This window comes from Anabaena catenula FACHB-362 (genome assembly GCF_014698735.1).
Lineage (GTDB): Bacteria > Cyanobacteriota > Cyanobacteriia > Cyanobacteriales > Nostocaceae > Anabaena > Anabaena variabilis_A.
On sequence record NZ_JACJTQ010000001.1, the window covers coordinates 115,100 to 172,770 of the forward strand.

The window sequence follows — 57,671 nt, forward strand, 5'->3', positions numbered from 1 at the left end:
ATTCTTCACCCAAAAAGCCCTTTCTGACAACACCCAAGATATAAAGTGGCTGTTCAGGAAAATATTTAAGTGCTTTTTGGACAAGATATGCCTCCTTCATCTGTGGGTAATCTGATAATTTACGAGATAATATTTTGATGATGTTATTTGGTAGATGATGAGGCTTAAATGTGTCTTTAGCATCAATAATTAAACGTTCTTCTTCTGCCAGCAAAGATAACCTATAATTATGATCTCCTCGTTCTCGATATTGATCTGCTAACTCAAAATTCCCCTGTTGTCTCATAAAAACGCGGATTAATTCACAACCTGATGCAATTTTTCTATAATCATATTTAAAGGCAGTTTCAATATAATCAATTCCCTGAACATCTCCTAGTTCTAAGAAAATATTACCAAGCATATAATTAGCATCTGAATGTTTTGGATCAATTTCCAGAACCCCTTGAAGTTGAGGAATAGCTGCTTTATCTCCGACAAAATTTTTTGTTAAACAAGCAAGGTTCCATTGCTTACTAATTTCTAACTTTTGATTATGACTTTGGTTTTCTAAATGTTTTAAACTCATTTGTAATTCTTGATATTGCTCATACCATATATTCCACTGAAAAGACATTTTCTGCTGCCATTCTCTATTCAGGTAGGTAATGCAATTTTCCAAATAGTTACCTAATAATTTCTGAGCAGCATTGATTGTGCGATATTCAGAAATTTTTAATTGTCCTTCACACAATGGATTGTAGCCTAGAAAAGCAAGACGTTCTGATAGACAAGGATGAGTATCCTCATAGTTCGTTCTTTGATCAAGTTCTAAATCAAATAGTTTGGCTTTTTCCTCTAATAAACAACCTTTTTCTAAAGTGCTATAAAGCTCTGTATAAACTTTATTGGGAGTTGAGTTTTGATGATAACTTTGCTTATATAAAGGTTGCCAAAATGACATTTCAAGATGTCTATCAATAATATGAATATTAATTAGAGCTTTAGCGAGATTTTCAGATCCTGTAATTTCTACTGCACAATGATCAGCTTCATATTCGTTCATCCGAGAAAGATAAAATGAATAGCCATATAGAAAAGGGGCATACCAATTTATAAATGTATTAATCATAAATGTAGAACTTTCGCTATATTTTTTGAGATTTTCCCAAACTTGATACCAGGTTTGACGAACTAAATATATTTGACCTTGTAATTGAGAATGGTTACGAGATAGATGTCCCAATTCGTGTGCAAGTATACTCTGAAATTCTTCTAGAGAAAGAGCGCACATTAAAGGTAAACCTAAGATTAAGTAATTATGATGTAATATCAGGGAACTTGGTATTTGAACTACACCAGCATTGAATTCTCCTGTCAATATAATATGATCAAACTTAGGAGCTTTTAGATTGGATGTTAGATTATCAATAAGATAGAAAAGTGCAGGAGCATCTTTATGTATTAGTTTCAAACCTTTTGGCTTCTGAAAGTAGACTTTTAAAGATTTAAATACTGTTAGAGAAATTGAAGGCAATAGTATGCCTAAACAAATAAATACTACGTTAATAATTCCTGCGGATATAGACAATGGAAAAAAGAATCCCAGCCAAATTAGCACCCCAGCAAATACCAGTGGAAGAATAATCAGAGCAATAATGTAGGCATATCCCATGTTAGCAAGCAATTTAAGATAAAACAGATATTTACGAGGATATTTACGAGCAAATTCTTCCGTATTTTTCACAAGATTCTCGAATTGTTCCTGAGTCATGCTCACAATCACATCTCCTCTGTTAATAATATTATTTACTCAACATTAAAGCATCTCAATAATTGAGACTAAATTATCAATTTATTTATTATAATTCTGCTAAAATATTATAAGCATCATTAATTAACCGCATCTTCTCCTGTGCCTGTTTTTGCATTTGTGGTTGATTCACAAATAAATCAGGATGCCATTTTTTTACTAAAATTTTATAAGCTTGTTTAACCTCTGCAAAAGAAGCAGTAGGTTGTAACCCTAAAATTTTATAAGCGCGAGCAATTTTATCTATCTCGACTTGTTTTATTGGCGGATTTTGTGGTTTCTGATTTGTACCCGGTGATTTCATATTAGCTTTTATTTGCGCTATTTCTTGGTCTAGTTCCCAATTCCGAAATTTCGCTTCTACCTCTGCGGGGTTTGGTGGTGGAGGTGGTGGAGTATAAACCTGTTGACGCGGAGGTTCTACCTTTGTTTGAGTATTCCGAGGAGTATTTTCTTTTGGAGGTGTATAAACTTGTTGTTTTAGTGGTTGAGGATTTGCAGATTTAGGTTTATCTTGATAAGGTTGATATTTAGTTGAGATATTCGCTTTCTTTAACTCTGCCAACAACTGATTAAATTCATTTTGCAACTTTTGTAAATCTTCCCTTTGTTGAGTAATTTCTACTGGTTCTTTAGTCGCTTCAAAGTAAATTACTTTAGCGGCTTTTTGTTCATATTCAGCCAAGATAGATAAACCCTGACTACTAAAACGTGATAAATAATTTTCAGCCGCAGCTATACAAATTTTAGCAACTTGTTGATTATAAGAATCTTTAGTTGATTGTTCATCTTGTTTTTGCAAGTTTTTATTTAATAAATAAGAAATACTCCCCACCACAGCAGCACCTACTGGGCCACCCAATAACCAACCAATACCACCTCCAACAGCTAGAGAACCCGGTTCACTTAAATCATTTGGATTAAGATTAGTTTGTTTTTCAGGTAGGGTTAATTGAGGTGCATTGGGAAAAGGAATTTTTAAATCTTCTGGACGTTCTGATTTGAAAAAATCATAAGCTTGATACAGCCATTTAATTACAGAATTTTGTAATTCTGTCAAGTCTTTTTTAAAAGTTCCTGTTTGCCAAGATTGCAAATTATTTTCAGCCAGTGCAACTGCAATGTCAGCTTGATATTTGGCTAATAGATTAGGTAAAGATAACCAATTTTCTAATTCATAAATGCTGGTTTTAAAACCTTGATAAATTAGATTTTGAGCTTTTTGTTTAATTTCTATTCTGGCATTTTCTTTATCATCAAAAGTTTTAATTTCTTGATAACATTTATAAATTTTATCAACTAATAAAGTTTGCAGTTGAGAAGATACATTTTCCACTCTTGGTAAACGCACAGTACCAGAATTTTGTTGTAAAATCCCAACTAGATTTTGTAAAGCAGTTTCAAAAGCAGCTAAACCGCTACTATTCGCAAGCGCAACATCACCTTTTAATCTCGCGCGTAAAGCAGGTAAAGCATCAACTCGATATAAATTACTAAAACCGGGAGGTAAATCAGCGCGAAAACTTTCAGCTACAAATAGTAAACGATTTTGGACTTGTTTTTGTTCTTCCGGTTCGAGTAAATTTAGAAAATTCGCTACAAAAATAACTGTTTTAATATTTCTATCTAATAACCAATCGCGGAGGTTTTCTCTCTCCCCCAACGTCATTAGTTTACGTGCATCTAATAATTGAATAACTAAATCTGTACCTAATAACCTATCTTTTACTAAATTGTCTTGTGCTTCTCTATCATTAGTTCCTGGTAAATCAATAAATTCTATTCCCCGTTCTAAAAAAGGATGGGGACAAAAAACTTCAACAGAAGCAACATCTTTTCGCATCTGTCTATTACCATCTAAAACCGCAAATTGTTGTAAAACTTCTGTACCACTGCGATAGATTTCTGTACCATCTACTAACATAATTCGAGTACGGATAGTTGTACCATATTTAACGGTAATTGCTGCACCTGTTGTGGGAATTAAATCAATGGGTAAGGTACGATTTCCTAACATCGCATTTAGCAATGTTGATTTACCATGATTAAAGGGACCAAATACCGCAATCTGGAAATTAGGATTAGCTAAATAATCACAAATTGAAGTTACATCTTGATGTAGTTGGGAATTGCGATCTAAATTCAATAATTTACAGGTAGATTTTAGAGCATTAGTTAATTCACTATAATCTTGATATTTTTGTTCCATGATGTTGTTTGTCAATTATTATCTACTAATAAACTTATCCCAATTCTATGTAAGGTTGCGATTTATTTACGTAGGGGTAATTCATGAATTACCCCTACAATGTGTAATTTGAGAGAAATCTTATAGACGCATCTTCATACAGAAATGGTATAGCATGAGCAAATCTGATGTTGGGTAACAAGAGCGTCAAACGCCATTCGCCCCAAGCCGGGAAACCCGTCCAAGGCGATGGCTCCCCAACCTACTTTTAATTAGCTATAATAAGCTAATAAGTTGCTGTAAGCAGCTTCGATTTTTTGCAATTGTTCGATAACATTCTCCTGTAAATTCTTAAACCGTTTAAATTCACTCTCTCGATTGATTTCCCGTGTTTTCTTCTGTTGGAGAAGATTATCTAATTCCGATTTTCGAGAAGTAATATCATCATTAATGCGCTGACTTACTTCTTTTTCGTAGGTATTAAAACATTCTTTTACCGCATCATAAACAATGGGAGCTTGTTCATTTGCTACTTGGGGAAGATATTTTACTAATTCTTTTTTCGCAGTTTTTACTAATTCTTTGCGTGCTTGATCTGCTTGTAAAATTCCCACTCCCAAACCTAATAAAGCAAAGCCAATTGGACCAAGAAAAATGCCTGTCACTGCTGTAATCATTCCCCCCACACCAATGACAGTGAAGTAGTTTAAGAGGATGTTTTTCCAATCAAAACCCGCACCAGCTAAAGCGACACCTGCTAAGTTACCTCTAGATAAAGATAACAAACCCATTGCCCATTTTGCCCATCCAGGAGAGTTATCATCTTCTGTGGTAGAATGGGTATTAATATTCACTTTTTGTCCAGTTAATTTTTCGGTGATTTGGTTGGTAACTTGATTGTAAGAAGCACCATATTGTGCAGCGGAATTAGATAATTCTCTAAACCCTGCATTCATGTCTTTTTCAGCAGTTAAAGTCCAAGCAGAAAATTTATCAGTGATATATTGTTCAAAGGCTTTTTGGAGCGCGATGTTAAAAGCGTCTCGTTTTCCACTACTTAAGAAATCAAACAAATTTAATTCTGGTTGATAGCGCAAGAAATCATTTTCAAAGTTATTACCTAAGTTTAAAACATAGCTGCGAAAAGATTCAGATATTCCTCGCGCTTGAGCATCTCTGGTATTGATAATTTCTTTTTGGAATTGATCACGGATATTATTGAGTTTGGTAAATTCAGGTTCAACCGAATCAATCCGTTTTTTCAATTCATCTACATCTTGATCAAGTAAAGGAATCCGTCTGTCAATCGCTTCGCGGGTATGGTTTACAGCTTGTCTAGCTAAGGTTCTGACTTGACGCAATTCTGCGATCGCTCTTTCCCTAGTCAGAAACGTATTTAACGCCCCCATAAACTCAGGAAAGCCAGTGTTACTTAAATCAGCTTGGGGATTTTTTAATCTGCGTCTCAGTGCTTGAATTGAAGAAAGTTCAAACACTCTTTCTTCATAGATATCTTGTCCATCTACAGAACAATATTCAGCTAAATTAGCTTTAAATACTTGTCGAAGTCTAGTTTCTGCTGCTGTCAATTCTTCAATATCATCAGGATCAATTAATGATTCTTTCACCTGATCCCAAGCATTAACCAAAAAGAAAACTGATAAACCTCGTCCTTTGATATAATTCTCTAAGTAACGTCTTTCCCCTAAAGTACAAGGTTGTGAAGCTCGCATGACAAATAAAATTGCATGACAGTTATTCACATATCCTAAAGATAACTCATTCCGGGCTTCTGTGTCATTCAACCCAGGACTATCAACAATTTCAATGCCCTTTTCTAGTAAAGTTAAAGGATACTCAACAACGGCATAATCAACATCAGGAAATGCTTGTTTTTGTTCCTGTTCTAATTTCTTGGCTTCTGCCGGATCAATGGTATATTTATATTTAAAGGTTTGAAAGTCTAGCTGTTGCGGACTTTTGCCATCATTGAAATGAATAGTAACTTTTTTTTCTGCTCCATAGCGTAAAATTGTTAATACTGCTGTGCAGGGATTTACGTCACTAGGTAATAAATTTTCACCAATCAAGGCATTGAGAAACGTACTTTTTCCCCGTTTCATGTCACCTAAAACCAACAGCCTAAATACACCATTTCTGAGATTTTTACTAGCGGCTGTAATGTCTTCAATATCTCTGGTTAAACTTAACTTACCAGAAGAAGTATCTCCAGCTAATTCTGCTTGATTAATAGTATCGGCGATTCGACTTAAACAAATAGAAATTTCAGAACGAACTTGAGAAACACGTTCTAAATCATTGATAAATTTGTCAGTTCCAACTTGATAATTCATGGTGATGACACTTTATTTAGAGTTCTTAATTTTCGATTCCAAGAAAAGCTTGTAAGTCAGAAAAGCCAAAGCCCCAAAAATAACAATTCCCGCTAAAACTGAGGCTACTCGCACTGCAACCAAAGCTGCAACAGCGAAGCCAAAAAATTTCCCACCGAGAATTACTTTTTTTAGCCAAGGTTTTTGAGATTGTTCTGGTTGATGTTTCTGCGTTTTATAAAAAGGTGCATCAATAGCATGGATTTGATCGTCCATTTCTCGCAGTCGCTTTTCTACCTGACGTTGAATTTCTTGATTATGTTCATCGGGAGATTTCATCAGCGTCCACCTTGTTTAGGACATTATTTAGTATATTGTATTGTAATTTACGCCAGGAATTGAAAACAATAGTACAATCACTGTTGCTATCCTATTACTGGAGTAAATAAACAAGGTAATATTACCATTGCTGCATCTAGTTTAGATTCAATATTTTGTACTTGCTTTTCGGAAATTGTCGGTAACAAGATCGCAATAGGATGGAGATTAAATGTCAGAATTTGATAGCGAAGCGCTGCTGCAAGCAGATCGGGAAAAACTCAGGTAGATTCAACATGGATATCAAAAATGGATTTGTCGGCACGATTGGCAACACACCACTAATTCGCTTAAACAGTTTTAGTGAAGAAACAGGTTGTGAAATCTTGGCTAAAGCAGAATTTCTCAACCCTGGTGGTTCAGTGAAAGATCGGGCTGCACTTTACATTATCGAAGATGCAGAAAAAAAAGGACTTCTCAAACCTGGTGGGACAGTAGTAGAAGGAACTGCGGGTAATACGGGTATTGGATTAGCGCATATATGCAACGCTAAAGGTTACAAATGCTTGATTATTATTCCCAACACCCAATCCCAAGAAAAAATAGATGCTTTGACTACTTTGGGTGCAGAAGTTCGTCCTGTTCCGGCTGTACCTTACAAAGATCCTAATAATTACGTCAAACTATCTGGTAGAATTGCGGCGGAAATGGAAAACGCAATTTGGGCTAATCAGTTTGATAATTTAGCCAATCGTCTCGCCCATTATGAAACCACCGGTAGAGAAATTTGGCAACAGACCGACGGTAAAATAGATGGTTGGGTAGCGGCGACTGGTACAGGTGGTACTTATGCTGGTGTAGCAATGTACCTGAAGGATCAAAATCCGGCGGTTAAATGTGTTGTTGCTGACCCATTGGGTAGCGGACTATACAGCTATATCAAAACTGGTGAAATCAAAATCGAAGGTAATTCCATTACTGAAGGTATTGGTAATAGTCGCATTACCGCCAATATGGAAGGCGCACCGATTGATGATGCCATGCAAATTGATGATCCAGAAGCGTTGCGTGTTGTTTACCAGCTATTAAGAAAAGATGGCTTATTAATGGGTGGTTCGACGGGAATTAATGTAGGTGCGGCTGTGGCTTTAGCTAAACAATTAGGCCCAGGACATACTATTGTCACTATCTTGTGTGACAGTGGTTCTCGCTATCAATCACGGATATTTAATAGTGAATGGTTAGCGAGTAAAGGATTAGTGATCAATTAGAAGTTTTTACCTATCGCCACTATTGGGTGGCGATGCTAAAACTTTATTTTAATTGAGTTTTGCTGTGAGAAAAAGTCAGAAATAAAATTATTTCTACCAATGGATAAACATCTCTTAGCATCTAGGTTACAACCTTAAATAATTATGGACTTTGAATTTGATCCTAACAAAAGTGCAATTAATAAAACCAAGCATGGCATTGATTTTATTGAAGCGCAGAAACTTTGGATAGATGTAAATCGGATTGAAATTCCAGCCCGTACCGAAGATGAGGCTCGTTTTTAGTCATTGCTAAGATTGCTGATAAACATTGGTCAGCAGTCATTACTTATCGTAGTGATAAAATAAGAATTATTTCAGTTCGTCGTTCCCGTAACGAAGAGGTAAGTATTTATGAAAGCTGAAGAATTTGATGCAAAGTTTGACAACGATGAAGACATCACTGAATTCTTAGATTTATCTCAAGCACGTCGTCCAGGTTATGAACAAAAACGAATTAATATTGATTTCCCGATTTGGATGATTGAAGCCTTAGAACATGAAGCCAAGCGTTTGGGTGTGACTTCTGATTCTATTATTAAATTGTGGCTGGCTGAACGTCTTGATAAAAAAGTTACTAGTGGGTAAACACAGTAAAAATTTGGATATTTTTAGTGAATTAACATCAAAAAAATGTCAAATGTCCCAACCCAGAAAAAACCTCTTCCTAATTGTGTGCAAGTATGTCAACATCGTACTTGTAGAAAACAAGGTGCAGAGGAAGTTTTAGCCGCTTTACAAGCTTTACCTGTATTTAATGTGACAGTTACAGCTAGTGGCTGCTTAGGTCAATGTGGTAATGGTCCAATGGTGCTAGTCTTACCAGAGATGGTTTGGTATTGTGGAGTTAAACCTCAAGAAATACCGCGACTGGTAGAACAACATTTATTAGGTGGTAAAAAAGTTAAATATATGCTTTATTATCGGTTTCATCCCCAGGGATAAAGCTAACTGAAAATACATAAATTCTGTAATTTGCTGTAAATAAAGCGAGGGAATTAATGGATATTCAACAGCTACGTCAATCATTAAAAATGAAGTGGCTGAGTTACTGCGAAGAGAATCGTTTGTGGCTGGTTAAAATGCGAATTTGGCACTCCTATGATGGTGTCAGACGACCTTCTTCTGGTTATATTTTAGCCACTTTATCTATTTTAGAACCTGAGTTGAAAAAAATCCTCCCTTTTCTTCTAGAGTTAAATAATAATCCGGATCAAATAGTTGCGGCTTTAGGTCTTAACTTCAATCCTGAAGAAGAGTTACGTTTATTAAAATCACAGCATTATCTAGCTAAAAACCAGGTAGTTAGTAAGCCTCCAGCCAAGAGTCAGGTTGCAAATACATCAATACAAAAAGAACACAAACAGGTGTTATTGAGAATTACCACAAATGTGGACCAAAAGCCCGAATCTGTGGCGGTGGGTGCGGTAACTACATCAGTTAATCACCATTCTCCAACCAAACCGCTTTCGGAAATGGGACGGGAACAAATACTTAAGCAAACTGATAAGACGCTCCGCAAACCTGACGCTTCAGCGCTGGCGCTATCGCTCTCAACAACTACAACAGTTCCTCATCAAACCAAAGCTGTGCCTTCCCTATCAAGAGTTAACAAACCCAATCACAACCCTCAATTTATGAGCATTCCAGTCAAACAAGTTGCTCATATTTCACCTACCAGTCATGCCCGTAGTTTACCTTCTTGGATAGATGAATTTTGTCAAGGTGTGAGATGGGAACAGGACGAAACAATTACCCGCAAATTTTGACACTCCCCTGGCTAAAGCCGTTCGCGTAAGCGTCTCGCTAGAGAGGGGATTCTTAAGACCAAATAAATAATCTTAACGGCGATATCAAAACGCCTCTACTGATTCCACTAAGATTTAACCCTAGCTTTACCGCTACTTTTCGGAAAATATTGGCTGCGCCGTTACAGTCTGCATTTATTTTTGTACCATCTTGAGAATGATACAAACCACGGCTAACTCTTTTACCTGACTCTTTCCACCAGTCGGGTTTTTCACCGTATTTAGGTAGAATATCATTGTCCAAGAATGATGCCTTTGATGTATAAGATTCTTCAGTTTCTACAAACTTGATACTGTATTGTTCACACAGTTGAGCAATGCGGTCTTTAAGTCGTGCTGTGGGGATTTGAACAAACTTTTGATTAGTTTTAGAGCCAAGATTGATAGTGTCTTTTTGTCCTGTATTCCAACCAAAAACTATAGTTCCAATCTTGTTTCCCAAACAATGATTTATAACTATTCGAGCCGATTTATTGATGGCATCACGTATTTGTCGGTTACGCTTTTCAGTTATTGATGCTAATTGCTTAGACCAAAAACCTGGCGGTTGATTTTCTTTTAAAACTGAAACTCGCTTGTTGTACCATTGGTTCATTGATTTTAATTTGCGTCCGTCAATTAAAAACGACGTGCCAACATTGCTGATGCAGGTTAGCCAATTATTTAAACCGTGGTCAATTGATAAAACATTATCAATATTTAAGTCAGCTTTGATAGGAGATATTTTGTAAACTAGCTCTAAATAGAACTGATTATTCCTTGGTAGTATCCGATATTCTTGAATGTTTTTGTGTTCTAGGTTTGAGGGCATGAGAATATAAAAAGCGTCAATTCCAAACCAAACTTTTACTTTACTGCCTAAGGGAAATCTTAAATTTCCGTCTTTTAATTTAACAGCTTGCCCTGGGAAAGTTACGAGATTAAAACCACCTTTTCTATATCCAGGTAACTTAGGTTTTTGGGTTAATGTTCCTTTTTTAAAACTTTTGAGAAGTCCGATATAAGACTTGAACGACTCCGCCACTGTTGTTAAACATTGCTGTGCGGCTTGAGAATACATTGAGCTAAAATGTGGATTGTTTCCTAACTCGCGGTGCAAATCAAATTTACCAGGAATTTTCCCAGTTTTCAAGAATAATTGTCTAGCATAGTATGTTCCACAATTGGCAAGTTTTACAGACTCGCTACACAAAAACTCTAAAACTCCTTTCTGGGGTGAACTCGGATTAATTCTAATTTGTTGACAACCATACATTTGTTTTACCTCCTGCTGTATATGTTAATATAAATGCACAAATAATTTTAGTGCTTTATGAAAACAAAATCATTAACAATTCGGTTATCTGAACGTAGAAGATATAAATTAGAGTTATACGCTGCTGAGAATGACAGAACAATAACTAGTTTATTAGAAGAGTGGATAGACAACCTGAAATTAAAAGACAATGCAGGCTAAAGCCTGCCACTAGCTTTCATCCCTCACTTAAAAGATGTTCATTCTTCAAAACCAAAAAGTTTTGAAGGATTCACTTCAGGGCTTTCAGCATTTCCCTTGTAAATCCAGATTTTTGATTTAATCGCACTAAAATATAGGACATATATCCTGCCAGAGCAGCCTTCTACGGATATTCGTGAGATACAAAGGGAACTGCAACTACTTCCCCTTCAGTTGCGCCAACTTGCACTTTTAAACCTACACCACCGACTTTACTACGGATGTAACCTAGTCCAAAGTGACCATCAGGGGTTTCTGTGTAACTGGTGAGTTTACCCACTTTTTCTTCCCCAATCGTGATCACGGTTCCCGGTTCCGCAGCAGCATCAAGTCGAATTCCCCAAAGGTATTGTTTTACACCTTTATATGTATTTAATCTCGCAATGGTTTCTTGTCCGATGTAGCAGCCTTTATTAAAAGATACTGTCTGCCATAAACCTACTTCTAGGGGATTATAATCATCCGTGAGTTCAAAATCCGGGGCTGGACGACCTTGTAATATTCTTAATATATCCCAAGCGCGATCGCTCAACTCTACCGCACCCAATTCTAATATTTGATTCCACAATTTTTCTTTTTCAGCAACTGGCAAAATTAGCGTATATCCAGGGGTCGCCAAACCGCTACCCACCGCAAATATCACACCATCAACTAAGATATGATTCCCATCAGGTTGACCAATCAGCGCCCCAGCACCCAGCTTTTCAATTATGCTGTTACTTTGAGTCCCAATTAAGCTCAGGGTTGCAGTTTCATCAGTCACATCGGTTAATATTACCTTATCAGCAAAGAAGATATAACGATCTAACCATTGCATAAGCAACTCACGGCGGTTAAGTGAAACCAACAGCAATACCGCATCATCTAGAACATAGCCAGTCACCAAGTCAATGGTTCGGGCTGTAGATGTCAAAATCACCGTATCACAGCCTTCTCCAGGTTTCAGTCCTTGGAAATCATTAGTACTTTGTCCGTGTAAAAACCGGAGTCTATCATCATTAGAAACACGGATAATTCCCCAATGAGAGCGATTGTCGCAGACAGCAACCCCTTCCGCCGCTGCGTGGATAGCTGCTGCTTCTTTATCGTCAATTGCAGATGTTGGCATAGTGTTGCAGAGTTGCTTTTTTTTGAATAGACATCTCCGAAAATCTTAGCAAATAAGGGTTTATGGCTTCAACTTGTTTTGAATTACCAGTGTCAAGAAACTAAGTAGTCCGGCATAAATATTTGTCGTTGGGATCAGGCAGGGGGAAAGAGGGTTTTAGCCTAGTTCCTATTTCTTTACATAGTTTGATTTTATTGTACTGACCTACTGACTGGATTTATTTTGCGTGCCTTAGCAGGAGGTGTGGCCACAGGTATTAACGCTTAATTATTAACAAGAAAACAATGTGTGTAATTAATTCTATCGGAGTACTTACCATTCAATAGGTAGCTGTAAAATCCCAAGTGCATATGTCAAATTAAAGATGTAAAAATCGATTTTTTGATGTTAAATGTTGAGTATTGCTCAAATTTGTTGAATTAAACCAACAGAATCCCTTTTTGCCATAATTATTGTAGGTTCTTGTAGGAGTGAATGTGAATATGATGTTTTTGCGTAAAAATCTTTTGTGCTTACCAAGTCTAGCCGCCCTTGCAGTTTTAGGTAGCAGCCTATCCGCAAATGCTCAGACACCACAGCCTATTGATTCTGTCATGTCTGACAACCAAGTGAATGCAGAATCCACAGCAGCCACTTTGGCCAAAGTACCAGCGCTCACCAACACCTCTACAGACATAATACCTGTTTTTGAAACAGGAGCAACTGAGCTTGCTGCCAATATCATGCCAGACAGCGAAGTGGAAGCTGAATCCACAGCCACCAACTTTGCCGAAGTACCCCAGTTTCCCAATGCTGCTACAGAAAAAACTCCTAGTCGGACAATCATACCCGTTCCAGGTACAGTCGCCACCTCATCCATGATGCTGACAGATGTAGTTTCAGAGTCTACTTCCCAACCATCTGCGGCTCAAGTAGCACAGCCAAATCAAATAGCACAATCGGATATTGATGTAGGAAGATCAACCCGTGGCGGTAGCAGCTATGTTGGAGTAGGTGCCAATATTGGTTTAAGTGGTGGAAGTACAGCCTTGGGCGATGGTAACTTCGCAGTTATTAGCAAAATAGGTTTCACAAGGTCTTTATCAATAAGACCGTCAGTAATACTAGGAGATAATACCCTATTTCTCATTCCCATCACTTACGATTTCTCCTTTCAGCAAGTAGGAGATCCATTTACAGAACGCCTACCCATCGCACCTTATGTGGGAGTCGGTGCAGCCATTCAAACTGGTGATAACTCAGAAACGGCTGTATTAGTAACTGGTGGTATTGATGTACCTCTAAATAATCGCTTTACTGCCACAGCCTCCGTCAATGCAGGATTTTTTAATCAAACCGATGTCGGTCTCTTGTTAGGAGTCGGTTACAACTTTGGCGGGTTTTAATTAAAAGGGAACAGGGGGCAGGTGACAGGTGACAGGTGACAGGTGACAGGTGACAGGTGACAGGTGACAGGTGGTAGAAGAAAGATAGAGAAATACTCCCCCTGCTCCCTACTCCCTGCTCCCTGCTCCCTGCTCCCTGCTCCCTGCCCCTCTGCCTCTACTTGGGACTCACTTTATCAATTACTTTGATTTTGCCGTCGTCTCCCACAGTCCAAACATCGTAGACACCAAGGACATCGCCATTGGCATCAACATCGACATTACCACTGGCTCCTTGGTAGTTAATCTTTTTACCCTCTTTTAGTAACTTCAGTCCCTCACAGACATCAGTTACTTCTGTACCAGTTCCATCAGCTACTTCACGGATTTTGCCAGCAATACCAACGCCTGTATTTTCTTTAGCCGCTTGTGCTGCCAATGTCAATAAGGCCGCAGCATCCCAAGCTTGAGGTGCATATTCTCCTGGGGAACCGCCTTTTTTCTCTTGCCAAAGTGTTTTGAAACTTGCTAATGCTTTACCATCAGAACCAGGGACTGTACCAATAGCGCCCGATAACAGATATTTTCCGTCAGCACTTTTACCAACTTGGCCAGGAAAGGTATCTGATTTCACCCCATCTGTGAGCATAATTTGTACTCCCTTTGCCAAACCTTGCTGATAGGCTGCTTTGAGGAATAAACTGCCTGTTTCGGCGTACATCACAGCCAGTACTGCGTCGGGTTTACCAGCAAAAGTAGCACCTGCTTCAGTATCAAAGGTTTGGGCTTTGGGGTCGTAGCGGACAGGTTTATCTTTATTAACTACTGTTCCACCTAATTGTTCAAAGGTTTTCACAAATGCTTTTTCAAAACCTACGCCATAGTCGTTGTTAATTACGACTGTAGAAACTCTTTTAAATCCTTTTTTCTTAGCAAGTTGGGCTAAAGCTAGTGCTTGGTAGGTATCAGGGGGAGCAGTCCGCGCCCAAAAGCCTTTAAAGTCACCTTTTGCGGCTTTGTCGGTGAAGACGGGACTGGTACTACCAGGGGAAACGATCATAACTTTATTGGGTACAGCTACGGAAACAGCAGCTGTAGAAACGCTACTAGCAAAGGAACCAACTACACCGGCTACTTTATCTACAGTTGCTAATTTGGTCATACCAGCTGCACCGGCTTTGGGGTCGGTTTGGTCGTCTACTTCTACTAAAGTGACTTTTTCTCCGTTTACACCACCGCAAGCGTTGACAGTATCGACAAGTAAGGGAACGGAACCAACCATTTGCTGACCAATAGAGGCTAAGTCACCGGTTGTTGGTAACAAACTACCAATTTTCAACCCTTTAGGATTATCGGTTGGGGTAGTTGAGTTAGCTGCTGGGGTGGCGGTAGTTCCTGTGGGTGTTGGGTTAGTTGTGGTGGTATTATCACAAGCGGCCATGAATAAGCCGCTGGCTATGGTAAATACAGTTAAAGCTAGGGAAACACTAATTCTGGACATGGATAACTCTCAATCCTGGGATATTCAGGAGCCTGAAAGTAGGATAAAACTAGGTTGAAAATCCAGATCAATTCTATCCAGACTCCAAAGCCTAAATAATAGCATCCATCTCCAGAAGTATAAGTGCTAGGAAAATATTAATTTTTACTCGGCTAAAAACGGAGAAGGAGGGATTCGAACCCTCGGATGGACCTTACGATTCCATCAACAGATTAGCAATCTGCCGCTTTCGACCACTCAGCCACCTCTCCCGGTCATAGACAACAATGTTATCAGAGATTTTTAGGTAAGTCAATAGTTATTTTGTCATTTGTTCAGTGGTCAGTTACTAATCACTAGTGACCACTGACAAACGACCCTATAACACTTGCGATCGCATCCAAGCCACTGGCAAAGTGCGAAATTTTTGCCATTGGGGAACGTAAGCACGCTGACTGAACACTTCATAATCATTGCGCTCAATCACATCTAAAATCTGCCCATACAGCATTGATGCAGTCCAAACTGGCCAACGGGCATCGGGTGCTAGGTAGCTAACTCCTTTGTCTGCCTGAATATAGAATTGGCGGGCGCGGTCAATCTCAAACTGCATTAGAGAACGCCAACGGTCATCTACTACACCTTTAAAAAAGTCTTGTTCGGTGTAATTGAATTTTGCCAAGTCTTCTAGGGGAATGTAGATCCGCCCCCGTTTTGCGTCCTCTCCCACATCGCGGAGGATGTTGGTGAGTTGATTGGCAATTCCTAGAGCGATCGCTTCTGCTGTGGGAATATAAGGTTGTTGGTTTCGATGCCAGGGCGCTGTATAGATGCTGGTATCTATACCCATAATTGCCGTTGACATTAAGCCCACAGTACCAGCAACCCGGTAGCAATAGAGGTATAAATCCTCAAATGTTTCATAACGACTGCGATATAAATCCATGCGCTGACCAGCAATCATATCCCTGAAGGGTTGAATGTCTATGGCAAAGCGTTGGAGAGTATCCACTAAAGCTACGTCATAATTGTCCAATGGGCAGCCCGCAAAAATCGAGTCCAGCTGCTTTTCCCATAGATCTAGGGTTTCTGGCGTGGTTATAGCAGATGCGGGGCCATCTACTAATTCATCTGTTCGGCGACACCAAGCGTATATTGCCCAAACAGATTGACGCTTTGCCGGACTCATCAGCAATGTACCCAGGTAAAAAGTTTTGGCATACTTGGCTGTGAGTTCCTGACAAAGTTTGTAGGAATCGTCTACAGAGACCAGCGTTTTCATGCGCGGGGGGGAATCAGGCAGTTGCAGCATTCGTTGCGGGCGGTCGAGTTAGCGTTTGCAGGTTGGAAGAGTTTGCTACCGATGGCGCTATGGCTTCTTTGTCGCCACGCCAGCTATCGGAGATCGCCTGTGCTGTTAGCTTACCAGAAAGTACTGCTCCCTCCATACTGCCTAGATAGCGTTGCATGGTGTAACTCCCGCTCAAAAAGAAGTTGGCTATAGGAGTTGTTTGGGTTGGACGGTACTGTTGACGACCAGGGGTCGCTTTGTAAACTGAACGCGGCGTTTTGACGACGTGAGATTTCAGCAGTTTTGCTGGGTTGTCTCCTTGAAAGTGGTCGGGAAAGAGTTTTTCCAACTCGGCCATAGTAGCCGAGAGAATTTCCTCGTCAGATTTGCTAATCCAATCTTTGGCGGGAGCTAGAACTAATTCCAGCATTGAGCGAGAGGGGTTAGCATATTCACGACAGGTGTTGCTCATATCAGCATAAACGCTGAGGAGGGGCGATCGAGAAAAAAGTAGGTGATCAATGTCTGTTAACTTCCGATCAAACCATAGATGGAGGTTAATTACTGGTACACCTTCTAAACCTTCCAGCTTTTGGAAAAATCCCATCTGCTTCCAAGGTTCTGGCAACATGACTTTTAATGGGTCAACCGACATGGCTGATACGTAAAAGTCTGCTGTCACTTCTTCATCTAGCTCCCCATTTAACCCGCGCAGCAAGAACCCTTTTACTGTACCATCCGGGTTGAGCAAAATCTCTTTTAGGGGCGCATTTAGTCTGACTTGTCCACCCCCTTCGGTGATGTAATCAACGATAGGTTGGCAGAGTCGTTCTGTGGGAGAACCATCCAAAAAGGCGATTTTGGAGCCGTATCGTTCTTGTAAAAAACGATTGAGGGCGGTTAATAAAATTGTGGAGGAAACTTCATCGGGGTTGATAAAGGTTAGCGCCTTGGAAGCAGCGATAAACACGTCACTGGCTACCCGCTCACCAACACCTTGTCTTTTTAACCAATCTGAGAAGTTGTATTTGTCCATCTCCTCAACATACTTTTGACCGCGAACGATAGCTGGAAGCAACCCAATGGCGAAACGAATCTTCTGCTCCCAAGTCAACATATCGTTGTTGCGAAGAATCGAGGCAATGATGTTAAACGGAGAAGGAATATCGGGAACATCAAAACGTGAGAGTGTTCCGGGTTTATCTGGTTGATTAAAAATCAGTGTATGCTCTTTCCATTGAAGTCGGTCTTCAATCCCCAACTCCTTGAGTAGTTGCAGCATATTGGGGTATGCCCCAAAGAAGGCGTGTAACCCGGTTTCGTACCAGTCGCCGTCAGCGTCTTTCCACGCCGCCACAAGACCACCCAATACATCCCGACGTTCTAAGACAATGGGAGTGTGACCTGCATCTATGAGATATTTCGCGCAGGAAAGTCCTGCTAAACCAGCACCAGCAATCACTACTCGCATTTAAACCTACTGCTTTTCAATATTTCTTAATTGTTTTCTCGTTCTCATTATATGTTGCAATCCGTTACATTTGGCATCACTTCCTGAAAAGGCAGGGAAGTTGAAGATGTCTAAAGATAAAGTAAACTGTATTGAATTTGCTTTTGGTAAGCCAATTATGCACACATCTGAGCATCTCCAAAGTTTTGGTAATCACCTGATTCTCGGTATTTCTGGTACAACCCTCAGCGATGATGATAAACGAGCGCTAAACGAGTTAAAACCAGTTGGAGTCATATTTTTCGCCAAAAATTTTCTTGATGGTGTACCTTATCCGGTTTGGTTAGAAAGCTTCAAGCAGCTAATTGACCAAATTCACCAATATGCTGAACGTGACTTCATGTTCACTACATTAGACCATGAAGGTGGTCGTGTTGTCCGGACACCTTTACCCATTACCCGTTTTCCTCATGCTTATTTGCTAAAAGCACAAGCCCGCGAAGTCGCAAAAGCCACAGCATTAGAATTAAAATCACTCAGTATTAATCTTTCTTGGTCTCCTGTGGCTGATATTTTCTCAAATCCCCAAAACCCGATTATTGGATCTCGCGCTTTTGGGACTACTCCCGAAACGGCTAGTCAAGGTGCGCGTGAATATTATCGAGGACTAGGGGAAGGAGGAATTCTCGGTTGTGCTAAACATTTTCCCGGACATGGTGACACTAGCACAGATTCTCATGTTGAATTACCAATATTGAATTTAAGTTTAGAAGATTTGCGAAAACGGGAATTGATACCTTTTCAAACATTGATTAAGGAACAGGTTCCATTAATTATGACAGCGCATATTTTGTTTCCTCAAATCGATCCTGATGTTCCAGCAACTTTATCTAAAATTATTTTAAATGATATTTTGAGAGAAGAATTAGGTTTTCAAGGTGTGATAGTTTCTGATGATTTAGATATGAAAGCAGTTTCTGAGATGTTTATGCAATCAGGAACGGTGGCGCAAGCTTTTTATGCTGGTTGTGATTTATTTATAGTTTCTCGAAATATCAACTCTTCATCTTTGAAACGGACATATAAAATAGCTGAAGATTTTTCTGCTAGTTTGAATAATGGTAGTTTAGATGCAGCAGTTGTAGAAGCGGCAAGGGATAGAATTGCGAATTTATTGGACGTAACTCCTCAATATCCAGTTTATCAACTTGACAAAGAGACTTTAGTAAAAAATGCGGAATTAGCAATTGCTTGTACTTTTCAAAATCAAAAGCCATCATAACTAGTTGCGCTTTTTCAGGAGAATAAAGCTGATTCCTGCAATCAGAAATCAGCTTTACTATGTTGGTACTTATGTGAACAGAATTAGATGAAAATCTAAATTCATTATTAGTAGTTGAATATTCATGCGAAAAGCCAGACTTTCAGATGATTAACTAAATACACTCTGGCTATTTTTTCCAGCCTTGGTATTGAGCGAACAACGCTTCTTTATCGGTTATTTCATTAGTTCCTGGAGGAGCGAGATAAGCAAGACCTAATGCTTGGAGATATTTGGTTTGATTAAACGTAGTTTGACTAGTTTCACCCTTGTCACCGTTTTCACTGGTTTGGCCATTTTGAGCCTCTTGACCACCTTTAATGTTAGCAGATGCTTCAACACTAAGTTCGGTCAATAATTCTTGATTTTTGATTTTTTCGGAGTATAACATCACTTTTTCTCCTAAATACACCTGGAGCATTACGTTAGTTGAGAACCGATTTATGATTGTTCAACTAATTGCTTGCCTTGTTTGTATAGTAGAGTCATTTTTTTTTGATTACCTCCGAATTATCAAAATTGAATTAGGTAGTAATTAAGAGATGATCAATCTGTTCCGAGTTATTGACAATGAAATCATGATTTCCTGACATATCTAACGCAAATATCTAGTTTTGCTCAAACTCGTGTGAGCAGATTTATCAATAAGCCAGTTCATCACAAATAAGTTGACCAAATCTGATTGAAAACGTTGGAAATGTTGTTTAGTAAGGCTTTTCGGCTTTATACTCATTCAGGTAATTTTTTATTATTTAAGTGATATTTGTATTGCGAAAGTTATTCTTTTAACAAAAACCCATGAAGAATGACATATTTCGTAATCTCAATAAGTATTATTTATTTGTTCATTTTAATACTTAAAAAAAGCTGTATTAAAAATAGCATTGTCAGCAAACCCGAAGGATTAGAGAATCTGAGATACTAGCAACTTACGTTAATATAGCAGATCAATGAGGTACAGAATCAAAATTGAAACCTAGACAGCAAGCCAGTTTTACTCCTGACTCCTGACTCCTGAATTCTGCTGTATCAAATTCCATGACTTTTGCCAATTACCCAATTACGACGGAAAAACCGAGCTAAAGAAGATTCTTCCAAAGATAAATAAATCGGTCTACCATGTGGACAGGTGCGGGGGTTGCGTGTGCGTTGCCAATCATCTAATAATTTCTGCATTTCTGGTAAATTCATTGGTGTACCATTACGAATTGCACTGCGACAAGCAACAGCAACTTGGGCTGTTTGTAAATCTCCTCCCCAACTCAGTTCTAAAAGTGCTTCGGCACAGTCTTCACGTTGTTGTAACATTGCGGGAATGTTGCGAACTGCCCAAAGTTTTTCACCAAATGGTTCAATATCTAAATTAATATTTTGCAGTTGGGAAACTTGCGCTGGTGATAATTGATAAAGAATAATTGGTGTTTCTACAGCGACAAGTTGCCAATTATCACAAAGTTGCTCATACAAAACTCGCTCATGGGCAATGTGCTGTTCTACTAACCAGATTCCTCCTGAATGTTCAGCAATAATATAAGTATTGCTTACTTGGGCAACAGCTTTTAAATAGTTCTGAGTATGATCTTGCTCTTGATTTTGATTTCGATTTTGAGGTTGAAAATTATAACCACCTTTTGTTTCTGCAACTTTGAGTAATTTACTGACTCGTGTTGTTTGAACAGATTCTTTAATATTAACTTCAGAAATCCGCAGTGCTTGGTTAATAGCTTGGGTAATTTGTTCTTGCCAAAAATTTAGTTCGTTGAGATAAATTTCAGTTTTGGCAGGGTTGCGATTCCAATTGATTTGGTCAGGAGAAATGGCAAGATGTAAAAAACAAATGGGATAGCGATCGCGCGGTAATGTTTTGTGAAATGCTGATAAAATCGCTTGCTCTAATTCCGGTGATTTAATCATCCTGCCATTGATTGCTACTTTTACCCAATCAGGACGATGACGATGACACCTATCTGGTAAACCTATGACTAAATTTATGACTGATTTGTCCAAGTTTGGTAATTCTAACTGACAAAAATGCAAATCACTTTGTCGCACTTGGGGCAGAATTTGCGGGATTAGTTGTTCTACAGTTGCAGCTGGACAGATAGTGAACAATTCTCGGTCATTTTGCCAAACTTGGTAAGTGACTTGAGGATGACAAAGGGCAATTTGTTGAATTATCCCTTGTACTGCCTTCATTTGCTGTGCAGGGGTGGGTAAACCTTGACGACGGGCGGGGCAGTTAGCGAACAAATTAGAGACGGTGACGACTGTTCCAGGGGCTATTGGGGCTATTTCTAGTTTGACTACTTCTCCACCTTCGTTATAAACAACCTGGTATCCCTCATTTCCACCCACGGGACGACTGAAAATTTCTAAATCTGCCAAGGTTGTTAAGCTGTGTAAAGCCTCACCACGAAACCCTAAACTGGTAATTTTCCATAAATCCGCACTAGAACGAATTTTACTGGTGCTATGGGCTGCTGCGGCTTGTTGCAAGTCATCAAGATTCATTCCACAACCATTATCAGCTACGCGGACTCGCCAATGTTGCGGCCATAGAGAAACTACAATGCGGGTTGCACCAGCATCTAGGGAATTTTCTACCAATTCCCGCACTACAGCAGATAAAGAGTCAATTACCTCTCCAGCCGTAATTAAATATACAACTTCTGTTGGTAAAGCTTGAATAGTAGATGCCATAGCCGGAATCAAAAATTAAAAATTAAAAATTGAGCGAACGTGCAGAACATTAGCCTACAATATTCCGACTACTGGCTTCTGACAGATGTGTTGTTTTATTTAACATCTCAACAGAATTTTTGATTAATTGTAAAGAAAACCTGATTATAAGAGGATCTTTGATAAATTGCAGATGAGGTGATAAGCGGAAAAAACTTATGAGTAGTAGTTTAGTCGCTGATGTTCAGGATCTGAAGTCCCTTCTTGAATGGGGTCAACCTGCGTTTACAATTGTTGATGTGCGCGATCGCTACACTTACAATCACGGCCATATCACTGGGGCTATCTCAATTCCCTTAGATGACTTGGAATCCCGTGCTAAATCTGCTCTGCACAAAGAACGCCAAATCTACGTTTATGGCGAACATGATGCCCATGCAGCCCATGCAGCCCAAATCTTGCGCGGTGCTGGCTTCACTGATGTTTCTGAAATTCAAGGTGGCCTTACCGCCTGGAAAACAATTGGTGGCGCGACAGAAGGAGTGTAATACCGTTTCACTTTAAGGTGGATACAAATGGACAGACGCGGTGACCGAAGAGGACGCGGAGAGGGGGAGACGCGGTGACGCGGAGAGATTATCCCCGTGTCCCCCTGTCCCCGTGTCCCTCTTTCTCCGTGTCCCCGTGTCTTCTTCAAGGGGAGATTCATTTGTATAGCCGTGGACAGGGTGGTTAGGACATCAATTGATAATGAAACTCTCACTACAAGAGGGTTTTACTCCTGACTCCTGACTCCTGACTCCTGACTCCTGACTCCTGCTATAGCTTTAATTAAGTGAATTGATATAAATCTCTACTTAACCTAGAGATATCAATATAATTCGTAATTCGTAATTACAGGTATAAGCCTCTAACTTTCGTTATGGAAAAGCAAAAAGGCTTATTATCTTTATTTTTAGCCCTGAGATTTATCAGTGGGTTAATAATTACGAATTACGAATTATGCTATTGGATTTATATTTGACAATCCTCAGCACGGTGCCATAACACACTGGTTCGAGTTAACCACACTCGCAACAGCAAAAAGTAACTCATCTAAATTAATAGGCTTGCATAGGTGCTTCTGAAAACCTGCTTTTAATGAATATTCTTGATCTGCTGCTGAAGCCCAGCCCGTCATAGCAATAGCCGGAAACCATCTCCCTTTCAATGCTTGCAAATTTCTAACTTTTGGTAGCAACGAATAGCCATCTTCATCTGGGAGAGAGATGTCGGTGATTAAGATGTCAGGTTTAAAATTAGATATTATTTCTATAGCCTCATGTGCAGAAGCAGCAGACATAATCTCTGCACCTTCCAATTCAAATAATAAAGTCAGTATTTGTCTGGTATCACTATCATCATCGACAATCAGTAATCGTAAGTTATTAAGATGGATAGATTGGCTATACATGAATCTTACCTGCTTTTATTTTTAACAGTTTGATTGGTAAAAATAAAGGAATTAAAAAGCATATCCTCTTTTATGCTATGCACAATGAATATTGGCTGTCTGTCCGGTTTCGTACATAGAAGCCCAAAAGATTCAATAGCAATTATGTTGAGGTGAATTGTCTAGTAAGCGTGCATATTCATTTCTGATGACTTTATAACACTCACAGGAACTCGCTTCTAAAGCTTCTCGATTGATAATCTTAATATTACCTCGATGGTAATTAATCATTCCTGCTTTACTGAGAGTACTCGCTGCCACTGTAACACCAGACCGACGTACACCCAACATATGAGAGATAAATTCTTGAGTAAGAGGAAATTCATTTGAATTTAGACGGTCAGAAACTGTCAATAACCACCGAGAAAGTCGCTCTTCTAACGTATGTAATCGGTTACAAGCAGCGCATTGTGTAATTTCAATGTAGACAGTTTTTACATAGCGCAGTAGCAAGTCTTGAATCGCTACTCCTCGATCAAATTCGGTTTTAAGTGTATCTGCATCAATTCGCAACGCATTACCTGGAACTTGGACAATTGCAGTTATATTTGTGATGTCATCTCCCAAAATAACGGGTATACCTACCATACCTTCTTTACTCACTAAACCAACTTCTACTGATGAGCCGTTGTCCATTGTGCAGAGTAGGGAAATAACTGCTGTACCAGGAAAATAGACGTATTTGATTGGTTCTTCTGCCTCGTAAATACTTTGCCCAGATGTGAGCGATACAAGTTCTAAATGTGGAGCAAGATGCTCAAAATCAGATTTAGGCAAAGCAGCAAGCAGTTTATTATTTGACCTTAGGGAATTATTATCTAATAACATGATAATTCTCCTTATATTTAGCTGTCTTTAGAAAAGGCAACCCCAGGCATAAAGAGAGAAAATCCGCATTTAGCCCTAATGTCAAAAGATGTATTCTCTAAAGTGATCTTTTTAACGGAAACCTTTCACACCACTATATTACCTATCTTTATTATAAATGATCTAACTAATGACTTGAGAATTACCGAAAGGATAGGTTTTTTTAGACAAAAATATAGCTGTAATGTCCAAAAAACTTATTTTTATCTAGTCGTTATATTGATAGATTCGTTTACATCATTAATTATGTTTTTATTAATGCTAACTTCCTGCTTTTGAGGCAATAAATAGACAATTTTACTTTTACGAATTAATCAGGTTTGGCATATATAAATAATAACATTGACTACAATGTCACTTGTAACGGGTAAAACAGGCAAAAACCGTTAATATGCTCAAAAAAAATCCCCCGCATTCAAGTAGGGGATAGTCAAAAGCGGCAACATTCTTTCTTTAGTCTTGCATTGCCAAAACCTGATCTGGTTCAGGTTTCAACAAACCATTTAATAAAGATGCAGGACGTTGAGTATAAGGCCAAGCAAACGCATGACGGAAAGCCGCATCTTGACAAGCTTTTAACTGTGCAAAATTGATAATGTCGTAAGTCAAGAGATTTTCATACTCAAACGGTAGTCGCACATTGTGCAAACCAGCGTTATCCGTACATATGGCAATATCTACACCAACTTCAAAACAACGGTCAAAAACTAATTTGAGTTGACGGATATCCTGTAAAGTTCCTGTTTTCAGGTAGGTGGTAGGACAAACTTCCAAACACTGTCCCCGTTTAGCTACATCTTTAAGTAATTCTGGGTAAAGTAGGGGAATTTGGATACCGTGACCAATTCGCATTAAATAGGGTAAAAGTTCTGGATAGCAACCTGCGGTAGTTTCGTAAAGATGTCCTGTGGTTTTTACGCCTAGAGTTTGGGCATAATTATATAAACTAATCCATTCTGCCATGCGTTCAGCATAGTAACTATCGCCCCCCGCAATATCTACCGCACAGACATAATTTGGATTTTGCGCTGCTAAGTCAACAATTGCCTTATTGACTTCATAAGGTAATCGTGAGTGCATACAGAGAATTTGGCTGGTGACAATGGGATATTCTGGTAAATGGCTGGATTTGCCCACAATATTCACAATTTCCGTCATTTTGTCAATTCTTTCAGCTTGACTTAAATGCTCAGGAGTCCGCAAATAGGGAGTGTAACGCAATTCCAGATAAGCCAAATTTTCAAATATATAAGCACCCCGCAGCAAGCGGTAGATAAAGTAAGGTAAAGTTTCCACCGTTTGCACACTTTCAACTAAGGTGTGTAATTCCAGATATTCATCTAGGGTGTTACGGGGACGGGTATAAAAATCTTCAAATTCTGAATATTCAGTAAAGCGAGAAATTAACTCAGTAGAATGGCGCTGAAAATATCGCCATAATACACGAGGTACAACTGAACCACCTAGATGCCGATGCAATTCTGCGTATAAAGCCATAGTGGTCTTTTTTTGTAAAAATTTTATTAATCTTAACAAAAACGCTAATAAAAAAAATCTATCTCTGAAGAAGGATTATTATAGCCGTGGACAGGGTGGTTAGGACATCAATTGATAATGAAACTCCCACTACAAGAGGGTTTTACTCCTGACTCCTGACTCCTGACTCCTGACTCCTGACTCCTGACTCCTGACTCCTGACTCCTGACTCCTGACTCCTGACTCCTGACTCCTGACTCCTGACTCCTGACTTATGCTATAGTATTGGTCATTATCGCTGCACAGAAGGGTAGGCGTATGTACAATAGCGATCGCGCCCTTGTTGTTTAGCGTCATACAAAGCTTGATCTGCATAAGCAATGATTGTATCTGGTTTAACTTCCAACTTTGGTATAAGAGAAGCAATTCCCAGACTAACTGTGACGATATCTTTGACATTAGACTGTTCATGAGGAATCGCCAGATCATGAATTGCTTGTTGAATTCTAGCTGCTACCTTAATCGCTCCTTCTAAATCCGTATTCGGGAGCAGTACAGTGAATTCTTCCCCACCGTAACGCGCCACCAAATCAGTAGGACGATTTATATCTTGACGACGAATAAATTGATACAATGTTTGAGAGATTTTGAAGAGACAATCATCACCAGCCAAATGACCGTAGTAGTCGTTATAGCGTTTGAAGGCATCAATATCCAGTAAAATCAGGGAAAGTGGCTGCTGTTCTTGGGCTAGTTGCTGCCATTCATCTTTGAGACGATTATTGAAACAGCGACGATTAGCCACCTGAGTCAAAGCATCCAAATTTGCCAGTAATTCAAGTTGATGATTTGCATCTTGCAAAGCCAGTTCAGTTTGTTTCCGTGCAGTGATATCACGTATGGTAATAGCAAAACCATCACCTAACTTTACCGCCACAAAGTGGAACCAATAAGACTGTCCTGATGGGTAGTAAAAATCCTGTTCTAGAGGTTCACCCATCTCGACGACCGCAACAAAGCGCTCAAAGAGTTCTGGGTCAAGACGATGCACGAATTTTTTTAGCACCAACTTGCCGATCATCTCCTCACGGCTACGGTCAAAGGCTCTGGCGATTACCGGGTTGACGACTAAGCAACGAAAATCCTCAATATCCCCGGTTGCGGGGTCGCGGACAGCTTGCAGTGCAGCAATACCATCAAGTGAACTATTCAAAACGCTAGACAACAAAGCTCTGGACTGATAAAGTACCTCTTCTGTTTCCCTACGGTTAGCAACTTCTTGTTCTAAAAGGCGTTGTTGACGTTGAATGGTTAACTGATTTTCGAGACGCGCTACTACTTCTTCAATTTGAAAAGGTTTTGTGATGTAGTCTATACCACCTGACTTAAAGGCGGTGACTTTATCGAAAACATCATCTAAAGCACTAATAAAAATAACGGGAATATTGCATAAATTCTCATCAGCTTTAAAAGCTTGACAGACTTGATAGCCATCCATTTCTGGCATTTTGATATCTAACAGGATCACATCTGGTCGTTTCACCTTCACCGTTTTTAGAGCCATTCGCCCACTGGTGACGCTGCGAACAGTGTAGCCAAGTTTAACCAGTAAATCGCTTAGTAATTGTAAGTTCTCTGGAATATCATCTACCAGGAGAATGTTACCTTTGTTTTCCGGTTGAGAATCAAGATTCATTGGTTATTAGGGGTTCGGCTAAGTCAACAAGCTGCTCAAATTCAAATTGACGCGCAAGTTTCGCCACGGCTTGTGCTAGGCGATTTTCAGTTTCTGGAATTTCTCCTACTAGTTGCAAGACCAGGTTAGTATTGGCCTCAAGAGCAGCTTCGTATAGCTGAGTCATCCATTCTCCAGACATACAGGTCAAATTTTGGGATTTAAAAGCGCTTTCTGCTGAATTTTCTAATATAAGTGATCTTGTTTGGGTAAAGATATAGCTTACACCCAGATGTTTAGTTAAAGCGTCAAAAATTGTATTTTCAGTAAAGGGTTTACGCGTCAAGTCATCACAACCTGCTGAGAGAACGATGCCTTCGGCGTTTCGTAGGAGCTATCGCTTTTTCTTCTTCTAATACACTCGCTGTAACGGCAATTACAGCGGTAGCATTGCCTTTTGTAATAGATTGATGTACTTGGTAGCTTCGTAACCGTCCATGATGGACATTATCATGTCCATTCAGATTAAATGCGGTTCCCATTCATCCCAAATTGCGATGCCTGCGGCGAGCGAAGCTATCGCTAATCATGGATTATTGAGCCGATACTTTTAGAAGTTAATCCTAAATCGAAAAGCTGCCTGTATTTGTATAATTTTTATGAGCGATCGCTCGATTGCGTCCCTGCTCTTTAGCTACATACAAGGCTTGATCAGCATAGGAAATCAGAGCTTCTAAATTTTGTTCTAAGGTAGGAACCAGACTGGCAACCCCCATACTCAGGGTGATGTAATTACTCACTTGAGAATTCTGATGGGGAATCTGCAAAGAAGCGATCGCCGTTTGGATCGTCTTGGCAACCTTAAGCGCCCCTTTGATATCGGTATTGCTCAAAATTACGGCAAACTCTTCACCACCGTAGCGGGCAACTAAATCAGTCGGGCGTTGAGTAACTTTGGCAATTTCCTGTGCTACTTTAATCAAACATTCATCGCCACCTTGATGTCCATAACTATCGTTATAAACCTTAAAGTAATCGATATCAATCATGATCAGTGCCAGGGGATTTTGTTCCCGTTGATGCCGTGTATGTTCTAAAGCTAGATAGTTATCAAAACAGCGGCGATTAGCAATCTGGGTTAACCCATCCACATTTGCCAACAACTCCAATTTCTGATTGGCAATAACTAGCTCTTGGGTGCTTTCTTGGATTCGATGTTCCAAAGTTTCAAAAGAGGTCTGTAACTGCAATGCCATATTATTAAACGATTTTGCCAGTTGACCTATTTCGTCTTTTGAGTTGATTTTGACGCGGATATCTAAGTTACCTGCGGTAAAATGGGAAACTATATTATTAAGGTAAATTATTTGCTTTGTTACTAGTTGCCCAATAGCAAAAGCGATGATTGTCACTACTGAGGCGATCAATGAAAATAGAAACATTACGTCACGAATTTGCTTTTCTACAGGTGCTAAGGCAACAGCCAGGGGCTGGGCGAACAAAACAGACCAAGGTTTATATTGCAAATAAGCGATCGCAATCAGATTAACCTGATCACCGGCTGCTTCTAAAGATGAAATTACATACGACTGTTTATGATCCAATGCTTGTTTAAGTTTTGACTCATTAGTTGCCAATTCTTTAACAGGAGAATTAGGCAAACGTCCTTCCCGTTGCAGTTGAGTTACAACATCGGTAGGCAGAGGCACAATTGATTTAGAAATTAGTTGTGGTGCAGTGCTATGTGCCAGATAAATATTATTTTCATCTAAAAGAATAGCAAAAGATTTTGCCCCAGCCTGTTCAGTTTGTCGAGTTACTAATTGCTGCACAACAGTAGCATTGTATGAAACACGCAAAACACCCAATATATCTCCCTTGGCATTGCGAACCGGACTACTAAAAAATACGGTAATCAGGTCAGGAATTGTCGCCGTAGGCGTAGCCCGCCGTAGGCATCGCTTCATACTAGAAACAAAAGATAACCCAGTTTGCAGGGGTTCTTTAAAATAATCTTGAACTGATTCATCTTTGCCAATGTTCGCTGTACGTGTATCCAATACATTTTACCGTTTAAGTCGAGCAAAGCATAGGAGAAAACATTGAGCATATCTTTGCGACTGAGACGGATTAATGTTTCTGTCGCCAATTCCATTTCGGGGCTATCATCTCGCTGTTTTGGAGTGAGGCTGAGGTAGCGTGACAAACCTGGTAAAATCGCCTCTACGCGGACAGAATCGAGATTTACATCAATAAAGGCATCTATTCTGTTAGCGGTTTCGTTAGCCGCCGCAGATAGGGCTTGTTTGGCGTTGTCAGTTAGTGCCTTTTCAGTTGTCTGTTTGTTGATAAATGCCAATAGCAGCAATGGAACCAAAGCAACAACGAGAAACGACGCGATCAACTTTGTACGGATGCCCATAGCTTTAAATTAGGAGGGAGAGTTCAAAAACGAAGAATTGAACAAACTTTTTAGCTCAGGAATGCGCGTCACATTTCCAGAGCGAATAAAAAAGTCTGCATATATCTTGGCAGTTTTGTAGATGGAGTTAGGGTTGCTAGATTGAAATAATTTTTGATTTTCACCTAAATCAGTTAGGTTTACTCCGTCCAGAGAAATTGTATTGCTAGGAATTTTTAAGGCCTTGCTAATGATCGCGTTTCCTTCCTGAACATTTGCCCTCCAGTAAGTCGAGGCTTCCAGCCATCCTCGCACAAATCCACGAACGTCTTCCGGGCGATCGCGGATTATCTCACCGCGAAAGACAATCAGATCTAAAATCAAGCCAGGGGTTTGTTTGCTGGTAAATAAAATATCTCCCCCTAATTTAATAGCTTCAGAAAGATGGGGTTGCCAAGTGTGTCCGGCTTGAATAACATTATTTTTCAGACGTTGAGGAATTTCTAAAGCTTCTGATTTAACCAACTTCACATCATCGCTGGTTAAGTTGGCAGTTTTCAACATCTCCGTCACAAAAACTTCGCTAAAACCGCCTAGATTTGCACCCAGCTTTTTCCCTTTTAAATCAGCGACAGTTTTAATTTGTGATTGGGCAACTACCACATCTGCTCCTGTTGATTCATCTACAACCATCACGCCTTGTATATCAGGATTTGTGGCGCTCAAGATGATAAAACTGCCCAAGGACGATGTAATCCCATCATATTTACCCGCACTGAAATTTGCTATTTCCAATTGGTTGTATTGTTTATGAATTAGTTCCACATCTACCCCTTGGGCTTTGAAGAATCCTTTTTCTTGAGCAATGATGCCCGGATACTCGCCAACAAAAGATGCAAATTCTACTTTCAAGGGAGGGCGTTTTAATTGGGTTGGTGTTGAAGCATGACAAGCAAATAGCAAGCAGGTGGTAATTATAAAAATACCAACGTGTCTGAGTATTTTAAACATAGCAAACTTAATATTTTCTAATTATTACTGATCAAAGGTTCAGCTAAATCAACTAATTTCTCAAACTCAAATTGTCGGGCAAGTTTTGTTAAAGATTGAATTAGGAAAGTTTCTGTTTTAGGAATTTCTTTTATTAATTCCATAACCAAATTTGTATTGGCTTCTAAAGCTGCTTCATATAATTGATTAATCCATTCTTGCTCCATACAAGTTAGACTATCAGATGTTAAAGATTTTTCTTCTATATGTTCCAAATTTGCAGAATGAGTTTCAGCAAATATATATTTAACACCCAAATGTTTAGCCAGTGCATCAAAAATTGTGTGTTCGGCAAAGGGTTTGCGGAGAAAGTCATCACAACCAGCAGAAAGAACTATGGCTTTCTCTTCTTCTAAAACACTCGCTGTTAAAGCTATCACCGCCGTAGCATTACCTTTTGTTGTGGATTTGATATATTTTGTAGCCTCATAACCATCCATGACAGGCATTCTCATGTCCATCCAAATTAAATGCGGTTCCCATGCATCCCAAATAGTTATGGCTTCTTGTCCGTTACTAGCTTCTTTGATCTCAAATCCCAAAGGACTCAGAAGTTTAAATAAAAGCTGTCGATTAATAGGCTTATCATCCACTGTAAGAATTTTGTAAGTAGGCTGGCCAGGAGCAAGCGCCAACACACGCTGCCGCCCTTCTGTACTATTGCTGATTGTTTCTTGACCCAATTTCGCCTGAATATAGAATTGAAAAGTTGTTCCTTTTCCTAATTCACTTTCAACGGTAATATCCCCTCCCATCAACAGCACAAATTTACGACTAATTGCTAAACCTAAACCAGTTCCTTCCTGCATTTCTCTTCCAGCTTGTGCTTGAATAAAAGCATCAAATAATTTTGGCAGTTCCGCAGATGCAATACCCACACCAGTATCTCGAAGACAGAAATGGAGGCTAAAAACATCCTCTGTTCCTTCATCCCCCTTTTCCACACTCAGAATAATTGATCCAGTGGGAGTAAATTTGATTGCATTGCTCAGTAAATTAATTAAAACTTGCCGGAGTTTTACTTCATCGGTGCAGATATGATTGGGGACGTTTTGACTACGCTCGAATATCAGTTCTAAGCCGGCATCACTAGCCCGCAAATGCAACATATCTTCTAAATCATCCAGCAAGCGATAGAAGTTAAAATCATGTATATTTAGAGTTGTTTTACCGGCTTCGATTTTCGATAAATCAAGAACATGATTAATGAGTGTTAGTAAGTAGTCACCACTACGATAAATAATCCCGGCATTTTCATACTGGTCAGGAGGGAGATTATTAGCCCGTAACATCAATTGCGAAAACCCAATAACTGCATTGAGGGGCGATCGCAATTCATGACTCATATTGGCAATAAACGCGCTTTTGGCCTGGTTCGCTGCTTCGGCTTTGGTCGCTAGTTCCTGTGCTTTAGCTTCACTCTCTTGTAAATCTCTAGTGCGTTCAAAAACTCTTTGTTCTAATTCTGTATTAACTGTTTTCAGATTTAACCTATATTGATTGTTTTCTGTGACAATAGCTAACATAACCATAGTAGTCACAGATATTACACCCATAAACAATTGTAATAACAAAATTGAATTACTTTTCAAAGCTGCGTCATAAAACACTCCTAAGCGATAACCCGTGGCAACAGCAGCTAAGGTAGATATAATTGCCACTAATACAGTAGTAACTTTACCACCAAAGCGAAAAGCCGACCAAAATAAAGGCGGTAATAGTAAGTACTCTAATGGGGTTGGTTGAATAAAAGTAAAATAGCTAACTATTGATAAAGTAATTACTGTTGCGAGTATTTCCCAGTTGAGCCAAGATTTAACTTTAAAATTAGGTATTTTCTTAGCTAAAGTTAAAACAGGTGGAGCAAATACTAAAATTCCTATAGCATCACCAACCCACCAACCCAAGGAAATTTCTAAATATTTATGCCAAGGTTCATAACCACCTAAACAAACTGTAATTGCGCCTAATAAAGCTTGAAAAATAGTGCCAGTAAACAAACTACAAAGAGAGAAAATGACTACATTTTTAACTTGATTAAGAGGATAATTGGTTCGAGTTAATCGCAGTATTAGCGTTACAGAAATTAGTGAGCCAATAGTAGTACCAATACCGCCAATAAAAGCTAAAACTATAGTTTTAATGCCAATAGAATTAGCTAACATTGCTCCTAAAAAGACTCCAAACCAACGCGATCGCCCCCACAGCAACAAAAAGCCAATAGCAAAACCTGTAGCTGGCCAAACAGGAGTACCAAAAGCAGGAACAGACATTTTTTTCAATACCAGCCAAGAGACAACATAGTAGCTCATAGCAATAATTAATACATCAAACCACCAACGGGGATTTTGGTAGTCAACGCCGAGGCGATCAAAAATTCGGATTTTTTTCATAAAGAATAGGGAACAGGGAAATAGATTTTGCTTTCTTGACAAAACATCAGGAATCTGTTAATAATTGTAATTTGTGGAAACTTTACCCTTTAATATAATCTCTTGGCTAACGTCATTGTCATAGGTGCCCAGTGGGGCGATGAAGGAAAAGGTAAAATAACTGACTTACTAAGCCGCTCCGCAGATGTGGTGGTACGTTACCAAGGGGGAGTTAACGCTGGACACACAATCGTAGTCCAAGGTCAGACATTTAAGCTGCACTTAATTCCCTCTGGTATTTTGTATCCAGATACTGAGTGTATTATCGGCTGTGGGACAGTCATAGATCCACAGGTTTTGATAAAAGAACTCGAACAACTAGAAAAACTCAATATTTCCACTGCTAATCTGCTCATATCTCAGACGGCTCACGTTACCATGCCTTACCATAGGTTGATTGACCAGGCATCGGAAGAACGACGAGGAACTCATAAAATCGGCACGACTGGTAGAGGAATTGGCCCCACCTACGCTGACAAATCTGAGCGGATAGGTATCAGGGTTTTAGATTTGATGAACCCAGATGAACTACGTGACCAGTTAGAGTGGACGATTAATTATAAAAACGTCATTTTAGAAAAGCTGTATAATCTGCCGCCCTTAGATCCGCAAGTGGTGATTGAGGAGTATTTAGGTTATGCAGAACGCTTGCGTCCTTTCGTCGTCGATACATCGTTGAAAATATACGATGCGGTTTTACGACGACGGAATATTTTGTTTGAAGGCGCACAAGGTACATTGCTTGACCTAGATCACGGAACTTATCCCTACGTCACATCCTCAAACCCAGTTGCTGGGGGGGCTTGCGTTGGCAGTGGACTAGGCCCGACAATGATAGATCGGGTGATTGGGGTATCGAAAGCCTACACTACAAGAGTAGGAGAAGGTCCCTTCCCAACGGAACTAGATGGCAAAATTGGGGAATTGTTGTGCGATCGCGGTGCAGAATTCGGCACAACAACGGGGCGTAAACGTCGCTGTGGTTGGTTTGATGCTGTCATTGGTCGCTATGCAGTCCGCATTAACGGTATGGATTGTATAGCAATTACTAAACTTGATGTTCTCGATGAACTAGAGGAAATCAATGTTTGTGTAGCTTATGAGATTGATGGTGAACGTTGCGAACACTTCCCCACTAACGCCCGTCAATTCGCCCGTTGTCGTCCCATCTACAAAACCTTACCAGGATGGCAAGTGTCAACAAGTCACTGTCGTAAGCTGGAAGATTTACCACAGCAAGCACTGGACTATCTGAAATTCTTAGCCGAATTAATGGAAGTCCCGATTGCGATTGTCTCCTTGGGAGCAAGTCGAGATCAAACCATAATTGTAGAAGACCCCATCCACGGACCAAAACGCGGTCTGTTACAGCCAGATGGTACACCTGTCTCTCTACTGAGTGCATAGCGCTAGTCATTAGTTATTGGTCAACTGATAACTCACAACTCACAACTCACAACTCACAATTACTATGGCAATTACAGTCGAATCTCAAAAGCGCCCAGAAGGTAGCAAGCCAAACGCTTTGCGCCGTTCAGGGTTAATACCTGCAAATTTGTACGGTCACAAAGGTGCTGAATCAATTTCTCTAGTAGTTAATGCTAAAGTCGTTGAACGCCTGCTCAAACAAGCTATTCCTAACAAGACAGAAATTCAACTTGATATTCCTGAACTTGAGTGGAGTGGTAAAACCGTGCTTCGTGAAGTTCAGATTCACCCCGCTAAAGGTACAACCTACCACATAAGTTTTTTTGCTGCTAAAAACTAAAACAAGTGTAAATTTTTTATTTAATATCACTTGAAGTTTGTAATAATTACTGTTAAAACCAGGGGTTTAATCCTGGTTTTTTTTGTTAAGCGCGTTAATATCTGAGCCAAGTATGGCCACAGCCAAGAATATCATGTCCGGTTGAATACTTATCATTTAGACTGACCGAAGAGGACGCTCCAGAGTGGGAGACGCGGTGAGGAAGTCGGAGTCTTGGCGGTTCCCGTCGAGTCCGTTCGTCCGAAGGACGTGCCGGAGGCATCACTTCCGAACCCGAAGGGCGACGCGGAGAGTCGCCTATGTCCGACGTTCGACGCAAATGGTTTCAAGCCCCCGACTTGAGTCGTGGAGAAGAAAAAAGACATTCCTTGCTGGAATCCCCTGGCTTTAGACTTGGGGTGTAAGAGCGTCCCCGTGTAAGAGTGTCTTCTTCAATCCTGACTCCTGACTCCTGAATTCTGCTGTAAGTGATTAGGCGGTCATGATATAACTATATGCGTTTAGCTGAGTAATCTTCTCTTCTCCTGTCGGAGACACTACGTTAACGAGACGCTGCGCGAACGAGAAGCCACCCGACGGGTGTCTATATCTGCGGTTAAAAATCCCCAAAACTATGACACAAACAACTCTTCCCACATTAATTCAGCAAATGTTACAGCCAGGATTTTATCCCCATGCGGTGACAGAACCAATTCAACTAATTCAAACTCATGTTTCTTATGTATTGCTAACGGGCGATTATGTTTATAAACTCAAAAAACCTGTAAATTTTGGCTTTTTAGACTTTTCTACTTTAGAAAAACGCCAGCATTTTTGTCAGGAAGAGTTCCGTTTAAATCAGCGGGGAGCAGGTGAATTGTACCTGGAAGTTTTACCCATAACTTTAGCTGGAGAACAATATCATGTAGATGGAACAGGAGAAACTGTAGAATATACAGTCAAAATGCGCCAGTTTCCTCAAGAGTCTCTATTTAGCGAACTTTTTGCCGAGGGTAAGTTAAATGACAGTAACTTAGAAAATTTGGGACGAGTGGTAGCTGAATATCACGCCAAGGCAGAGAGTAATGATTATATTCGCAGCTTTGGAGAAGTGCCAAAAGTGCGGTTAGCGATTGATGAGAATTACGGACAAACTGAAAAGTATATTGGTAGACCTCAGACACAAGAACAGTTTGACCAAACAAAAGAATATACAGATAACTTTTTTGCTCAATATCCAGAATTATTTAGCAGCAGAATTGCCAATAACTATATTCGTGAATGTCACGGAGATTTACACCTCAGAAATATTGCTCTGTGGAATGACAAAATACTGTTGTTCGACTGCATTGAGTTTAATGAGCCGTTCCGCTTTGTTGATGTTATGTATGATGTGGCATTTACCGTGATGGATATTGAAGCGCGAGGCCGTAAAGACTTGGCAAATGCCTTCTTGAATGCTTATGTAGAGCAAACTGGAGATTGGGAAGGTTTGCAGGTGTTACCTTTGTATTTAAGTCGTCAAGCTTATGTCAGGGCTAAGGTGACTTCGTTTTTATTAGATGATGCCAGTGTACCTGCGACTGTGAAGGATGAAGCTGCAAACACAGCATCTGCATATTATCGCCAAGCTTGGGAATATACTAAACCCAAACAAGGACAACTGATTTTGATGTCGGGTTTGTCAGGTTCTGGTAAAAGTACCACAGCTAGATATTTGGCACGGAAATTGGGAGCAGTTCACTTGCGTTCTGATGCGGTGCGGAAACATTTGGCGGGAATTCCTCTGTTTGAACGTGGTAGTGATGAAATCTATACACCTGAGATGACACAGAAGACTTATGAACGGTTGTTGACATTGGGAATTACACTGGCTAATCAAGGCTGGACAGTAATTTTAGATGCTAAGTATGATCGTCAGCATTTACGCCAAGATGCGATAGCTGCGCTGACCTCCGGTAACGCTCAAGCACAACAACATCAATTACCTCTACAGATTATCCAATGTAAAGCACCCCTAGAAGTACTCCAAGAGCGTCTTGTTAACCGTACTGGTGATATTGCTGATGCTACTGCTGATTTGTTGGGTTCTCAACTTAACCAAGCTGAACCTTTTACAGAAAAAGAGCAAGCATATATTAAAATTTTGGATACAACTCAACCACTAGAGGCACAATTACAAACATTAATTTCTGAATAGTTTTTTAAACCAAATTGGGATAAGTTACCTTATTTACAGCAGATTGCAGATCAATGAGGTACAGAATCTAAATTGAAACCTAGACACCAAGCCTTTTTTACTCCTGACTCCTGACTCCTGACTCCTGACTCCTGACTCCTGACTCCTGAATTCTGCTGTAATAATTTTCCCAATTCAAAATCTAAAACCCAAAATCCACAATTGGTATATGGCTCCCAAAAATAATCTCTTAGGCGATATTTTGTCTTCTTCGCCAAACTTCTTTTCTCAACTAGTCTTTGGGTTCATTTTAACCATTATCGCCAGCTTCACAGGAGCCTCACTCATCCTGAGTCTCTTTGTGGGTATTATGGGTGGTTTTGCTTTAGGATGGTTCACCATAGTCAACGAAAATAACCCCCCGATCCCAAATGTAGCTTCTAATGATGGCATCGATGCTGCACTGAAATACTGGTTATTTTTCATGTTCTGCTTTGTGTTTTTGGGTTATTCCGCACCGTTAAGTATCTTATTTGGGGGATTTTCTGCTGTCGGTGGAGGCTGGATTATTGCTTGGTGGAGAAGTAAGGAAGAAGCTAGAATTGAGCCGACAGATGAATTTGTTGAAGAAGAAATTGAAGAAACCAATGAGAGGAGTACTAAACAGCAAAAGAGAAAACCTATCCGCCGTTATCGTCGCGCTCCTGGAAGTTTCAATTTTCGGTTTTGGCAAAGATAAGATTGGTGATTGGTCATTTAGGAGAAGAGGCAATTACGCATTATGAATTATGTTCCTATATCTTTCTAAATTATTGCCTCTGTTTTTTTACCCTTTGGGATTAGCTAGTGTCAGCTTGATAGTGGCTTTGGTAACGTTGTGGAAACGTCCACGAATTGCGGCGATCGCTATTAGTCTATCTTTAATTTTATTACTCGTGTGCAGTAATGGTTGGGTGGCTAAGTCTTTGGTGCGATCGCTAGAATGGCAAAATATCCCTGCTGCCCAAATCCCTAATGCAGAAGCTATTGTGGTCTTAGGTGGTGCAACTAAATCAGCAATTTGGCCACGTCCGACTGTGGATTTAAGCGAACCAGGAGATCGGGTTATTTATGCGGCTCAACTCTATCGGCAAAAAAAAGCGCCTATAATCATCTTGAGTGGCGGTCGCATTGATTGGCGTGGTAGTGGTTCCCCAGAGTCAGCAGATATGGCAACTATCCTGACATCTATTGGTATCCCAGCCGAAGTAATAATTCAAGAACCATTTTCTCTCAATACCTATGAAAATGCTGTCAATGTCCGTAAAATTCTGGAATATCGGGGAATTAAACAGGTATTATTAATAACTTCTGCCATGCATATGCCGCGATCGCTCAAAATATTTCAGCGTCAAGGTATTGATGTTATCCCTGCACCAACTGACTTTTTAGTTAGCAAAGGCGAATTCCAAGAACTAACGAACACTCCCAAAGCCGCTATACTGAATTTATTACCAGATTCTAATAACTTGAATCAATTTACCAGTGCTTTAAAAGAATATATTGGCAGTTTTATTTATAGCTTACGGGGTTGGTTATAAGAGATTTCTGACTATGCTTCGACTTAACTTTGTGCCATTCGGAAATGCTATTTGTGCAACTTAAAAGCGCGATCGCTTAGTCCTATCGTCTTTACTAACTATCTTGAAACTGATACCATTTCGGAGGAATTTCTGCTGGGTTCTGACAAATTACTGGTAGCCAAGTCGCACAAGGAAATTCATCTTCTAAACCTTGTAGCTTAGAACGTGCCTCACGTACAGATTGATACAAAGGTTTATCACTAGAAAATTCTGTCAGAAAATTCTTTAAAAATTCCTGTGCTACTTTATCGGGTACTGGTTCTCGCATCACAATCATTTGAGGAATATGTAAATCCGCTAAATTAGTGGCTATTCCCAAACCATCACAGGAGTTAAAAATTGCCAGGTGCAAACCCTGACTAATAGCTTTTGTCATAGCATTTTTTAACTCAGCAATTGTTAAACTATCAGTTTTGTTAATGTGAAAATAACCAATTTCTTCTGTTTCAGATTGAGTAAAACTGTGTCCAGCAAAAAAGAGGATATCCCAAGGTTGTAGCCAAAGTTCATCATTTAGCACTTGGCGTTTGGGTTCTACTAAAAAGTTTACTTCTGCATTTGCTAATTGTTCAAGTAAAAATCTATCTTTTTGTGTATTAATACCAGTGCTATCTCCCAATATTGCTAATATTTTTACATGAGATTTCGATGATTGAGACTTTTCTTTTTTTTCATAAACAGTTGAAGAAAGAGCAATTTCGGCTTGAGGATAACGTTCAAAAAAATCCCACAGTTGCAATGGTATCCGTCGTAATTGGCTATCTTCTGTTTGCAGAAGCATCCGAATAGATTCTGAGGGATTTAATTTTTCTAGTAATTGCTCTTTAACAGGGCGAAATAATTCGGAATTTAACCATAAGTTCACTTGCTTTTTTAACGCATCTGCCAATTTATCGCATTCTCTGAATAATTCTCGCTTGCTAATATTGGTAACTTGTGTTTCTGGAAACTTGATTCGCAAAATTCCCTGTAAACTTTGACGATATGCAGTTTGCCATTGATGATATGCTAAAGCTAATTCTGAAGCTGGAGGTAATTGACCCGTGAATTCAAAATATGGGCTTTCTCCTTCTAAGCTAATTTGTAGTGTAACTGGAAATCCTGTACTTAAATCACCTTGACCTAATTTTAAAATTACTAACTTTCCCTCTGGTGATTTTTTCACAGTAGGGGCTAAAATTTCGATAAATTTTTTTAAGTCATTTAAATGTTCATCTTTATCTTTTAATTGTGCTTGATATCTTGCTTCTAACTGTTGGAGAGCGAATTCATAATTTTGAGTAATTTCCGCGTGGATTTTTCCCTTATCAGTTGCTTGTGGTACATCTACACGCACCACAACAACACCATCACCCTTATTTTCAATACTTTTAATTGTTAAAGGGATATCTTCATTTTCTATTTTTACTTTTGCTAAAGCCGCAGATAAAGCCTGTAAATCTAAACCATTACGGAAAATACAATCAACAGTATTTATCGCTACTTGAAATAATTTAGTAAATTCTCCAAGAGCAAATTCTCCACTGCTAGGACGACGTTCTTGTTGATTATTCAAAAGATAAACATAATCACAAATCACTTCTTCTAATTGAGTTGTATTGTCAATATTCCAAGATTCTATACAAGCTCCAGTTAAATTTGCTTTTTGAAAGTTTGTACCTGTAGCTTGAGTTTTAGTAAGATTTGCATATTCTAAATTTGCACCTTCTAAGGTTGCTTGACTAATATCACTTTCGGTTAAATTAGCATAACTTAGGTCTGCACCTGCGAGGTTTGCACCCTTAAGATTGCAACCTGCAAAAGACTTTTGCCAACCTCTTTTAGTAACAAGCAAACTTCTCACTTTTGGGTTATTTAAAATAGTACTACCAAACATAGCATAGTCAAGTTGTTTGGCAGAATAAAAGTTGCTATGAATTAGAGTTACTTTTCTTATATCTATAGTTTTGAGATTAGCATTGATAAAGTTAGCTGATCTGATGTCAGCATTTCTAAAACAGGTTCCACGAATGCTAACTAATGCAACAGCTAGTTTGCCAACTAAATTGTATTTTTCATTGAAATTTATAGCTTGCCAACTAACATAACCATTAAGCAACGTTACGAAAATATTCACGCTGATAGCACCAATAAAGATTTCAATAAAATCACTAACAATATCTCCAGTAGAAAAACCCATAATAACAGCCATTTTCGCAACAACAAGAGAGCCAGGAATTACTCCAATTATGCTTAAGGTAATTACTGTTATAGCAAAATAAATAGCAATTATTCCCGCAATAGTACAAGCTATTGTTCCAATCAAAAAAGCAACTGTAATGGCAACTAGAAAAGAGCCAGTAATAAATGGTATAACTACTACTTGAGGAAATATTCCAGCAAATATTCCACAAAAAGCTCCCGCAATGGTGCTAATAATGATGACAGCTACTAAAGCATCTCTTATCCCTCGGAAAATAGTAACAGCAAATAAAACTGTAAGCGCAGTAAATGATGCCAAAAAAATATAAAGATTTGTACTATAAGAAGCCTTAAGTACAAAAGTTACTAAATAAGTACCCGAAAATCCTGAAAAAATGCCTGATATTATAGATAGTAAAAACGAAACTATGAGCAAAAAAGTTGCCCAATCATTTTTAATACCAGCTTTCACATTTTGAAAATTAGCATTTCTCAGAATAGCATTAGTAAAATTTGCACCCCGAATATCGGCGTTACTAAAGTCTGCACCTGTAAGGTTTTGACCACTAAAGTCATGACCTTGAAGATTTTTCCCTGCAAAGTTAAGAAGCATCAATAATACTATTATGTAAATGAATTTAATGTAGGTAGGGTTATTACTAATTTTTCCATAACCTACATAGTTTAATTGAACTAAATCACAAAATCTTCATGAAAATTAGCATCACCTAAAGTTAGTTTTACACTAAACTTTTCTCTCATCTCACAGGTAAATTTAAGCTGAACATAAACATCTGCACGTCTAGCAGTGACTTCACGCAATATTTCTCCAGAATCATCTAGTAATATTAACTTTAAATCTGGTGGTAAATAATCATTATTGCCTGTGGGGTAAACTTGCAACATGACACCAACATCACCATCAATTTTTTGTAAAAATGCCACAGCTAAAGCTACAGCTTTACCAGCAATATCCATACCTAAATCAATTAGTTTTATTCTTCTGACACCAGCAGCAGGATTTTCTGGGTCAATTTTCCTCAAACTTTCTACAGCTATCCACAAAGTTTCATCATCTGAGGTACTTCTCAATAAACTGACTAAAGCTTGAATTGCATCTACATTACCTACGGCAATTTCTCCTAATCGTTTAGCAGCATTTTGACGTTGATTTTCTTTATTGTCTGGTGATAATTGTTGAATAATTTCTGCTATTTCATCGCTATTTTGCTGGAAATTTTGAAAATTATGACTGCGAGTTGCTATTGCAAAGTTTGGTAACGTATAAAAATCCAGCCATTCTGATTCAAAAATATTTTGCCACCAGCGACTAAGATTAATATATATTTTATTTATTTTGGTATTAGATTGTAATAATTCTTGTTCTACTTCTAAATACTCATTGAGAAGTTGATTGGTAAGATTCACACTTTTAACATAGGCGCGATAAGCTGCTACTGGTATTGTTAATACATCACTCCAAGCTTTTTCTTGTTTATGAAATAAAGCACTTATCGGCATATCTAAAGCTTTTCTTTTTCCTACTTTTAATCCCAATCTTTCAATATCAAAAGTTTCTGGAGGCTGATTTAATAACCCATGATGATAGTCTCCATTAGTTAGCAACATATCATAAATATCACGTGATAATCTCTTTCCAATCGGTTGTAATAAGTTATCAGTAAGCATGGGTTTTACGTGCCAAGTTTCAGCTAATAAATCTTGTGATAAACCAGAAATATCTGCGGGAATAAGTAAATCAACATCGGAAATAAAATTAATTTCCGCAGATAATACCATGACAGAAACAACATTCCATTCTGATTCGGTTTCACTATCTGATTCCAACTTCATGACAATCATGACATAGCGAGATGGAGTATTACCTTGTAAAAAACTTTTAGCTTCTGTTGAGTAAAGTTTATTTTTTTCATTAGCAGAAAATTCTCCCGGAAATTGTAAATTACGGCTTAACTCCCAAATTTCTCCAGGTTGTGGTGTTGATGCGGAAAATCTTCGCGCATTAGCAGATTTATTATTATCAAAATTTGTCAACATAGATTTATATTTCCTGATTTTCAAGGATAGCTAATTTTATTAACAAGTAAGTCCATGATTTTATGCTGAGAAATCAGGAACTTATCAAATATTTGTTCAGTCTTTTATTGGTGATTTTTCCTTGCTGAGTCATAAATAGACATATATTTTCATGGGGATAGAAATATAGGACTTACGAAAGATGTGCTTGAAAACCTGATTATTGCTATAGGTAATTGATCAACTACCGCTACTTTCGTTCTGTTTTGCATAAGTCCTGAAATAAAAAACAAAGAGAAATACCAAATTTCACTACCATTTGTCTTCGGATCTCTTGCGATTATTTTTAATATTTTGCTGTTCGCGTTTGACACCATCAACGTTCACTAATCCTAATTCTATGGTGATAAGTTCAACTAATTGCTTCCAACGCTTGGAAACTTCCCCTTGACTAATTCCTAGTGCTGAGGCTTGTTGAATTTGGTTGTGATCTGCTACCCTGAGTTGCCATAGTTTGAGATAGTTCCGTTTGGAATAACGGGAATCTAGATCGATAATTGCTTGTCTGACTTTGAAAATTAACTCTGCATGAGTTACAGCGTCTAAAAGGTTAAACTCGTCAGCAATTGTATCACCCATAGATAAATCAGTTCCAGTAATGGGTGCATCTAAACTTGGGTGATTTCGCAAAGATTCTTTTTTGACAAAATTAATAATTTCACGCTTTGCCACAACTGTAGCCCAACACGGAAATTCTTCAATTCCTCCTTGAAACTTGCCAGCGTTGAGCGCTTCATAGACTTTCATGATAGCGTTTTGGGCAGCATCTTCCCAAGATATAGAACTGCCCCTAGTATATTTTTGGGCAATCTTGGTGATTACTTTTTCAAGTTGTGGATCAATAGGTGGATGCTTCATAGTCCCTGAAACTAGGTTTAAATACATAATTGCCAAATCTCAGTTTATCTAGAAATAAAGTAGATACAAAGAGTACAAGAATCACTAAAAAGGGCGGCATAGCAAGTGTAGATTGCTTAGAACGACTAATATCAGGTTTATATGTTCCTGAATATTTACGTAATTTTACTGTAGAGGTATACGTAGTTAGATTAAGCACTTATCGTATAGAGTGGGTGATTGGATTTTATGCCCTGAGTGGTGACTGAATTTGGACTAAAAAGCTTTTTGAAAAAGGGTTTGATGGCTTTTTTTTATATCCTATAAAAATTTTTTAGCAAATTTTGGAATATTTTGTTTTTCTCATTTGTTGTTGAAAGTGAGGAGAAAAAACTGCTTCTCATGATTTCAAAGAATTAAATTTGAGGAAATATTCATGAATCAGCATCTAAAAATTAAAAGTGCAATTCTTGGTTTAATTGTAGCTGCAACAGCTACTCCTATATCTTTTCCTATTTCCACTTCTGCTGAATCATCTACTAGTTGTGAGTAATAAAACTAGAATCACTTTCAATCATTAGTCTGCAATCAATAGCGAGCAATTTATGAGCCGTCAAATTCAAAAACTTCTTAGTTTTACTGCTGTTGGGTTGTCCAGTTTATTGAGCTTTATCCCTAGTATCGTGTTTTCCCAACCTATCTCTGGATATTCTCAACCTATTTCTTCCAGTTGGTGTACTCATCTAACTGCACGACGTTTTAATGTTGATCTGAATAATGACAGAGTAATTGATGCTATTTGTCGTGATCGAGTGACTGGTCATCTTTGGGTAGCAATTAACCGTAGAGGCGCACTCATTGAAGAGTGGGTATTTCCCAACTCTCGTTGGTGTACGCACTCAGGTGCTAGTATCTTCGTAGCTGATCAGAACAATGATGGACGTGCCGATCTCGTATGTCGTGATAGTGCAGGTTGGTCATGGGTTGACTTTGCGAATGAACGAAATTGGTTTGCTGGAACAGATCAAGCAGGTCCTAGACCTGATTTTATGATAACTAGTATTAGAAGAGGTTCAAGAGGATTGTCTGTAAGAGTTAGTAACTTAGGATCATCTGGACAAGTAAAAGGACTAGCTTGCAACACACTTGGACGTTTTACCAGTAGAATTGAGAATTTTGTGTTGAGACAAGGTGAGAGTAGAACAATTGAACTTGCTTTAGTACCAGTATCTAGACAAATCACTAAATGTACCGTTACAGGGCTGGGAGTAGATAGGAGTGCCGAAATTTTTGTATCAAACAATACAAGAGAACAGCTTTTTTGAATTAAGATGCTTGATGAGCGCCAAAACTCCTAAGAAACACATTGCGTTGAGTCAGAAATAGGGATGAGTTCCAAGCCCAAAGCCTGAGCTTTTTTCTTCAAGTTTTTCAACGTGCGCTCTTGTTACCTTTTGCCATCTCTTCAGATAAAGGGCTGGCACTTGTAGGAGCATTAATTCATGAAATACGCTGACATCAAATTATTATTCCCGCTATTTCCACGGTAGAAAGTTTAGCTTGGAGACGGATTGTAAAAATAGGGGAACTGAGTTGGATAAAATCACTAGATCGTATTGCCCCGGCAATGATTTTTAACCTGGCGATAGAGTAGCGATCGCTTTTATTTTAGATTTAAGCGATCGCATTTTTTAAATTTGGGATTGAAGAAGGAGTCAGGAGTCAGTAGCCAGGAGTCAGAATCAATCAGTCGAGGATTCAGACCTGCGACTGATTAAAGACCACCAAATCTACGATTTGGTGGGGGTCTTAAACCCGGTTATTCATCCGCCACTCGCACAGAATACCCAACTGAATTCTGACTACTGACTCCTGAATTCTGTTCGATAATTTTTGCAATAGGTCTATTAATTATTTTTGTCTGAAGAAGTTACTATCATGTAAAGGGAATACTATATCAATTACCCATTACCAATGAGTAAAAACTTACCATATATTGTCCCATCACCTCAGCCGGAAGTTGACGAAACCTTTGCCAGCTACCAAACAACCCACCAATTCTATCATGAAGTTCACACACGTTCTGAATTTGAGCGTCATTGCCAGTGGTATTCCACAACCGCAGCCCAAAATCGCAGAGACTTAGAAAAAATGCGCGGCGAACTGAATATTATGCAGTGGTTTTGTCGCCGCTAATGAATTATTTAAATAACTTCTAATTCATCCTCGCGTAAATGAGCTTTAAATTTTTTACTAAACTGGACTAAGAGTGGAAAGTTAGCGCTCACAGGTCTATCGTTCCATTGAGTAACGATAGCGCTGATTTCGCCTTCTGTACCTTTGATTTCAAAAGCCTGGCCGCGATGCTCAGGATGATGATAAACCACTACCGATTCTTTAACACGAACGCGATCGCCAACTTTCATAACATTACTTACATTTAACTTTTGCTGTTCCACAACCATCTCCACAGCTATCCGTCACTGAAATTGCTTTAATGAACTGTTCCTCAAGATAGACTGTTGCTGCTATCCAGAGTTAGATGGTCATTTTCAGCATCGAGCGGACTCTATTACTGATTTTTCACGCTTGGATGATTTTACCATAGATGGGCAATGGTCAAATATGACCTTATTTGCGTTCTGGACATAATTGCTGTACTTTTTGGGGAAGTTGCTGACAAGCTTGCCCAAAAGATTGAGGATTTAGTTGCCACCAAGCCAATAAACCCAGACTGGCACTTCCTAGCAGCAAAGCGAAGAATCCCACCAGCATGACCACAAGCTTACCCCGATTTGGTTGTTTAACGGGAATTTGGGCAGGTTCCTCTGTCAAATCCAAATCCAGCAAGGTTTGAGAACTGTCTGCTAATGATTCTACGGCTGGGGCTTCTAGTTCTGAAGATTCCACTTCTGATGCTGTTATTACTGGTTCCTCTGGTTCAATAGGTTCTATTACCAAGGGTGCAGGTGTAATCGGCACTAAAAAGGCTTGAGAGATTCGGCAAAGTGTGATCACAACAGATGTATTATCTTGACCATTTTTTTCATTTGCCAGCTTCACCCATTTCTGGGCAGCATCTGCCACTGAGAGTTGACCTGTTAATAGTGGAATTGCGTAATCTTGCCAAGATTTTTCCACCCAGTCATGATCACTTAAACCATCTGAACATAGCAACAAAATCCCGTCTTCTTCCAAGATCAAGCGCTTGATGGCAAAGTTGAGAAATTCCGCTTCTTTTGTGCCTAATGCTTGGGTGAGGGCATTGGCATTAGCTGCTTGAATTGCTTGGCGATACAGACTCTGCCCAAAGCATACTTCCCTTGTGGCCATATCATCATCTATTGTCAGTAATTGGCAATAGTTGGGAGTTATCCAGTAAGCACGACTATCACCAACAGTCGCTAAGTAAAGTTCATGGGCATTTTCTGACTCCCAGCCAGCCGTTGTGACTACTTTTTGTGGTAGTTGTATAGCCATAACTAAAGTCGTTGCCATGCGTTCTCTACCTTGGCGGTTTTGTTCGTCATTGCGTGACCAAATCATGTTATTCACTACCCGCAAGCTGGCAGCTAATTGCTGCTGCAACAAGTCTGGGGGCACAAATTCTGTTTGTTCGGCGACATCTTTTAGCAAAGCGCGAATTTGCAACTTCAGGGACTGCACTGCTAATTTACTGGCAACTTCGCCGCCTTCATGTCCACCAATGCCATCACAAACAATTGATAAATGTGGGTATAAAGAGTCATTTAAGTCTTCAGAGTGACTGGGGTAACAGGTGTCTTCGTTGTGCCTCATGACTACCCCTGAATCTGTCACCCCTGCGACTGTTAGCATTAAGGGCAACTCAGATGCTGATATTAGTAATAATTGATTGAGTTGGGTGGCTATGGCTGTGAATTCTGCCTCTTTTTGGCACATTTGCTGGACTATGCTGCTGAAACGTTGGGCAATTTCTGTTTTTGCCACTGCTACCCAAGGCTGCCAGGATTGACCCAAATCCTGTAAGCTGATTGTCTCTATTGTGGGGTGAAGTTCTAACAACTTTACACACCAACCTTGCACAAGTAAGTTATCTGCTATGAGCAAACTTTGGGCTACTCCCAATTCTGATAATGGTGTCCACAGTTGGAGAATTTGCCATAGCCAGTAAACTTGTCTGACTGCTTTTGCTTCTTCCCAAGCTGCGGTAATAGTTGGGTAGAGATTTCCCATTTCATCTATGGGCGCATTTTCTAGCAGTAAGATGTCACTAGCATCTAAGGAACTAGTAAATCCGTAGGGTTGGGGGATGTGTAACTGCTGTTGATATAACTTGAGGTAAGGAATAACTGTTTTTGGCAATTCTGACGGTACTTCTGGTGAGAGTCTTGGTTGAGTATCTAGCCAAATCTGCTGTGTAATTACTTCATACCTGTCTGCTACCAATGTCCCTGGTAACATTTTCGCTGCTTCTGTGCCAGTCGCCCAAAGATAGCGATAAACTAGGGGAGTTTGGCAACTGACACAAAACTTATCTCCGACAGAATTAATCGGTTGATGACAGTCTGGATTTGGGCAATGAATGATCTGTTGAGTAGAAATCATAATGTATAAATTATAAAGAATGAATTAACTTGTGAATTTCGATTAAGTTTAGCTGTCAATGACTAGCAGATTATAATAAACTCGGTTTGTGTACCCCAGGCTACACCTTATTAATCAATTTAATCAAAAATTGCCTGTTAAAATTACCAAGTTTTATTTTCCGTAATTCGTTAGGGCATGACTGTATATAATCACAGGAATATATTTAGCTGAATGTAATGTAGTGTCTAGGATGGCGCTATGCCAATTTTTACCTTAATTTGGCTGCTGGCAGGATCGGTTCTGTGTTTAATGGAACTGTTTTTACCATCGGCTTTTGTGGCTTTCATGATGGGAATTAGTGCTTTTGCAGTGGCGGTACTGTCTCAACTCGGTTTAGGAAGTGTCTGGCTGCAAGTCGCTGTTTGGCTGTTGCTTTCCACAATGCTGATTTTACTTTCTCGGCGATTTTTGCAACCACGACGGCGCAAGTCGAAAATTCAGGATGCAGTCATTGCAGAAACTTTAACAGAAATTCCTGTGGGACAAATAGGGCGGGTTTTATACGAGGGTAATTCTTGGCGGGCTAGATGTGATGATGACAAACTGTGTGTACCACCTCATCAAAGTGTTTATGTGGTGAGAAGGGAAGGGACTACTTTAATTGTGATGCCAGAAAATATTTTGCATTCTTAGTCTGTGGTGATTGGTTTTGTAAAATCTAGACTCAGCAATTAGGAGAATTATTATGGAACAGTTTTTTTTACTTGTCTTTTTGGCGCTTGGTGGTTCTGCTGTTGCCGGATCTGTGCGTGTTGTCAATCAGGGAAATGAAGCTTTGGTGGAAAGATTAGGTAGTTATAACAAGAAAATGCAACCAGGACTAAATTTTGTTCTGCCTTTCCTTGATAAAGTTGTCTACCGAGAAACTATCCGCGAAAAAGTCTTAGATATTCCTCCCCAAAAGTGCATTACCCGCGACAATGTGGGGATTGAGGTGGATGCTGTGGTTTACTGGCGGATTGTGGATATGGAAAAAGCCTGGTATAAGGTGGAAAATTTGCAGTCGGCGATGGTTAATTTGGTGTTAACTCAAATTCGCTCGGAAATGGGACAATTGGAGTTAGATCAAACTTTTACTGCCCGTTCTCAAATCAATGAGCTTTTGTTACAGGATTTGGATGTTTCTACTGATCCTTGGGGTGTGAAGGTGACAAGGGTTGAGTTGAGGGATATTATCCCTTCTCAGGCGGTGCGGGAAGCAATGGAATTGCAAATGTCGGCTGAACGACGGAAACGGGCATCAATTCTCACTTCTGAGGGCGATAGAGAATCTGCTGTTAATAGTGCTAGGGGTAAGGCTGATGCTCAAATTTTGGATGCTGAAGCTCGACAAAAATCAGTAATTTTACAAGCTGAAGCTGAACAAAAAGCGATTATTTTAAAAGCGCAAGCCGAACGCCAACAACAAGTTCTCAGGGCGCAGGCTATTGCGGAATCAGCAGAAATTATTTCCCAAAAAATTAGAACTAACCCTGAAGCTAAGAAGGCTGTGGAAGTTCTGTTTGCTTTGGGTTATCTGGATATGGGGACAGCTATTGGTAAAAGCGATAGTAGTAAGGTGATTTTTATAGATCCTCGCACTATTCCCGCTGCTTTAGAGGGGATACGTTCTGTGGTGTCTGATGTTTCTACTGACTCAAACCCTCAGTAATATCGTGTTCGGTTCAAGACTTATAATTAGGGCAGACGCGGGGACACGGAGACGCGGATATGGAGACGCGGAGACACGGGGACACGGAGACGCGGATATGGAGACGCGGAGACACGGGGACAGGGGGACGCGGAGAAAATTAAGAATAACTTAATCACTAATGACCAATCACCAATCACCAATCACCAATCACCAATCACCAATGACTAATGACTAATTTCTTGACATTGGTTACACAAGCCAAAAAATTCTAAGGTGTGATAAAAAACTTTGAATTTATGGCTGGCTTTTAATTCTGTTTCTAGTTCATGGACGGGACATTGATGAATGGGTATGGAAAGTCCACATTGTAAGCAAGTTAGGTGATGTTTGTCTTGCTGGGTGAGGCTGTAGAGGGCTTCTCCATTAGCCAATGTTCGCACCTGAACCTGTCCTTCTAGTTTGAGGGCTTCCAGTGAGCGATAAACTGTTGCTAAACCCATGCTCTGACTGCGGTTACGTAGTTCTATGTAAAGATCTTGGGCGGAAATTCCTTGTTTAATGTTTTTTAACAGAGTTAAAATTCGCTCTTGACTGCGGGTGCGTATGGCTCTCATAGCAATTTTAGATTTTAGATGGGGAATTATAAAAATTTGGTATCATGGATGACTATTTTAAATTAGCATCTGTTTGGTATAACTGGTTTGTGATTATATTTTCACCCAGTTGGAACAGTAAAGTTATAGTATAGCGATCGCAGCATTCAGCAAAAAGACCTGTGCAAAGAAAATATTTAGCTAAAATTTTCGTGACGCTTCGGCCTTCAGTCTTAGATCCTGCTGGTGTGGCTGTACAATCTGGCCTCAAGCAACTGGGATACGATAATGTTGAGCAGGTGCGTATTGGCAAGTATATGGAAGTCACCATCATTTCTCCTGAGGAGACTAAAGCGCGTCATGACCTAAATCAAATGTGTGACCAAATGTTAGCAAATCCGGTGATTGAAAATTACCGCTTTGAGTTGATTGAGGTGGAATCACAAACGGGAGTGTTCTGAAGTAGGTAATGAGTAATTGGTGATTGGTGAATGGGAAATAACCATTACTAATCACCAATGACTAATGACTAATGACCAATGACTAATGACTAATGACTAATTATGAAATTCGGTGTTTTAGTTTTTCCAGGGTCTAATTGCGATCGCGATGTGGCTTATGTCACTAGAGACTTGTTAGGACAGCCAACGCGCATGGTATGGCATCAAGAGACTGATATTAGTGATATAGATGTGGTGATTGTCCCCGGTGGCTTTAGTTATGGGGATTATTTACGTTGTGGTGCGATCGCTCGGTTTTCGCCTGTGATGCCACAGGTGATTGAACACGCACAAAAGGGTAAGTTTGTCTTGGGTATTTGTAATGGGTTTCAGGTATTAACTGAGGCTGGTTTATTACCTGGGGTATTAGCGAGAAATCAAGATTTGCATTTTATCTGCGATCGCTCTCCCTTGAAAGTTGAGCGTAATAATTTACCTTGGACTCAAGGTTATGCAGAGGGTGAAATTATCACTTTACCCATTGCTCACGGAGAAGGGCGATTTTATGCTGATAAAAAGACTTTAGCAGAAATTGAAGATAACGGACAAGTTTTATTTCGTTACCAAGGGGAAAATCCCAACGGTTCATTAAACAGCATTGCAGGGATTTGTAATCTTCAAGGTAATGTTTTAGGAATGATGCCACATCCAGAAAGAGCAGCAGATTCTGCGTTAGGTAATAGCGATGGTTTGCGGTTGTTTCAGGGATTATTGGGGAAAGTGGCAGCTTTGGTGTAACTATACATCTGTAATATTCTCAAAAATCTAGGGTGGGCAATGCCCACCTTATTTAATAAGTATTAAGTATTGACTTGTCAAGACGCAAAGCATTATTATCTAGTAATTGTAATTATAAAAACAATAATTAAGGGTGCAAATGAACAAAATAACAATAAATCCAGACTTAGCCAATGTGGATTATACTGATTTATTAACGAAGATATTACAAGTTTTACAGAAACCGAATCAACAAATATTTAAACTTGTTGATGATAGTAAACATTTAGAAATTAATATTGATCAAGTAGCTACTGAAGTTGCTAATTTGCAGGTAGAAAATCCCTTGGGAGCATCTGCAAATAGTGTTCGTTCTGCTACCGTAAATATTAGTCCAGGTTCTGAAGAACAGTTTCGGACTCAAATTCATGCAATTAGAGATTGTGTTAAGAAATTATTAGAATCATCATTAGGAAATAGTGAATCAATAGAGGAATTTGTTAGTAAATTAATTCCAGATTTACAAACATTCAAAGGAAAAACATCTAACTTAAATTTTACCTATCCTTTTCCTCGTTATGACAATTTGCAAAAGCAACGGTTAACTTTTAATAAAAAAAAATCTGAAAACAGAGAATTGCTAAAAGTTCATAAGCTAACTATTTCTGTACAGAAAACTCGTGATTTTGAGGCAGAATTGCGAAAAGGTTTAGAAAATTATATTCGGGTTAAATTTGCGGGTGCAAATCCTGAAGAAAAACAAGACTTAGAATATATTCTTGAAGATTTAGAAAAAGATAAAAATTCTGACTTTTTTCGTTTGCGGGATGTTGTCAACAAGGAAACATTAGGTAAACTCAAAAAACAAGCACAGATAAATTATTTAGAGTTTCTGCTAGAAAATATTAACACTAAGACTAGCAATTTAAACTTAAACGCCGCAGGTGCTATATATTTAGAAGATTTGATTAGAAGACTAAGACTTATAGAAAAATACATCAACGATAGTCACAAAGGTGATGGTGATTACCTCGTCAACTATGCGGGTGCTGAACTTAATTACAAAGATGCCTTTTCTCGTGGTGAAGTATTTGATAAGCTGCCTATTATTCCCATAGTACAAGGTTTTTTGGGAGAAACAAAAGATGAAAATCGGGGAGAAATTCAATTTGTATTTGGACTAAAATTGAAGTTTGATGGAAAAGTTCATACTGATGGTGGTAAAAGCGTTTTTGATTATCGTCTCAATATTCTTAACCCAGATAGTCAAGAACATAAAGATGCACTTGCAGATCCTTTACAGCGAGAATCATTTGCAAAAGAGGTATTAAGAATAGCATTTTTGTACTATTTTTTATTTGCGTCTCCTCATAATCCCAAAAATGATAATTATGATGTAAACAATGAATTAAAATATGATCCTTTAGAAGCTTTTGAGAAAAAGGTAATTCAGAAATTACGGGGTTCTGATGAAACAGCAAAAGAACAACTGCTTCGGAATATTTATAAATACTTACAAGAATTTAATGTTCAGTTTAAAATCAATCGTCTCAAAGGTGTATTGCAAAATCTTCTCAAGCGCACAACTTCCTTCCCTACAAGAGATTATCCTGTACATATTTCTGTAAAAAATGGCATTCTTGAAGAAGATACCCAGAATATTTTCAATAACAATACATTTTTTAAACCTGTTCTGAGAAGAAATCCCAAAGAAGTTCTGAAATACATATCTTTGGGAAAACCGAATACAGAAACAAATTCTCTTTGTACCTTACCAGCTAACGTTACTATCCATGACATTCACTTTTTTGCTACAGATGATCAAGAAACCTTTAGCATGGAATATGATTTAACTGGTATTCGTGCATTACCAGTAATTTTTGCACCTTTAAATGATCCAAGATGTTTAAAGATTTACGATCAACATTTTAAAAATCGTCAACTTTTATTATTTCCCTATCGTTTAGAAGATAAAAAACTAGAACCTCATCAAGCTTTTGTTTATAAATTTACTTATGGGTTGCTTGCTTATATCTGTCTGAAAATTTTATTAGACAAGCAGAAAAGATTATTTATTCCTATTCTCAGATTACACCTGCATGGGAAAGATGATGATGCACCGATAGAAAAATTTATAGTTTCTTTATCTGGTGTTTTATCTCATTTATTTAACGAAACACATCGTGCTAATGAACAAGGAATTGATATCCGAGATTTGGGATTTAAAATTCCTAATACCATGAGTTCTTTGTACTCTGTTTTACCCAAAAAATTTAGTTTCAATAGTTCTTCAAAATCTCCCCAATTAGACAAATTAGCAATTATTATTGTCTCCAGTCGTGAAAGTGATCGGGGGTGGAGTGGTTCTGCAAAAATATCCAACTTAATGGGGGAAATTATCGGTGTAAACATGAAAAATGGAGTAGTTAAATTTCAGTTACCGACAACTTTTTCTGACAACTATAACCAGATAGAAATGTATACAAATCCCAGCGTGATTATTGATAAAGTAACTGAACTTTACCAATTGGGATACAAGCACATTGTCTATATTGCGAAAGCACCTTTTACTAGCACATTACACATGACACAGACAGATGATGATGATGGACTTTTCTTCATGTCAAGAGATGTAATTAGAGGTTTAAAATCTGAATATCATGATATCAAAATCTATCCGATGTTTTTTGATAAATACTATGCGGTTAGACTAGAAAATATCGAAGCAAGTTCTTTATATATTCAAGACACAATAGAACTGACAAATTTAGTCGAAGATCCTAGCAAAAAATCCGTTGTATTTTTCAATTTATTTAATGGAATGAAAGTAGGTAAAGAGGAAGAAAGATATTATAGAGGTGTAATTTCTTATGCGACGCTGTTAAATATTTATCAAGGAATACTTGACGATGAAGATATCCACAAAGGACTTATTTTTGATGGTTCATTAAAGGACGACATATTGCAATATTTGACATTATTTCACTTTTCACGCTACCAAAAAGCCGACAAAAAAATTCACATTAAACTAGATCCCTACGACAATTTAATCGGAGATAAATCCGTTGGTAAACTTTCTTTGTTTAATCATATTAGAGGAAAAGGTGAATTTAACTCTTTAGCATTTTTAACTCTGGTAAGAACCATTTTAAACGCAGAGTGACGCTGAGGTTAACGCAGAGGAACATAGAGTTCTCTTTCTCTGCGCTACTCTGCGCTTTACTCAGCGTTCCTCCGCGTTTAAAAAATATATCACTAAACATCATGAAATCCAAAATAGCTGAAGATTTAGGACGTTTGTTTGAAGTAGGTTTTAATATTGGGATTCTTGCTTACATTGAAGAAAAGAAAATTCAGCACAGATTTGGTGATTTATATCGTCAGGAATTACAGCAGCTAAAGTTATTCAAAATCCAACAGCGAGTTGTTGATAAAGTTATCAGCACTGTAGAAAGAGATATGGCTAAAAATTGGAGTATATTTTTTATTCAAAAGGGTTTTTTAAGTGGCTTTAATTTCTTTCGAGAATACATCAAATCTACAGGTTGGGATAAACCGTATAAGTTCCAAAATGTGGAAATATTATATTATCAATGTCGGTTTAATGGTGATAACAGTATTGGTACTTATGACACCAAAGATGATTTTCAGTGGTTTAGTGAAGTATTATCTCAATTTGACAACTTAGATAACATCTCTCAATATATTACAAGGTATAAGAGAAAAGGTGAATTTCTCAATGCAGATACTTTGATTTTATTACGTCATAGAAAAGAGTATCGAGTTATTTGTGTTGATTTATCGGTATTTTCTATCAATACTAATGAAGATGTTGAAAATATTGATTATATAGAAATAATCCGTCGGTTATTAATGCGGGATATTAGCTATTTACGTTCTAAAAGTGTCTTTTCTAATCTTAGAATTGATACTGAATCTTTAGGCTTGGAATTTTCGGAAGGTTTAAAGACATATTTTACTGCTTTTAAATATAGAGATAAAGAAAGTACCAAGTCAATTCAAGCTGCTTCCTATCTCCATAGCTTCCATGAATTTCTCCAAAAAACTACTATTCTCCCAGATACAGCAGGTGTAGTTTTCAATTCTATAGGATATAGCGATCGCGGAATCAGCACAATATCCATTCAACGGGAAAATGTAGATATCTTAAAAACCTGTTATCAGATTTACAAACATGATTCTAGTCCTAAAGAAATTCCCGAAGCACGCAAGCAGGTTTTAAATCAAATTAAACGCAGTGCTTACCGGAGTTTTGAACGCGGTAAAGAGTTTGTTGATTCTCTTTTAGAAATTCCTGCTGATAAGATTACTATTCTACCTCGTCACACAGAGAAAATTACTGGATTTATCAACTCGGTTGGAACAGTTCCTTCAGAATTGATGAATGAGTTAGGGTTAACTGGAACTATAACATTAAGAGATGCTCATGCTGAATTAATTAAAAAAGCTTTAGTTTCTCAATCTACTTATATATTTTTAACTGGAAATCCTGGAATTGGTAAAACTACCGCAATTGTTGATTTTTTAAAAGCACATATAGATGAAGGTTTTCTTTTCTTTTATGTCAGTCCTCGCAAACAAGTCAATTTGGATATCATCGAAAAATTTAAAGATAAAAATACTGGAAAATTATCTGATGACAAATTATTAGCTATAAATACAAACAGTAACCTACTTACAGATAACCCTGGACGTTACACTGTTCAATACACCTCTAACCAGCGTCAGGGTAAATTTACGAAAAAGTCTGTTCACTTTCTCGATAGTAGGGATATTGAACAACAAAAAGCCAGACGTTCAGACCGATTTAAGCGAACCAAGGAAGATGTAATTCAAGATGTTGGACAAAAAAAGCAGGGTGTTTTAAATAGTATTTGCGAGGCTATTTCCACAATTGTCGAAGAAAAAATATCGAATAATATTATCGCAACTGCTTCTATTCAAGCTTTGAAAATGACTGATGCTGGTAACACATTAAAGCATTTTGATAAGATATTTAGAAATGCTTACAATACCCCAGATGGGAAAGTTTTACCTCAAAAAATGCAAGAAATATCTGGGAGAATTAAACACTTATTTATCATGATAGATGAAATCACAGGTGATGATGGAGGTGTGGAGTTTTTAAATGGAATCCATCAAATCATAGAAAAGTATCAATTAATGGATTCTCAACATGGTTTTAATACTAAAGTAATTGTTGCTGATGCTTCTATTGTTGATAAAAATGTGATTATTCAACACCTATCTGATACCTCCCCAGAACCAGATAAAATATATTTCCGTCGTGCTGTTGATAACACCCAACCTCTTTCTGTTCAACCATTAACATTTAAAGGTTTAGAATCAACCGTTATTAATACTAACTCTTACCCAGCAAGTAGTTTATCTATAAGTTATCAAGTATTAGTTGAATCTTCTAAATTTAGGGAAGAAGCGCAGTTAAAGCAACAATATAATTTAGAATCTGGGTTACAAACTGAGATTTTAAAAGATATTGAATCTCTCTTACAACGGTCAGATGTGGGACAGGTAATTGTTTATATTCAAAATAAGCGTAAATTAGCAGAACTGATTGATAAAAT

General features: G+C 38.6%; 48 protein-coding genes and 1 tRNA gene (2 of these 49 running past the window's edge). 21 read left to right on the forward strand and 28 right to left on the reverse strand.

Features of this window, described 5'->3' with window-relative positions; all coding sequences use genetic code 11:
• The 4 genes from H6G68_RS00565 to H6G68_RS00580 all read right to left on the reverse strand — a co-directional run.
• On the reverse strand, positions 1-1,753 hold the 5' portion of the coding sequence (locus H6G68_RS00565; RefSeq protein WP_242045103.1) for a M48 family metallopeptidase. Its footprint begins 161 nt before the window's first position; 1,753 of the gene's 1,914 nt are visible here — the first part of the coding sequence; it begins with the start codon at positions 1,751-1,753; its stop codon lies off the left edge, out of view.
• 88 nt (positions 1,754-1,841) lie between these two features.
• Entirely contained in the window at positions 1,842-4,001 is a 2,160-nt protein-coding gene (locus H6G68_RS00570) for a dynamin family protein (RefSeq protein ID WP_190904882.1), read from the reverse strand.
• Between the two features lie 251 nt (positions 4,002-4,252).
• Positions 4,253-6,334: a dynamin family protein gene (locus tag H6G68_RS00575; protein WP_190904883.1), complete on the reverse strand. Its 2,082-nt coding sequence runs from the start codon at positions 6,332-6,334 to the stop codon at positions 4,253-4,255.
• Positions 6,335-6,346: 12 nt separating this feature from the next.
• Entirely contained in the window at positions 6,347-6,652 is a 306-nt protein-coding gene (locus H6G68_RS00580; RefSeq protein WP_190904884.1) for a hypothetical protein, read from the reverse strand.
• A 275-nt stretch (positions 6,653-6,927) separates the two neighbouring features.
• Here H6G68_RS00580 and H6G68_RS00585 point away from each other — a divergent pair, with 275 nt between their 5' ends.
• From H6G68_RS00585 to H6G68_RS00605, 5 genes are all read left to right on the forward strand, one after another.
• Positions 6,928-7,902, forward strand: a complete 975-nt coding sequence (locus tag H6G68_RS00585; RefSeq protein ID WP_190904885.1) for a cysteine synthase A — start codon at positions 6,928-6,930, stop codon at positions 7,900-7,902.
• A 144-nt stretch (positions 7,903-8,046) separates the two neighbouring features.
• Complete coding sequence (locus H6G68_RS26990; protein WP_242045086.1) at positions 8,047-8,187, forward strand: BrnT family toxin; 141 nt, start codon at positions 8,047-8,049, stop codon at positions 8,185-8,187.
• A gap of 108 nt (positions 8,188-8,295) precedes the next feature.
• Complete coding sequence (brnA, locus tag H6G68_RS00595; protein ID WP_190904886.1) at positions 8,296-8,529, forward strand: type II toxin-antitoxin system BrnA family antitoxin; 234 nt, start codon at positions 8,296-8,298, stop codon at positions 8,527-8,529.
• Positions 8,530-8,574: 45 nt separating this feature from the next.
• A complete protein-coding gene (locus tag H6G68_RS00600) occupies positions 8,575-8,886 on the forward strand; it encodes a (2Fe-2S) ferredoxin domain-containing protein (protein ID WP_190904887.1) in 312 nt (103 codons plus the stop codon).
• A 56-nt stretch (positions 8,887-8,942) separates the two neighbouring features.
• Positions 8,943-9,710 carry a DUF5331 domain-containing protein gene (locus H6G68_RS00605; protein WP_190904888.1) on the forward strand — a complete coding sequence of 256 codons (768 nt, stop codon included), beginning with the start codon at positions 8,943-8,945 and terminating at the stop codon, positions 9,708-9,710.
• A 52-nt stretch (positions 9,711-9,762) separates the two neighbouring features.
• Here H6G68_RS00605 and H6G68_RS00610 read toward each other — a convergent pair whose 3' ends face one another.
• Together H6G68_RS00610 and ygfZ are read right to left on the reverse strand one after the other, a co-directional pair.
• Complete coding sequence (locus tag H6G68_RS00610) at positions 9,763-11,004, reverse strand: RNA-guided endonuclease InsQ/TnpB family protein (protein WP_190904889.1); 1,242 nt, start codon at positions 11,002-11,004, stop codon at positions 9,763-9,765.
• A gap of 364 nt (positions 11,005-11,368) precedes the next feature.
• On the reverse strand, positions 11,369-12,352 hold the full coding sequence (gene ygfZ, locus H6G68_RS00615; protein ID WP_190904890.1) for a CAF17-like 4Fe-4S cluster assembly/insertion protein YgfZ: 984 nt from the start codon (positions 12,350-12,352) through the stop codon (positions 11,369-11,371).
• Positions 12,353-12,837: 485 nt separating this feature from the next.
• On the opposite strand from ygfZ, the gene H6G68_RS00620 reads away from it, so the two are divergent.
• A complete protein-coding gene (locus tag H6G68_RS00620) occupies positions 12,838-13,737 on the forward strand; it encodes a hypothetical protein (RefSeq protein ID WP_190905090.1) in 900 nt (299 codons plus the stop codon).
• Positions 13,738-13,894: 157 nt separating this feature from the next.
• Here H6G68_RS00620 and H6G68_RS00625 read toward each other — a convergent pair whose 3' ends face one another.
• From H6G68_RS00625 to pds, 4 genes are all read right to left on the reverse strand, one after another.
• Positions 13,895-15,217: an ABC transporter substrate-binding protein gene (locus H6G68_RS00625; protein ID WP_190904891.1), complete on the reverse strand. Its 1,323-nt coding sequence runs from the start codon at positions 15,215-15,217 to the stop codon at positions 13,895-13,897.
• A 159-nt stretch (positions 15,218-15,376) separates the two neighbouring features.
• Positions 15,377-15,468: transfer RNA gene (locus H6G68_RS00630), tRNA-Ser, on the reverse strand.
• Between the two features lie 107 nt (positions 15,469-15,575).
• On the reverse strand, positions 15,576-16,508 hold the full coding sequence (gene crtB, locus H6G68_RS00635; protein ID WP_127052306.1) for a 15-cis-phytoene synthase CrtB: 933 nt from the start codon (positions 16,506-16,508) through the stop codon (positions 15,576-15,578).
• Positions 16,492-17,958, reverse strand: a complete 1,467-nt coding sequence (pds, locus tag H6G68_RS00640) for a 15-cis-phytoene desaturase (protein ID WP_190904892.1) — start codon at positions 17,956-17,958, stop codon at positions 16,492-16,494. Before pds ends, crtB begins: the two co-directional genes overlap by 17 nt.
• A gap of 157 nt (positions 17,959-18,115) precedes the next feature.
• On the opposite strand from pds, the gene nagZ reads away from it, so the two are divergent.
• Positions 18,116-19,219, forward strand: a complete 1,104-nt coding sequence (gene nagZ / locus H6G68_RS00645; RefSeq protein WP_190905091.1) for a beta-N-acetylhexosaminidase — start codon at positions 18,116-18,118, stop codon at positions 19,217-19,219.
• 169 nt (positions 19,220-19,388) lie between these two features.
• Here nagZ and H6G68_RS00650 read toward each other — a convergent pair whose 3' ends face one another.
• Both H6G68_RS00650 and mutL read right to left on the reverse strand, forming a co-directional pair.
• Positions 19,389-19,649, reverse strand: coding sequence for a hypothetical protein (locus H6G68_RS00650; protein WP_190904893.1), 261 nt, complete (start codon positions 19,647-19,649; stop codon positions 19,389-19,391).
• A gap of 638 nt (positions 19,650-20,287) precedes the next feature.
• Entirely contained in the window at positions 20,288-21,958 is a 1,671-nt protein-coding gene (gene mutL, locus H6G68_RS00655) for a DNA mismatch repair endonuclease MutL (RefSeq protein WP_190904894.1), read from the reverse strand.
• Between the two features lie 197 nt (positions 21,959-22,155).
• Here mutL and H6G68_RS00660 point away from each other — a divergent pair, with 197 nt between their 5' ends.
• Positions 22,156-22,485 (forward strand): rhodanese-like domain-containing protein, encoded by a 330-nt coding sequence (locus H6G68_RS00660; RefSeq protein ID WP_190904895.1) that lies wholly within the window; start codon positions 22,156-22,158, stop codon positions 22,483-22,485.
• A 482-nt stretch (positions 22,486-22,967) separates the two neighbouring features.
• Here H6G68_RS00660 and H6G68_RS00665 read toward each other — a convergent pair whose 3' ends face one another.
• The 10 genes from H6G68_RS00665 to H6G68_RS00700 form a co-directional block, all read right to left on the reverse strand.
• On the reverse strand, positions 22,968-23,390 hold the full coding sequence (locus tag H6G68_RS00665) for a response regulator (RefSeq protein ID WP_190904896.1): 423 nt from the start codon (positions 23,388-23,390) through the stop codon (positions 22,968-22,970).
• Between the two features lie 132 nt (positions 23,391-23,522).
• Complete coding sequence (locus H6G68_RS00670; RefSeq protein WP_190904897.1) at positions 23,523-24,257, reverse strand: Crp/Fnr family transcriptional regulator; 735 nt, start codon at positions 24,255-24,257, stop codon at positions 23,523-23,525.
• A gap of 492 nt (positions 24,258-24,749) precedes the next feature.
• Positions 24,750-25,793, reverse strand: coding sequence for an adenosine deaminase (locus H6G68_RS00675; protein WP_190904898.1), 1,044 nt, complete (start codon positions 25,791-25,793; stop codon positions 24,750-24,752).
• Between the two features lie 271 nt (positions 25,794-26,064).
• Positions 26,065-27,468, reverse strand: coding sequence for a diguanylate cyclase domain-containing protein (locus H6G68_RS00680; RefSeq protein WP_190904899.1), 1,404 nt, complete (start codon positions 27,466-27,468; stop codon positions 26,065-26,067).
• A complete protein-coding gene (locus H6G68_RS26995; RefSeq protein ID WP_242045087.1) occupies positions 27,458-27,634 on the reverse strand; it encodes a hypothetical protein in 177 nt (58 codons plus the stop codon). The genes H6G68_RS00680 and H6G68_RS26995 overlap by 11 nt, the downstream gene beginning before the upstream one ends.
• Positions 27,635-27,797: 163 nt before the next feature.
• A complete protein-coding gene (locus H6G68_RS27000) occupies positions 27,798-27,989 on the reverse strand; it encodes a hypothetical protein (protein ID WP_242045088.1) in 192 nt (63 codons plus the stop codon).
• Between the two features lie 81 nt (positions 27,990-28,070).
• Positions 28,071-29,507, reverse strand: a complete 1,437-nt coding sequence (locus tag H6G68_RS00690; RefSeq protein WP_242045089.1) for a diguanylate cyclase domain-containing protein — start codon at positions 29,505-29,507, stop codon at positions 28,071-28,073.
• Positions 29,411-29,869 (reverse strand): hypothetical protein, encoded by a 459-nt coding sequence (locus H6G68_RS27005; RefSeq protein WP_242045090.1) that lies wholly within the window; start codon positions 29,867-29,869, stop codon positions 29,411-29,413. Before H6G68_RS27005 ends, H6G68_RS00690 begins: the two co-directional genes overlap by 97 nt.
• Positions 29,870-29,878: 9 nt before the next feature.
• Positions 29,879-30,859, reverse strand: a complete 981-nt coding sequence (locus H6G68_RS00695; RefSeq protein ID WP_190904900.1) for an ABC transporter substrate-binding protein — start codon at positions 30,857-30,859, stop codon at positions 29,879-29,881.
• A 17-nt stretch (positions 30,860-30,876) separates the two neighbouring features.
• Positions 30,877-33,291: an MASE1 domain-containing protein gene (locus H6G68_RS00700; protein ID WP_190904901.1), complete on the reverse strand. Its 2,415-nt coding sequence runs from the start codon at positions 33,289-33,291 to the stop codon at positions 30,877-30,879.
• A gap of 102 nt (positions 33,292-33,393) precedes the next feature.
• Between H6G68_RS00700 and H6G68_RS00705 the strand changes: the two genes are divergently transcribed.
• From H6G68_RS00705 to H6G68_RS00725, 5 genes are all read left to right on the forward strand, one after another.
• Positions 33,394-34,737, forward strand: coding sequence for an adenylosuccinate synthase (locus tag H6G68_RS00705; protein WP_127056435.1), 1,344 nt, complete (start codon positions 33,394-33,396; stop codon positions 34,735-34,737).
• A gap of 64 nt (positions 34,738-34,801) precedes the next feature.
• Positions 34,802-35,098, forward strand: coding sequence for a 50S ribosomal protein L25 (rplY, locus tag H6G68_RS00710; RefSeq protein WP_190904902.1), 297 nt, complete (start codon positions 34,802-34,804; stop codon positions 35,096-35,098).
• Between the two features lie 613 nt (positions 35,099-35,711).
• On the forward strand, positions 35,712-37,277 hold the full coding sequence (locus H6G68_RS00715) for a bifunctional aminoglycoside phosphotransferase/ATP-binding protein (RefSeq protein WP_190904903.1): 1,566 nt from the start codon (positions 35,712-35,714) through the stop codon (positions 37,275-37,277).
• A gap of 208 nt (positions 37,278-37,485) precedes the next feature.
• Positions 37,486-37,995, forward strand: coding sequence for a hypothetical protein (locus tag H6G68_RS00720; RefSeq protein ID WP_190904904.1), 510 nt, complete (start codon positions 37,486-37,488; stop codon positions 37,993-37,995).
• A gap of 49 nt (positions 37,996-38,044) precedes the next feature.
• Positions 38,045-38,836, forward strand: coding sequence for a YdcF family protein (locus tag H6G68_RS00725; protein ID WP_190904905.1), 792 nt, complete (start codon positions 38,045-38,047; stop codon positions 38,834-38,836).
• A gap of 94 nt (positions 38,837-38,930) precedes the next feature.
• On the opposite strand, the gene H6G68_RS00730 is transcribed toward H6G68_RS00725, so the two are convergent.
• From H6G68_RS00730 to H6G68_RS00740, 3 genes are all read right to left on the reverse strand, one after another.
• The gene (locus H6G68_RS00730) at positions 38,931-41,672 is read right to left on the reverse strand and encodes a pentapeptide repeat-containing protein (protein ID WP_199332455.1); all 2,742 of its coding nucleotides are present in this window, start codon (positions 41,670-41,672) and stop codon (positions 38,931-38,933) included.
• 80 nt (positions 41,673-41,752) lie between these two features.
• On the reverse strand, positions 41,753-43,117 hold the full coding sequence (locus tag H6G68_RS00735; RefSeq protein ID WP_190904906.1) for a DUF1822 family protein: 1,365 nt from the start codon (positions 43,115-43,117) through the stop codon (positions 41,753-41,755).
• 291 nt (positions 43,118-43,408) lie between these two features.
• Positions 43,409-44,014 (reverse strand): sigma-70 family RNA polymerase sigma factor, encoded by a 606-nt coding sequence (locus tag H6G68_RS00740; protein WP_242045091.1) that lies wholly within the window; start codon positions 44,012-44,014, stop codon positions 43,409-43,411.
• Positions 44,015-44,598: 584 nt separating this feature from the next.
• Between H6G68_RS00740 and H6G68_RS00745 the strand changes: the two genes are divergently transcribed.
• Complete coding sequence (locus H6G68_RS00745) at positions 44,599-45,318, forward strand: FG-GAP repeat domain-containing protein (protein WP_190904908.1); 720 nt, start codon at positions 44,599-44,601, stop codon at positions 45,316-45,318.
• Positions 45,319-45,967: 649 nt separating this feature from the next.
• Positions 45,968-46,189, forward strand: coding sequence for a hypothetical protein (locus H6G68_RS00750; RefSeq protein WP_190904909.1), 222 nt, complete (start codon positions 45,968-45,970; stop codon positions 46,187-46,189).
• An 8-nt stretch (positions 46,190-46,197) separates the two neighbouring features.
• Here the strand turns inward: H6G68_RS00750 and H6G68_RS00755 are convergent, their stop codons facing one another.
• Together H6G68_RS00755 and H6G68_RS00760 are read right to left on the reverse strand one after the other, a co-directional pair.
• The gene (locus H6G68_RS00755) at positions 46,198-46,470 is read right to left on the reverse strand and encodes a ferredoxin-thioredoxin reductase variable chain (RefSeq protein WP_127056429.1); all 273 of its coding nucleotides are present in this window, start codon (positions 46,468-46,470) and stop codon (positions 46,198-46,200) included.
• A 154-nt stretch (positions 46,471-46,624) separates the two neighbouring features.
• A complete protein-coding gene (locus H6G68_RS00760; RefSeq protein WP_190904910.1) occupies positions 46,625-48,580 on the reverse strand; it encodes a PP2C family protein-serine/threonine phosphatase in 1,956 nt (651 codons plus the stop codon).
• A gap of 240 nt (positions 48,581-48,820) precedes the next feature.
• Here H6G68_RS00760 and H6G68_RS00765 point away from each other — a divergent pair, with 240 nt between their 5' ends.
• Positions 48,821-49,255 (forward strand): NfeD family protein, encoded by a 435-nt coding sequence (locus tag H6G68_RS00765; protein ID WP_190904911.1) that lies wholly within the window; start codon positions 48,821-48,823, stop codon positions 49,253-49,255.
• Between the two features lie 52 nt (positions 49,256-49,307).
• Complete coding sequence (locus H6G68_RS00770) at positions 49,308-50,273, forward strand: SPFH domain-containing protein (RefSeq protein ID WP_190904912.1); 966 nt, start codon at positions 49,308-49,310, stop codon at positions 50,271-50,273.
• Positions 50,274-50,479: 206 nt separating this feature from the next.
• Here the strand turns inward: H6G68_RS00770 and H6G68_RS00775 are convergent, their stop codons facing one another.
• Positions 50,480-50,869, reverse strand: coding sequence for a Fur family transcriptional regulator (locus H6G68_RS00775; RefSeq protein ID WP_190904913.1), 390 nt, complete (start codon positions 50,867-50,869; stop codon positions 50,480-50,482).
• Positions 50,870-51,030: 161 nt separating this feature from the next.
• On the opposite strand from H6G68_RS00775, the gene purS reads away from it, so the two are divergent.
• From purS to H6G68_RS00795, 4 genes are all read left to right on the forward strand, one after another.
• Positions 51,031-51,309, forward strand: a complete 279-nt coding sequence (purS, locus tag H6G68_RS00780) for a phosphoribosylformylglycinamidine synthase subunit PurS (protein WP_071191442.1) — start codon at positions 51,031-51,033, stop codon at positions 51,307-51,309.
• 102 nt (positions 51,310-51,411) lie between these two features.
• Entirely contained in the window at positions 51,412-52,086 is a 675-nt protein-coding gene (gene purQ / locus H6G68_RS00785) for a phosphoribosylformylglycinamidine synthase subunit PurQ (RefSeq protein WP_190904914.1), read from the forward strand.
• A gap of 139 nt (positions 52,087-52,225) precedes the next feature.
• Positions 52,226-55,228, forward strand: a complete 3,003-nt coding sequence (locus H6G68_RS00790; RefSeq protein ID WP_190904915.1) for a hypothetical protein — start codon at positions 52,226-52,228, stop codon at positions 55,226-55,228.
• A 101-nt stretch (positions 55,229-55,329) separates the two neighbouring features.
• A protein-coding gene (locus tag H6G68_RS00795; RefSeq protein WP_190904916.1) for a helicase-related protein crosses the window boundary here: on the forward strand, positions 55,330-57,671 show its 5' portion. It continues 1,273 nt past the right edge of the window; the window shows 2,342 of its 3,615 coding nt (coding positions 1-2,342); it begins with the start codon at positions 55,330-55,332; the stop codon falls past the right edge of the window.

Bases quoted from the DNA above. Each gene is read 5' to 3' on its own strand.
- H6G68_RS00570 (WP_190904882.1), bottom strand. From the start codon at position 4,001: ATGGAACAAAAATATCAAGATTATAGTGAATTAACTAATGCTCTAAAA.
- H6G68_RS00575 (WP_190904883.1), bottom strand. From the start codon at position 6,334: ATGAATTATCAAGTTGGAACTGACAAATTTATCAATGATTTAGAACGT.
- H6G68_RS00580 (WP_190904884.1), bottom strand. From the start codon at position 6,652: ATGAAATCTCCCGATGAACATAATCAAGAAATTCAACGTCAGGTAGAA.
- H6G68_RS00585 (WP_190904885.1), top strand. From the start codon at position 6,928: ATGGATATCAAAAATGGATTTGTCGGCACGATTGGCAACACACCACTA.
- H6G68_RS26990 (WP_242045086.1), top strand. From the start codon at position 8,047: ATGGACTTTGAATTTGATCCTAACAAAAGTGCAATTAATAAAACCAAG.
- brnA (WP_190904886.1), top strand. From the start codon at position 8,296: ATGAAAGCTGAAGAATTTGATGCAAAGTTTGACAACGATGAAGACATC.
- H6G68_RS00600 (WP_190904887.1), top strand. From the start codon at position 8,575: ATGTCAAATGTCCCAACCCAGAAAAAACCTCTTCCTAATTGTGTGCAA.
- H6G68_RS00605 (WP_190904888.1), top strand. From the start codon at position 8,943: ATGGATATTCAACAGCTACGTCAATCATTAAAAATGAAGTGGCTGAGT.
- H6G68_RS00610 (WP_190904889.1), bottom strand. From the start codon at position 11,004: ATGTATGGTTGTCAACAAATTAGAATTAATCCGAGTTCACCCCAGAAA.
- ygfZ (WP_190904890.1), bottom strand. From the start codon at position 12,352: ATGCCAACATCTGCAATTGACGATAAAGAAGCAGCAGCTATCCACGCA.
- H6G68_RS00620 (WP_190905090.1), top strand. From the start codon at position 12,838: ATGTTTTTGCGTAAAAATCTTTTGTGCTTACCAAGTCTAGCCGCCCTT.
- H6G68_RS00625 (WP_190904891.1), bottom strand. From the start codon at position 15,217: ATGTCCAGAATTAGTGTTTCCCTAGCTTTAACTGTATTTACCATAGCC.
- crtB (WP_127052306.1), bottom strand. From the start codon at position 16,508: ATGCTGCAACTGCCTGATTCCCCCCCGCGCATGAAAACGCTGGTCTCT.
- pds (WP_190904892.1), bottom strand. From the start codon at position 17,958: ATGCGAGTAGTGATTGCTGGTGCTGGTTTAGCAGGACTTTCCTGCGCG.
- nagZ (WP_190905091.1), top strand. From the start codon at position 18,116: ATGCACACATCTGAGCATCTCCAAAGTTTTGGTAATCACCTGATTCTC.
- H6G68_RS00650 (WP_190904893.1), bottom strand. From the start codon at position 19,649: ATGTTATACTCCGAAAAAATCAAAAATCAAGAATTATTGACCGAACTT.
- mutL (WP_190904894.1), bottom strand. From the start codon at position 21,958: ATGGCATCTACTATTCAAGCTTTACCAACAGAAGTTGTATATTTAATT.
- H6G68_RS00660 (WP_190904895.1), top strand. From the start codon at position 22,156: ATGAGTAGTAGTTTAGTCGCTGATGTTCAGGATCTGAAGTCCCTTCTT.
- H6G68_RS00665 (WP_190904896.1), bottom strand. From the start codon at position 23,390: ATGTATAGCCAATCTATCCATCTTAATAACTTACGATTACTGATTGTC.
- H6G68_RS00670 (WP_190904897.1), bottom strand. From the start codon at position 24,257: ATGTTATTAGATAATAATTCCCTAAGGTCAAATAATAAACTGCTTGCT.
- H6G68_RS00675 (WP_190904898.1), bottom strand. From the start codon at position 25,793: ATGGCTTTATACGCAGAATTGCATCGGCATCTAGGTGGTTCAGTTGTA.
- H6G68_RS00680 (WP_190904899.1), bottom strand. From the start codon at position 27,468: ATGAATCTTGATTCTCAACCGGAAAACAAAGGTAACATTCTCCTGGTA.
- H6G68_RS26995 (WP_242045087.1), bottom strand. From the start codon at position 27,634: ATGACTCAGCTATACGAAGCTGCTCTTGAGGCCAATACTAACCTGGTC.
- H6G68_RS27000 (WP_242045088.1), bottom strand. From the start codon at position 27,989: ATGGGAACCGCATTTAATCTGAATGGACATGATAATGTCCATCATGGA.
- H6G68_RS27005 (WP_242045090.1), bottom strand. From the start codon at position 29,869: ATGGGCATCCGTACAAAGTTGATCGCGTCGTTTCTCGTTGTTGCTTTG.
- H6G68_RS00695 (WP_190904900.1), bottom strand. From the start codon at position 30,859: ATGTTTAAAATACTCAGACACGTTGGTATTTTTATAATTACCACCTGC.
- H6G68_RS00700 (WP_190904901.1), bottom strand. From the start codon at position 33,291: ATGAAAAAAATCCGAATTTTTGATCGCCTCGGCGTTGACTACCAAAAT.
- rplY (WP_190904902.1), top strand. From the start codon at position 34,802: ATGGCAATTACAGTCGAATCTCAAAAGCGCCCAGAAGGTAGCAAGCCA.
- H6G68_RS00715 (WP_190904903.1), top strand. From the start codon at position 35,712: ATGACACAAACAACTCTTCCCACATTAATTCAGCAAATGTTACAGCCA.
- H6G68_RS00720 (WP_190904904.1), top strand. From the start codon at position 37,486: ATGGCTCCCAAAAATAATCTCTTAGGCGATATTTTGTCTTCTTCGCCA.
- H6G68_RS00725 (WP_190904905.1), top strand. From the start codon at position 38,045: ATGTTCCTATATCTTTCTAAATTATTGCCTCTGTTTTTTTACCCTTTG.
- H6G68_RS00730 (WP_199332455.1), bottom strand. From the start codon at position 41,672: ATGCTTCTTAACTTTGCAGGGAAAAATCTTCAAGGTCATGACTTTAGT.
- H6G68_RS00735 (WP_190904906.1), bottom strand. From the start codon at position 43,117: ATGTTGACAAATTTTGATAATAATAAATCTGCTAATGCGCGAAGATTT.
- H6G68_RS00740 (WP_242045091.1), bottom strand. From the start codon at position 44,014: ATGAAGCATCCACCTATTGATCCACAACTTGAAAAAGTAATCACCAAG.
- H6G68_RS00745 (WP_190904908.1), top strand. From the start codon at position 44,599: ATGAGCCGTCAAATTCAAAAACTTCTTAGTTTTACTGCTGTTGGGTTG.
- H6G68_RS00750 (WP_190904909.1), top strand. From the start codon at position 45,968: ATGAGTAAAAACTTACCATATATTGTCCCATCACCTCAGCCGGAAGTT.
- H6G68_RS00760 (WP_190904910.1), bottom strand. From the start codon at position 48,580: ATGATTTCTACTCAACAGATCATTCATTGCCCAAATCCAGACTGTCAT.
- H6G68_RS00765 (WP_190904911.1), top strand. From the start codon at position 48,821: ATGCCAATTTTTACCTTAATTTGGCTGCTGGCAGGATCGGTTCTGTGT.
- H6G68_RS00770 (WP_190904912.1), top strand. From the start codon at position 49,308: ATGGAACAGTTTTTTTTACTTGTCTTTTTGGCGCTTGGTGGTTCTGCT.
- H6G68_RS00775 (WP_190904913.1), bottom strand. From the start codon at position 50,869: ATGAGAGCCATACGCACCCGCAGTCAAGAGCGAATTTTAACTCTGTTA.
- purQ (WP_190904914.1), top strand. From the start codon at position 51,412: ATGAAATTCGGTGTTTTAGTTTTTCCAGGGTCTAATTGCGATCGCGAT.
- H6G68_RS00790 (WP_190904915.1), top strand. From the start codon at position 52,226: ATGAACAAAATAACAATAAATCCAGACTTAGCCAATGTGGATTATACT.